We start from the raw sequence: 57,671 nt of genomic DNA, 5'->3' as shown, positions 1-57,671 counted from the left end.
TCAGACGAATCATCTGTATTCGATGGGGTTTCTTCGGGTGTGTGGTCGGGGAATAAGTTTTTTAGCTGGTCTTGTAAATCCATAAATATTTACTTTTTAATAAGACCAAGCTCAATTAAACGCTCGGTTAAAAATTCGCCAGCAGTAATATCGTCGAATTGTTTTGGGGTATTGTTATCTACACAACTATCTAAAACATCTAATTTCATGCTACTAATTGGGTGCATAAAAAACGGGATAGAATAGCGCGAAGTTCCCCAAAGTTCTTTTGGCGGATTTACAACTCTATGAATTGTAGATTTTAATTTATTGTTAGTATGGCGCGAAAGCATGTCGCCAACATTTATCATAAGTTCATCGGGTTCGGCAATGGCATCAATCCATTCACCTTTATGATTTTGCACCTGTAAACCTTTACCTTGTGCGCCCATTAAAAGTGTGATTAAATTAATGTCGCCATGCGCGGCAGCACGCACTGCTTCTTTTGGTTCTCGGGTAATTGGTGGATAGTGTATTGGGCGTAAAATTGAATTTCCATTGTGTATATAAGCATCAAAATAGGTTTCTTCTAAACCTAAATGTAATGCTAAAGCTCGTAAAACATATTTTGCTGTTTTTTCAAGCATTTGGTAAGTTTCTTTACCTACTTTATTAAATTCTGGCAATTCATCAACAATAACATTATCAGGATATTCTGCTTTTAAAGTATCATTATCTTCAACATACTGTCCAAAATGCCAAAATTCTTTTAAATCGCCTTCTTTTTTTCCTTTAGCACTTTCTTTACCAAACGATACATAACCACGTTGACCACCAATACCTGGAATTTCGTATTTCTGTTTGGTTTCAACTGGTAATTCAAAAAAGTTTTTTACTTCGCTATAAAGTCTTTCAACTAAATTATCATCTAAAAAATGCCCTTTTAAAGCTACAAAACCTATCTCTTCATAGGCTTTTCCAATGGCATTAACAAACTGTTGTTTTTTATCGGGATCGTTAGAGGTAAAATCTTTTAAATTTACACTAGGTATGCTATTCATCTGAAGTTTTTTAAAATACGTGTAAATACAAATGTACGAAAACAATCGAATTTTTTAATGCCCGTAAATTAATTATCATTTTTACAATTTATAGTATATTTGATTGTATTCCTTGTTAATATTTAAAGATTTAATTGTTAAATATTTATGAACTTCAAAAAACACAACCTTTCTCATTCTGTTTTAATAGACTTGTATAAAAACATGCTGAAGCCTCGATTAATAGAGGAGAAGATGCTTGTTTTATTGCGACAAGGAAAGATAAGTAAGTGGTTTTCGGGTATTGGGCAAGAAGCCATTTCGGTAGGTGTTACGATGGCTTTAAATACTGATGAATATATTTTACCCATGCATCGGAATTTAGGAGTTTTTACAACGCGAAACATTCCGTTAAAGCGTCTTTTTGCACAATGGCAAGGTAAAGCCTCTGGGTTTACCAAAGGGCGCGATAGGTCGTTTCATTTTGGAACGCAAGCATTTAAAATTGTAGGCATGATTTCGCATTTAGGCCCTCAATTAGGCGTTGCCGATGGTATTGCTCTGGCGTCTAAGCTTAAAAAATTAAATACGGTTACCGCTGTTTTTACTGGTGAAGGCGGTACAAGCGAAGGCGACTTTCACGAAGCTTTAAATGTTGCTTCGGTTTGGCAGTTACCAGTTTTGTTTTGCATTGAAAACAACGGTTATGGCTTGTCAACACCAACAAACGAACAATATAATTGCGAACATTTAGCTGATAGAGCTTTAGGTTACGACATGGAAAGTCATATCATTGATGGTAATAACATTGTTGAAGTTTTTACAATGGTAAGCGACCTTGCTAAAAGTGTTCGGGAAAATCCGCGACCAATATTACTAGAGTTTAAAACTTTTAGAATACGAGGACATGAAGAGGCGAGTGGTACCAAATATGTTCCTAATGAGCTTATAGAAGCGTGGCGTGCTAAAGATCCTATTGAAAATTTTAGAAATTATTTATTTGAAGACACCATTTTAAATGAAGACTTAGAGTTAGAAATTGTTGAAGCTATTTCAAATGATATTGAAGCTAATTTACAGCTGGTTTTTGAGGAAGAGGAAATAAAATCTACTATAAGTGATGAGTTAAGTGATGTGTTTAAAAACGCTATATATCAAGAATGTAAGCCTGATATAAACACAAAAAGTATTCGGTTTGTTGATGGTGTAAAAGAAGGATTGAAACAAAGTATGGAACGTCATAATGATTTGATTATTTTGGGGCAAGATATTGCTGAATATGGTGGTGTTTTTAAAATAACCGAAGGTTTTGTAGAACAATTTGGTAAAGACCGTGTTAGAAATACACCTATTTGTGAATCTGCTATAGTTGAAACCGCCATGGGCTTGTCAATAGTCGGAATGAAAGCGATTGTAGAAATGCAATTTGCCGATTTTGTCTCGTCTGGATTTAACCCAATAGTAAATTATTTAGCAAAAAGTTATTACCGTTGGCAACAAGAAGCCAATGTGGTTATTAGAATGCCATGTGGTGGCGATGTTGGTGCTGGCCCATTCCATTCGCAAACTAACGAAGCTTGGTTTACCAAAACACCAGGTTTAAAAGTGGTTTATCCAGCGTTTCCATACGATGCAAAAGGCTTGTTAAATACCGCTATTAATGACCCAAATCCAGTGTTGTTTTTCGAGCATAAAGCGTTATACAGAAGTATTCGGCAAGATGTACCAACAAATTATTACACCTTATCATTTGGAAAAGCGAGCGCTATAAAAATAGGGGACGATATTACCATAATTTCATACGGTGCAGGCGTACATTGGGCTTTAGGTACTTTGGAGGCTAATCCTGAAATTTCAGCAGATTTAATAGATTTAAGAACACTTCAACCCTTAGATATAGAAGCTATTTTTACTTCGGTTAAAAAAACAGGAAAAGCAATTATTTTACAAGAAGACTCACTATTTGGAGGGATTGCAAGCGATATTTCTGCTATAATTATGGAACATTGTTTTGAGTTTTTAGATGCGCCTGTTAAACGTGTGGCTAGTTTAGAAACGCCCATTCCGTTTGCAAAACCGTTAGAAGATCAATATTTAGCTAAATGCAGATTTGAGGAAGCCTTAAAAACACTATTAGCGTATTAAACCAATGAAAATACTATACGTTATACTTTTAATTAGTCTGTTTTCGTGTGAAAACCCAAAACAAAAGACACCAACTTTTGAGGATGGATTTAGTTGGAATTCGGCTATGGTAACTGCGACGGCTTATAATTCGCTAAGCTATCAAACCAACTCTAACCCGCACATAACAGCTTTTGGGGATAGCTTAAAACCAGGTTTAAAGTATATTGCTGTTTCACGAGACCTTTTAAAACGAGGCTTAAAACATAATACTCCAGTTAAAATTGAAGGTTTAACTGGAGTATTTTGGGTTAAAGATAAAATGCATTCGCGTTGGAGAAATCGCATTGATATTTATATGGGCGTAAATGTAGATTCTGCCAAACAATGGGGTAAAAAGCGCGTTTGCATAGATTTTGGGTTACCTAAAAACCAAGAGTAATTTACTTTGTTTCTGCTTCAGAAAGTATAAACGGATACGCTTCTTTAACTTGATTTAGTTCCGATTTGCTTAAATCTTCAGGTAGTTTATTAAATTTTTGTTTACTATAATTACTCCTTAAAACATAATATGCTTTCGATAATTCGTTTTGTACTTCAATAAACTTATCATAAGTTGTTAAATCGCTAACTTGAAGCGAAATAACGGCTTTATTAGGGTTGTCTGAAGCTTTTGGGTTTTGTTTTCCATTACAATAACTGCAGGATTTATCACCATTGTTATCAATAAAATCCATGACTAATGGTTGTAGTTCGTCAACCTTAATTCGGTTATTTTGTAGCATTAATTCATCTTTTTCATTAATTAAAATGGTCAAGATGTTTCGGTCTGCTATAACCGCATTGCAGTCTCCCGTAGGGCAATCTTTAGGTAATTGCCTATTCAATCCTTCATCGGACGAAATAGTTGCAGTAACCAAAAAGAAAATGAGTAATAAAAATGCAATATCGGCCATTGAGCCTGCATTTACTTGTGGCGATTGTTGTGAATGTCTCATGTAATTAAAGTTTAAAATGTTAATAAAAACTTAAATCACAAAAATGATACCACAAGTTAGTGTGCGTAACGCTTCGAGCCTTTCCAAACACCGTTATTATTAAAATAAAAATTAATAGAACGGTTGTTTGTAAATTCTTGATGTTGGGTAAGTTTGTTTAACTTACGCGAAAGATTAATAATAGCTTTCATTTTGATTGATTGATTGATTGATTGATGAAATTTAGATGTTTTATCTGTAACGTCTTCTATTGTTCCAAGTGTTACTTTTTGTTCCGTTTAAAGTTGCAGTTAATTGGTTGTTGTTTAAAGTTCTCATAATTTTTCGTTTTTTAATTAATTGATTTATACATAGAAGACGATAAAATGAGGAAATTGTTACAAGAAAAAATTTAAATCAATTTTTAGGTTAAAAAAAGAAATAGTTAAGATTATTTATTTTTTTATAATTTAGGTACAATTATTGTTAAACAGATACTAAAAGTTTATTGGCTTTTCGCTTAATGATTAATAAATAAATATATTTGAAGCCATTATTAAATTGTTTTCTAGAATTTATGACATCTAAATACATTTTAATTTTTATTTTATTGTTTTCGTTATCTGTTAATGCTCAAATAGATAGTAAACAAAAATCTGTTGCTATTCCTGCTGTTGAGAGTAAGAAGGATTCTGCAACAACAAATGTATTTTCAAGCACCAACCCAAAATCAAACCCTCAGTTTCGTTTAAATACCCCTAAAGTTTCACCTAATTTAGAATTACCTAAAAAAGAATTTTCAATGTTTCCTGAGGAAGAATTTGGGAATCCTGGAGAACTTTATAGTGATAATTTAAAAAGGTTAAATAAAGAAGTATTACCAGAAGGTCATGGCGAGTTTTCGGGCTTAAAAGAAGATGCTTATTGGGGTGATTATAAAACTAAATCGGAATATGTACAAGTGCTATACCGCGATTATGGGCGTGTAGATGGCGATGTTTTACGTATTTTGGTTAACGACGATATTATTAAATCTGCAGCCTATTTAGGTGATGGATATTCTGGTTTTAAACTAAAATTAATTGATGGGTTTAATAAAATAGATTTTTATGCGGTAAACGAAGGTGAATTTAAACCTAACACCGCAGCCTATAAAATCTTGGACCAATGGGGTACTATTATTTCTAAAAAAGTATGGGCATTGGCCCAAGGTGTTAAAGTAACTATTATTGTTGTTAAGGAATAGTTATCGCATCAATTTGTTTTAATTCATCTTCTGTAAAATTCAAATTATTCAACGCTTTAATATTCGTTTTTAATTGCGCCGACGAACTCGCTCCAATAAGTACCGAAGCCACTTGTTTTTGTCTTAAAATCCAAGCAATTGCCATTTCAGATAATTTTTGATTTCTATTTTGAGCAATTTCATTTAATTTCTGAATTTTTTCAATATTACTATTCACGGTATCTTTTTGTAAATAGGTTAAATTTTTAGCAGCTCTAGAGTTTTCTGGAATACCATGCAAATACTTATCGGTAAGCATACCTTGTGCTAAAGGCGAAAAGGCAATGCAGCCAACACCATTATCTTCTAAAGTATCGAGCAACCCGTTTTCAACCCATCTATCAAACATCGAATAGCGTGCTTGGTGCAGTATAAAAGGTACTTTAAGTTCTTTTAATAATTTTGCGGCTTCAGCTGTTTCGGTAGGTTTGTAATTAGAAATTCCAACGTAAAGAGCTTTTCCTTGTCTAACAATATCGGCTAATGCCACCATGGTTTCTTCTAAAGGTGTGTCTGGATCTGGTCTGTGATGATAAAAAATATCAACATAATCGAGTCCCATACGCTTTAAACTTTGGTCCAAGCTTGCCACTAAATATTTTCGTGATCCTAAATTACCATAAGGCCCAGGCCACATATCATAACCTGCTTTGGTTGCAATAAAAAGTTCATCTCGGTAACTTTTAAAATCATTCTTTAAAATAGTTCCAAAATTTTCCTCTGCCGATCCATATGGTGGCCCATAATTATTGGCTAAATCGAAATGTGTGATACCCAAATCGAAAGCGGTTCGTAAAATTTCTCTTCCGTTTTGCAAACTATCTACAAAGCCAAAATTATGCCATAACCCTAGAGAAATAGCAGGCAAAAGCACGCCACTTTTTCCTGTTCTGTTATAGTTAATTTGTTTATAGCGATCGGGATTGGCTTGATAATTTAGTGCTCCCGATTTATCATTTATTTCCATAATTTAATTTAATTGAGAAGTAAAAATATAATAAGTATTTAAATTTTTATACCTAAAATACGCTTAATAAATTTTTGAGTCGTTTTAAACTTAATAAAGCATTCACTTACAAAGTAAAACATTCGTAAAGATTTTATGTAAATACCATAAGTTTCAATAAAATCCATATTTAACCTAAATATTACTTTAATAAACCCTTTAAAGATGTTATTTTTGCACGTCAGTAAATTGTAAATATGTCCGTTTCAAAAACAGAATTAGAAGAAAGAAAAACAGGAAAAGACCTTTATAGTTATCAAAAAGGCGCTATAAATAAGATTTTTACAGCTTTTGAAGAATCTCCTTCCGATTACCATTTACTTTACCAATTACCAACAGGTGGAGGTAAAACGGTTATCTTCTCTGAAATTGTTAGACAATACCTAAAACACCATAAAAAGAAGGTTATTGTTATGACGCATCGTATTGAGCTTTGTAAACAAACCTCGAAAATGCTAACCGAATTTGGTGTAGTAAACAAGGTGGTAGATAGTAAAGCCAATTTAAGCGATCAAGCCGATTACAGTTGTTTTGTAGCGATGGTTGAAACCTTGAATAATCGTTTAAACGACAATAAATTAGATATTTCGGATATTGGTTTAGTAATTATTGATGAGGCGCATTACAACTCATTTACCAAGCTATTCAAATTTTTTAGTCAGTCGTTTATTTTAGGTGTTACAGCAACGCCATTAAGTTCTAGCATTGAATTACCTATGACAGACAATTACGACGAACTTATTGTAGGTGAAAGTATAGAATCGTTAATTGAAAATGGTTTTCTTGCTCGTGCAGAAATGTTTACCTATAATGTTGGTTTAACATCGCTGGTTGTTGGTGCTAATGGTGATTATACTGTAAAATCATCGGAAGATTTATATACCGATAACGACATGCTTACCAAGCTATTGCAAGCTTACGAAGAACGCTCGAAAGGTAAAAAAACGCTTATTTTTAACAATGGTATAAACACCTCATTGCATGTTTATGACACATTTCGTCGCGCTGGATATCCAATAGCACATCTCGATAATACCAATACCAAAAAGGAACGTGCCATGATATTAAAGTGGTTTAAAAAAACACCCGATGCTATTTTAACATCGGTAAGTATTTTAACCACAGGTTTTGATGAACCAAGTGTTGAGAGTATTATTTTAAACCGTGCTACAAAATCGTTAACCCTTTATTACCAAATGATTGGTCGTGGTTCGCGTATTTTTAATGATAAAAAGACCTTCTCGGTGATTGATTTAGGAAACAATTTCCATCGATTTGGACCATGGGGCGACGACCTCGATTGGCAACGTATTTTTAAATCGCCAAACTTCTATCTCGATAATATTTTAAGCGACGAAGAACTTGAAAGCAATTTTAGATACGAGATGCCAGATGAATTACGTGCAGAATTTGCAAATTCTAAAGATGTGTATTTCGATGTTCAAAAAACCTATGTCGACTCTATTAGAAGTGGCGAATCATCAAAAGTGGTTTTAGAACGATCGATTGAGCACCATGCTAAAATTTGTATTGAAAATAGTGAAGATGTTTATGATGCTTTAGCTTTAGCCAAAAAATTAGGAGATGATATCGATTTTAGAATTGGTCGTTACACCAAATGTATAAGTAAAAGCACCTTTAATTTTGTGGAGTGGTTAAAAGGTGATTATCGAAAAAAGCTAAATTCATATTTACGAAATAATTTTGACGAGGTGTTTGAAGCTATTCATGGCTACCCACCAGAAGATTAATTTATTTCTTCGTTTTCCCAACTAACCATAAAATAAGCTTTAAATTAGCATTTTATTTAAGCAGCATATGCGTGTTTCTCGTAAAACCGTTTCTATAATTTTAGCCTTTTTTGCTATTTACGTCATTTGGGGCTCTACGTATTTACTTAACAAAATAGCCGTTACGCAATTACCGCCTTTTAAAATTGCAGCTATAAGGTTTACCATGGCTAGTATTATCATTTTTATTATTGCAAAAGTTTTAAAAATTGATATTTCCATTACTAAAAATCAGCTTAAAAATACTGTTGTTGCAGGTTTTTTGTTTTTAACTTTTGGAAATGGTGTCGTGGTTTGGGCTTTAAAATATGTTGATAGTGGTTTTGCAGCTTTAGAAATTTCGGCGCAACCACTTGTGGTACTTATTTTAATGCGAATACTTCAAAAGAAAAAAATATCTGCCATGTCTTATATTGGGGTTGTTTTAGGTTTTATAGGTATTTATTTATTGGTAAGCCAGAAGCAACTTATTAGTCAGGATAACCAAATAATAGGCATGATTATGATTTTTGTTTGTATGATAAGTTGGGGTTATGGTAGTTTATTTGTTGGTAAGGCCGATTTACCTAAAAACTCCTTTGTAAATACGGCATATCAAATGCTTTCGGGAGGCGTTATGCTTATAATTTTAAGCTTTTGTTTTGGCGAAACTTGGTCGTTGCCTACACAATGGCATACCGATGTGCAATGGGCCTTATTCGGATTAATTGTTTTTGGTAGTACCATTGCTTTTACAGCTTTTAATTATTTACTTAAAGAAGTCTCGCCCGAAAAAGTAGCTACAAATACTTATGTAAACCCTATTATAGCTTTAATATTAGGTTGGTACATTTTAAACGAACAAATTACCGCACAGTCTGTAATTGCTGCCATTGTTTTATTAACTGGCGTTTACTTTATTAATACGAAACGTAAATTTAAACCACGAAGTATTGGACGTTAAATCAGCAATAAAATTCATGCTTATAAGTACATTTTCATTTGCTTGCATGAATAGTACCGTTAAGTATTTATCTGGAATAGGAGCATACCAAATTGTGTTTTTTAGGTCTTTAGGATCTTTGTTTTTTACGGTACCATTTCTCTTAAGAAACAATATTTCTCTTTTAGGAAATAATAAAGTTTTACTGGTATTAAGAGGCATGGTTGGGGTTACAGCCATGACACTGTTCTTTATGTCTACTAAATATTTGCCTATTGGTACAGCCGTAACATTGCGCTATATGGCGCCAATATTCGCATCGTTTTTCGCAATTTTTTTATTGAAACAAAAAATGAAGCCGCTACAATGGTTGTTTTTTGCTCTGGCATTTTCAGGGGTTTTAGTTTTAAAAGGTTTTGATTCTCAAATAAATAATCAAGGGTTGCTTTATGTTTTTATGGCCTCTATTTTTAGTGGTTTGGTTTATGTAATTTTAAACAAAATAGGAAAAAGTGAACACCCAGTGGTGGTAGTAAATTATTTTATGGTAATCGCCACTATTACAGGAGGTATTTTAACCATTAATACTTGGATAAATCCTGTTGGCACCGAATGGATTTTATTAGCGTTACTCGGTGTTTTTGGATATTTTGGACAAGTTTATATGACAAAGGCTTTTCAAGTAGCGCAAACCAATCAAGTGGCGCCTTTAAAATATATTGAAGTTATTTTTACACTACTATTTGGGGTGCTTATATTTGCTGAAATATATACAATTTGGAGTTTATTAGGTATGGCTTTAATTATTGCCGGACTCATTTTAAATGTGATATACAAAACTAAACTGGATAAGAAAAAATGAAAGTACCTGGGCGCATAAATAGTATTCGACGAAAAATTATGCATCGCATAACTAAAAACGTTGGCAAATCGTATAAAACACCAACTGTTGATGCTTCAAAACCGTTACCTATAAAAAAAGTTCTAATTGTTCGCCCTAATCATAGGCTTGGGAATCAATTACTATTAACGCCCATTGTACAGGAAGTTGTAAATACTTTTCCCGATTGTAAAATAGATTTATTTGTAAAAGGTGGCGTAGCTGTACCTGTATTTCAAAATTACGAAGCGGTAAATAAAATTATTCAGTTACCCAAAAAGCCATTTAATCATTTAATTAAGTACGCCATAACTTGGGTTTCTGTTAAACAAAAACGTTACGATTTAGTTATAAATGGAGATACAAATTCTTCATCGGGGAGATTAATAACGAATATTAGTAAAGCTAAGTTTAAAGTTTTTGGCGAACATTACGAGGATATAGCTGAAAAACATAGCGATTATAGGCATATTTCTAAGAAACCAATTTATAATTTGCGTCGATTTTTGGAACATTTAGGTTACCAAAAAAATGACAGTGAATTACCTGTTTTAAATTTAAAATTGAATGCTGAAGAAATTGAAAACGGCAAAGCTATTTTAAATGGCATAGTAAAAAATAACAAGAAAACCATTTGTATTTACACTAATGCGACTGGAGGAAAATGTTATTCTGAAGATTGGTGGAATACTTTTTATGAAAGATTATTAAAGGAATATTCAAACTACAACATTATTGAAATGCTTCCGATTGAAAACATTTCGAAAATTAATTTTAAAGCACCTCATTTTTACAGTAAAGATATTCGTGAAATGGCAGCGATCATTAAAAATACTTCAGTTTTTATTGCTGCCGACAATGGTGTTATGCATTTAGCTAGCGCGAGTTTAACACCAACAGTTGGTTTATTTGCACCAACCGATTTAACAGTTTATGGGCCTTACGGAAACCAAAATGTTGCCATCAATACAAATGAAACAACTATTGACGATTGGATTGCCGCAACAAACAATATTTTAAATTAGTTTAGCAAATCATTAAGATATTTATAATTAATCATTCAACTAAATTTTGTATTTTAAATGAAAAATTTAGTGCTATGAAATGGTTTAATTATTCTACTTTGGTGTTTGTTTTACTGGTTTTTTCCTGTAAATCATCAAAAAATACAGCGAGTGACGCTCAAATAAAAGCTTTAGCTAACTTAGTTGAAAATAAAACCTTTTTTATTGAATCTAATTGGGCATATCCGCAGACTACAAACGCGATGCAGCAAGTTTTAAATTCGGGAATTTTACAACCTGGTAGTAATGCCAATAGTATTAATTTAGTTGGTAATTCTAATTTTTTAAAAGTTTCTGGCGATAGTATTTATTCGTATTTACCTTATTTTGGTGAACGCCAAATGCAAGTAGCTTATGGCGGTGGTGACAGTGCTATAGAGTTTAATGGTATTATGGAAAATTATAAAATTGTTAAACGAAAAGATCAAGGTTACAATATAACTTTCAACGCTAAAAGTAATGCCGAAAGTTTTAATGTTTTTATTACTCTCTGGCCTAGTTTAAAGAGTAACATGTCCTTAAATAGCGCATCAAGATTTCCTATTAGATATTCTGGTGATGTTATAGAAACTGCAGAATAAGATATTTTGTTAAAGAAATAAACCGTTTATCTATTCGTCGTAAAATATTAAGGTTCAAACGAATATTTTAGTTTCGAAGGGTTTGCTTAATTAGTTTTGAATAAATTAATACCGTATTGCCCCATGAAAAAGCCGTTTTATTTTTTTAGTTTATTAATTATTTTAAGTGTTTTTAATTTTGTAGGAGCTCAAGAAACTGCAAGTGTTTCAGATGAAATTCCTCAAAATTTTAAAAAACGTAGTCCGGTTTACGATTACTCTGAAAAACAACTTAATAACGTCGATACAATTCCAGATTTTGTTTCAAAAACCAATAAATTAAAGATAACAGGAACCATTTTTGAAAACGATGGCGTAACACCTGCTAAAAATGTTATTCTTTTTATACATCAAACCGATGAAAATGGTAATTTCGAGTTAAAACGTGAAAACAAAAAACGTTATGTACGCCACCGTGGTTGGGTAAAAACTAATGACGATGGGAAATATACATTTTACACCTTTGTTCCTGGTTCGTATTTTAGAGGAAAAGATTTAAAACAGATTTTACCCATTATTAAAGCTCCTGGAAAAGAAGAACAAAAAATAGAATCGTATGTTTTTAGCGATGATCCGTCGTTAAAAGATTCTTGTAGAGAAGATATAGAAAATACTAATCCAACAAGAATTTTAAGCTTAACCTTTAGTAAAGAAGAAGGTTTATTTATTGCAAAACGAGATATTGTTCTTGGTAAAGAAGAAACAGATTCATATTAAATTATTTGTTTCATTTTACTTCTTTATACCTCTTTTTTATTTGAGCGCCTTGTTTTCCCCATAGATAAAGTGGCATTATAACACCTAAAAAGGTGATAATGCTTGCGAAAACAAATAGATTATTAGCTTGAGCGAATGTTTTTCCTGTAATAAATACCCCTAAAATTAATAACACAGAAAGCGGTAAGGATAATGCTAAAATTGATAATGCAAAATCGGTATCGAATGTTTTTTTATCAGCTTCAATATTAAGTTCTTTTGTTGCCACACTCGAAATATGAGCAAAAGGCCAAAAACTACAAGCACTCAACCCAAAAGCAATCATTAATAAAATATCATCTTTTAAATTAAAATTAAATATAGCAACGATTGCAGCTATTAATAACAAGGTAATACCATACCTAAGCATTAAAAGCGAAAATATTTGAACAAATTGTTTACGTTTAACTTTTACTGCAAGCCCAATAAAAAGCAAAACCAAAGGTGCCATAATACTGCTTAATCTATTTAAAGTGTTTTGTACAACAACAGGTAAACTATTTAAGTTTAAACCTAAAAACAATAATATTAGAGCTACCAAAATAAAAATGTTTACTGGCTCAAACAGCATCACCTTAGCCAAAGATTTAAGTTTTGTTTTAACCGATTCTTGTTTAAACTCGGTGTTTTTATAAAACCACTTAATAGCGACCAAATACAAAATAAAAAGCACAAAAAACTTGTTGCCTAAATCGGCCATAGCGGCTTTGGCTAAATAGGTTTCTCCCAAAAATTCCAGTATAAATGGAAAACAAGAAAGGCCAGGAGCCAAGGAAGGCAATAATAACCGCGATGTGTTTATAATAGCCTTATCGGTGATTCCTAAAATTAATAAAAGAGTAGGCGTTACATAAAATAATATGGCATTAAACACCAATGCTAAAACTGGCAATAATAACAGGTTAAGTTGCAATTTTACCTTTAATAAAGCCACAAAAATAGTCGCTGGTAAAGCTAATAGTAAAATAATTTTTTTAAGGCTATCAATTTCATCTTTTGAGTTAAACTTCTTTTTAAGAATAACACCAATAACAATAAAAATTAAAAATGAAATGGCCTTTATAATAGCATCAGACATTAAGCAAATATTTCGTCCATGGCATTGGTAAATAATTTCATTTCGTCCATGGTACCCATACTTACTCGACACCAATTTTTACCCCAAAACGTAAATGCTCTAACACCAACTTGTTTGCTATAAATTTGCTTTAAAAATTCTTGACCGTCTATGTCAATTTCAAAAATCATAAAGTTGGTTTGCGATGGTAAATAGTTATATTTTTTTTGTTTTAAGTAGTTCTCGGTATAAGCTCTAGCTTCAGCAATTTTCGATTTAGACATGTTTAAAAAATCTTCACCTTGTAAACTTGTTGTAGCGGCCTTAATGGACGGCCCAGTAATACCCATGCCTCCGCGTGTTATTTCGTTTATTTTATTTATGGTTTCAGCTTTTCCAACTAAATACCCAATACGCAATCCGGCCATACCGTGTATTTTAGAAAACGTACGCGCTACCATAACATTTTTGCCTTCGCTAACTAAACTAACCATACTATCGGTTAAACCATTATCTGATAGTTCTATATAAGCCTCATCAACAAACACTGGTACTTTTTCTGAAACTTTACTACAAAATGATTTTAACTTATTTGAGTCTGTAATCGATCCTGTTGGGTTGTTTGGATTACATATGTAAACCAGTTTTGTATTAACATCAACAGCAGCTTCCATTGCCTTTAAATCGTGTTGAGAATCGGGGAGAAGCTTATACGATTTCCATTTGCCACCAACAGATTGCGATACGTTTATTAACGACATATAGCTAGGATCGGCACTAATGACATCGCCTCCTTTTTGAAAAAATACCATAGCTACTTTTTCAAGAATATCAGATGAACCTGGCGCCATCAAAATATTTTCTGGCTTCACGTTTTCTTTTTCAGCAATAATTTCAATTAAATTATTTAATGTTTTCCAAGCATATCTATTTCCAGCAAACACTTCATCTTGAAACGCTTTAGCCGCCAATGGTGGTGGCCCATAAGGATTTTCGTTAGCACGCAAAATAGCTTTAAGTTCCGGTTCAAATGTATTTGGTGGTGTAAATTCGTTAAAACTATGATTAGAGTTAAATAAAAAAGGACTATTGTTTTCTTGCGCTACTTCAACAGCATTAGCCCAAATATCGGAAGGCATCATTGCTATTCCAGCTAAAGTTAAAGTTCCTTTTTTAAGCCAATTTCGTCTGCTAATTTTTGAAGAATTCATGGTTTGGATTTTGTTAATTTAGAATTCTAAATTATAGCTTTTTTTTAATAAATAATGTTAAAATTAACTAAACATTGAATTTAATTTAGTGTTTTTGTAAAAACGGTTAATATTTATCATTAAAAAGGTAATATTATATAAATGCAAATAGGATAGACTGAATTTGGATGTTGCAATAATGACTAGAATTAAAATAAGCATCTATTTATTTTGAAGTGTAGAAATAATGGATTTTGAAACCTAAAAATTATTCAAAATTTATGGTATAGGGTTCGGTGGATTTTACTTCTAAAATAAACTTCATAAAAAGGTATACTGAAGTTACGTGACAAATTATTATTAAAACAGTAAATGTTCGCTCAAAATGTAAAAATTCGTTTATGATGCTAAAAATCAACTGAAAAAAATAGGCTATCCCGGAAATAAACAACAGAATACCATTTTTATAATAGCTCTTTAAGTAAATAATGCCAATACTTGTAAAGTATAAGCTAAAGCAAAAAAGACACAAAGCACTTAAAATGATTTGTTTTTTTGGAAGTTCGAGTACTAACACCTTAAAAACTGAAAATAATACGTAAGCAACCAAAGCAATACTTAATAATACTGAAGCCGATAAAAACCCTTGAAATTTGCCGTTTTTTAAATACTGTTTTATAATTAAGATATAGCACAACAGGCACAGAGTAGTTAAAACTGAAATGTAAGTAAAATTAGCTTGAAAGTTTTTAAAAATTAATATATCCGCCGCTAGTATAAATGCTAGTGCTACAAGAAATAATACTTTAAATTTATGTTTAGCTAAAACAATATATTTTAAACTAATACAAACAATTACTAGCGGTATAGTGAATAGTAATTGCTGTTTGCTTTTTATAATACTTAAAATTATTGAAGCTAAAAATGAAGTCCCTAAAAGAATATCTAAGACATTTAGTTTGTTTGTAATAACATTTTTGAATATCTTATTTTGGGACATTATTTACTAGGTAAAGAATTTTCTTTATTTAAAGATATTAAAATCTTTTAAAGAAAATCGGAAAAAGCCTTATTTATTTAAAATGAATTAGCTGTATAAAATTAAAAACACACCAAGCATAATTCCAACCAAAGGCACGAGTTTTTTACGCTTGTTTTGTTCTTTAAAAATAATACCACCGACAAGAACCGCTATTAAAATTTGACTTCGTTTTATGGCAGAGAGCAACATAATTAAAGCCTCTGGATCTTGTAAAGCTTTAAAGTAGAAATAATCGGCCATTTGCAGTAGCACGCCAACAGCTATAATGGACCACCGAAACTTAAATGCTCGTCGTTTTACAGCATAAGGAAACCATGTAAAGCCCAAAATTACTAACAAAATTAAAATAATATAAAAGCAGCACCAAAATTGAAGTGTTTGTGCGTTTAGGTTTAAACTCTGAATTAGAAATTTATCGTACAACCCACTGCTAGCTCCTAAAAATGTAGCGGCTACAATGGCTAAAATCCATTTATTACGTTTAAAAATGATGCCTTCTTTTTTACCAATTCTAGAGTATAAAATCACTGAAAAAATAATTAGAAAAAAACCAATCCACTGATGTAAATTTGGCGCTTCTCTGTAAATTACAATGGCACCAATAAAGGTAAAAAAAGGACCTGCCGACCGTATAGGAGTTACTATGGTTATTGGTAAATGTTTTAATGCTTGATAAGCTAATAACCACGACGCAGCTAAAATAACGCCTTTAATAAAAATATAGCCATGTTGCTGCCACGAAATGTTTTGAAAAACAAAACCGTTTTTTTCGGCGTAATTAGGGTAGCAAACGCTTAAGATGTAACATAAACCAATAAGTAAAAATCCGCTTAAAATCGAGCCTAAAAGCACCGGAAAAGTCTCGTTGTTTTGTACAGCATGCTTTTTACACAAATTGTGTATTCCTAAAAATAATGCTGCTAATAAACCTAAGTACATCCACATAATGGGCGCGAATATACCCTTTAATTAGCTTTTATATACTAGGTTAAGTTAAAATTTAGGTTAAAGATAATTTTTACCTAGTTTTTGTTTTAAAATGTAAAACGTTAATTTAGAGAGGTTAACAAATTTAATTTTTAGTTTATGAGCGCGAAATATAAAACGCCTGGTGTTTATATAAATGAATTAAATAGCTTTCCTAATAGTATTGCTCAGGTAGAAACTGCGGTTCCTGCATTTATAGGTTATACCGAAAAGGCTGAATTTAATGGCAACTCCTTATTAAATATACCTACTAAAATTAACAGCCTTAATGAATATTTAGAACGTTTTGGCAATGAGTTTGCATCAAAATGTAACATTTTACCAAATATAACGCCCAATAATGCCCAAGCAGAAGCAACTATAAATGGTGTTAATTATGTCGTGGACTTTGCGAATAATCAAAAAGCCTTAATGTATGCCAGTTTAAAGTTGTTTTTTAATAATGGCGGTACAACATGTTATGTGGTTTCGGTGGATACATACCAAAATAAAAATGACATTGTTTTAGATAAAGAAAAGTTTAAAACGGGTTTAAAACAATTAAAAACGGAACTTGAACCAACAATTATTGTAATTCCAGATGCTGTTAATTTACCAAAAATAGACTGTTATCATTTATATCAAAACGTGTTGAAACATTGTTCGGAAATGCAAAATAGGGTAGCGGTACTCGATGTTTTTAATGGGTTTGAAACTGTTTCAACTCAAGTTATCACAGAATTTAGGCATCATATTGGTAACTTAAATTTAAAATATGGTGTTGCATATTATCCGTGGCTTGAAACATCGATTTATTCAAAAAAAGAAATCACTTTTAAAAATATTAATCTTGATTTATCTGAAATTTCAAATTTACTTCCCGAAAAAAAGGCCAGAATATTAATTGAAGAATTTATAAACGGAAATCAAACTATTCATGGAGAGGAAAATCTGCATGAAGCACTTTTAATTGTAAGCCCTAGCTACAATTTATTAATTGAAGCTGTAAAAAAAGTACTGAATATTTTACCACCATCGGCAGCTATGGCAGGTGTTTACACCATGGTCGATAACCATGGAGGTGTTTGGAAAGCGCCTGCAAATGTGTCGCTAAATTCGGTTATTAAACCAACAATCGCTATAAGTAATTCTCAACAAGAAACTTTAAATATTGATGCAGCTTCTGGTAAATCGATTAACGCTATTCGCAGTTTTGTGGGCAAAGGTGTTTTAGTTTGGGGCGCACGTACTTTAGACGGAAACAGTAATGAATATCGTTATATTAACACCGTGCGAACCTTAATAATGGTAGAACAATCTGTTAAATATGCTTTAGAAACGTTTGTTTTCGAGCCTAACGAGGCTAATACTTGGACTACAATAAAAAGTATGATTAGTAATTTTTTAACAAACCTTTGGAAACAAGGGGCTTTAGCTGGAGCAAAAGCTAGTGATGCCTATTTTGTAAACATCGGTTTAGGAAGCACCATGACCGCAAACGATGTTTTACAAGGTAAACTAATTGTTGAATTAGGACTTGCCATTCAAAGACCTGCCGAATTTATAATAATTCGTCTGCAACAACAATTACAAAATTCATAGATCTGAAAAAAAACGTTCTTATGCGTAAAATTTTTTTTGACGTACATTTTATCAAATACGCGAATTTTAAAACAGTGCAAAAAGTGAAGCTTTAAAACTTTTTGTTTTAATATTGAATCATCCACTGGATAATCCAATATTAAAAATGTACTATAATTTATATTATGTAAAATAGAATATTTCACATACACTATCCTCCGATAAAAAAGAATTATAATTATTTAACTTGTTAAATGTATAACTAACCGTAATTTTGCATTAAAATTAAATTACATGTTTTCATTTAAAAATATATTTCGTTTAGTCGCTTTTCTTGAGGGCGTTTCGTATATCTTATTATTATTTATCGCTACACCAATAAAATACATATCAGGAAATCCTGAGTATGTAAAACTTTTAGGTATGCCACACGGCATTTTATTTATGCTTTATGTGGTTTTTGCTTTTATGTTAAAAAGTGATTATAAATGGAATACCAAAACCTTTTTGTTGGTTCTTGTGGCTTCGGTTATTCCGTTTGGTACGTTTTATATCGACCATAAATACTTAAAACCTGCAGTAAAATAAATTTTCAATGAAACATTATTTTTACGACCTTTTAGTTTCTAAAGGTTTTACAGAAACTTCGGCAAGTTATTTAAACATGGGAATTTTACTCGTGGCACTTATTGTAGTTGTACTTATTACCGATTTTATTGTAAAGCGCATTTTAGTCGTATCATTCAATCAATTTGCAACAAAATCTAAAACTAATTTCGACGACTTATTAATTTCAAACAAAGTCCCACGAAATGTGGCGCATATTATTCCGCTCATCATTACTCTGGAATACTTTCCTATTGTTTTTTCCGATTTTCCAAACTTTGAATTACCCGTTGAAAAAGCCTTAAAAGTTTTCGGAATTGTACTCACTTTATGGATTGTTCGCAGTCTACTAAACACCATAAAAGATTATTTAAAAACTTTACCACGCTTTAAAGACAAACCTATTGCGAGCTACATTCAGGTATTTATGATTTTTGCTTGGCTTGGTGGCATTATGTCTTCCATTGCTATTGTAACAGGTATCCCCTTTTTACAATTTCTGACTGGTTTAGGAGCTATTTCGGCAGTTATTTTATTGGTTTTTAAAGATACTATTTTAGGTTTTGTAGCCAGTATTCAGGTGTCTATTAACGATATGGTACGCATTGGCGATTGGATTACCTTTGAAAAATACGGTGCCGATGGCGATGTTATTGAAATTACCTTGGCCACTGTAAAAGTCCAAAATTTCGATAAAACCATCACCACTATTCCAACTTATGCCCTCATCTCCGATTCGTTTAAAAACTGGCGCGGTATGACTAATTCAGATGGTAGACGGATTAAACGCGCTCTAATTATAAAACAAAGCAGCATTAAATATTTAACCGAAACTGAGGTTGAAGATTTAAAAAAGATTCAATTAATTACCGATTATTTACAAAACCGTCAAGCGGATATTATCAGTTTTAATGAAACACATCAAGCGGATAAATCGGTTTTAATAAATGGTAGAAACTTAACCAATTTTGGTGTTTTCAGAAAATATATTGATACGTATTTAAATCAACATTCGGCTATAAATAAAGATATGATGATTATGGTACGTCAGTTAGCACCAACCACACAAGGTATTCCTTTAGAAATTTATGCTTTTAGTAGCGATAAACGTTGGGCTAACTACGAATATATTATTGCCGATGTGTTCGATCATTTAATAGCAGCCCTTCCCTACTTTAATTTGAAGGTTTTTGAGCTACCAACAGATTTAGAATAACCGTCTAATTTACTGTCTTGTTGCCTTAAATTTAATTTTCTTGGCTTTGTTGCGCGGCCTCATGTTGTTCAGGTTGTGCAAATAAATCTACAATAGCTTTACCAATGTTTTCTATAACATGGGTTGCTAACAGACTTTCGTAACCCGAATCTTCAACGGCTATATCGGCGGCTTTTCCATGTAAATACACTCCAAATATTGCAGCAGATAACGTATGATAACCTTGAGATATTAAACCTGTAATTATTCCGGTTAAAACATCGCCGCTACCCGCAGTTGCTAAACCTGGATTACCAGTGGTGTTTACAAACTGTTTATTATTAAAAATGGTTATGGTATTTGCACCTTTAATTACTAAAACAATCTTATATTTTTCAGCGAAAGCTTTGGCTTTATCTAACTTTTCAAAATCGTTTGCCCATGCTCCAATTAAACGCTCTAATTCTTTTGGATGTGGTGTTAAAACACATTCTGGTGGCAATAATTTTAAAAGACCTTTATTTTCAGCTAAAATATTTAATCCATCGGCATCAATAACTAATGGTGCTTTATTTGTTTTTAAAAAAGCTTCAAACGTTTTTACAGTTTCAACATGTTTTCCAATTCCAACTCCAAAAGCAATTACTGTTGGTTCAATATCAAAATTAATATTGGTAATGGTTGTTTCTGAATCATCTGTAATCACCATAGCTTCAGGAAAAGCGGTTTGTAGAATTTGATAACCACATTTCGGTATAAAAGCTGTAACCAAACCAGCTCCTGTAGATAATGCTGCTTTACTGGCCAAAGTAACCGCTCCTATTTTACCATAACTACCGCCAATTATTAAACTATGTCCAAATTGGCCTTTATGCGAAAATTTGTCGCGAGGTCTGTAATTTGGCAAGACTTCGTATTTGCTAATAAGTTCGGTTTCGGTTTGGGTGGTAAATGTATATTCTTGGTCTAAACCAATATCTAAAATTTCCCATTGTACGGTATATTTCGCGGTTTCGGGTAAAAAGAACACCAATTTAGGCGATGCGAAACTTAAGGTGAAACCAGCATAAACTACAGCATCTTCATCTTCAACAGGTTTATCAACAAATAATCCTGAAGGAATATCGATAGAAAGTGTAAACGCTTTACTCGCTTTAAAATGCATGAAAAGTGTTTTAACCCAATTTACCACAGGACGATTTAAGCCTATGCCAAAAACAGCATCAACTATAATGTCGTTTGGGTGTATTTCGGGCAACTCTTCAGCATCACTTAATAAAACAGGCCAATCTTTAGTGGTGTTTTTTATACGATCATAATTAATTAAAAAGTCTTTTGAACGCTTGTCACTATAATTAATGATATAAGTTTTTACGTTATAACCATCAAGAACTAAATGTCGCGCTAAAACGAGTCCGTCGCCGCCATTATTTCCAATACCACAAAAAATATGAATGGGCACTTGAGCCCCTTGCATTCGGGCATGCATCCAATTAAAAATTTGGGTACCTGCACGCTCCATTAAATCGGTTGATGAAATATTTTGACGCTCTGCCGTTAAGCGATCACCTTCATATATTTGTGCTTTAGAGAAAATCTTCATTTGCGTATTATCAATTTTTCAGTTCAAAATAATTTTCGTTAAAAATATTAAACGAAATTAACTTCAATATAAGAATACATTAAAAAAAAACTTTTAATTTTTTTATTTAACTAAAAGTAATACTTTTGAAATGTATAATTAATACAATGAACTATTTAAGCCAAAATATAATTATTTCTACACCTTTTACTTCTGCAAAAGGCACTTTTACTATTGGCTTAACTACAATTACCACTACCCTTTGGGGTTGTTAATTATATATACTTCAAGCAGATTTTGTAATTTTTTTAATTACAGCATTTTTAATTTTATTTTTAATTATTCATTTAAAAAAACATGAAAGTTTTAAAATTTGGAGGAACATCTGTAGGTTCTTCAAAAAATATAAATAGTGTCATAAAAATATTAGAAGATTATTCTAAAAACGAATCGGTGGTTTGTGTGGTTTCTGCTGTTGGTGGTATTACCGATAAATTACTACTTGCAGGAAAACAAGCTCAAAATAAAGACAACGCATACAACGATACCTTTAACACAATAAGTGCAACTCATTTAGCGATAATAAATGAGTTAACACCGCTTAAAGGACAAAGTATTATTGCTTATGTTAATCAGCGTCTAAATGAACTGAAATACTTATTAGATGGCATCTTTTTAATTAACGAATTATCGCCAAAAACATCAGATAAACTAGTGAGTTTTGGCGAAATTTTATCGTCTTATATTATTGGAGAAACATTAGTAAAACGTGGTCATTCCGCAGCTTGTAAAAATACTCAAGAATTAGTAGTAACCAATTCAAACTTTACAAAAGCCGAAGTTGATTATAGCATCACGAACCAAAACATTGTAGATTACTTTAAATCAGCAAATCAAAAAATCACCATTTTACCTGGTTTTGTTGCCAAATCTAAATCAGGAGAACAAACTACGCTTGGTCGTGGCGGTTCCGATTTTACGGCAGCCATTGTTGCAGCTGCACTTAAGGTTAATGCTTTGGAAATTTGGACTGATGTAAGCGGTATGTTTACAACCAATCCAAAATTAGTTAAGCAAGCCTACCCTATCGAGAAAATATCGTATCAAGAGGCGATGGAATTATCGCATTTTGGTGCCAAAGTGTTATATCCGCCAACGGTGCAGCCTGTTTTAGATTTAAATATTCCAATTCACATAAAAAATACTTTAGAGCCCGAAGCAGTTGGAACAGTAATTTCTAACGAAGAAGTAAACGCCTCTAAACCAGTAAAAGGCATTAGTAATATTTCGAATATTGCCTTGTTAACACTACAAGGAAGTGGGATGGTTGGCATTCCAGGATTTTCTAAACGTTTGTTTGAAACACTTTCGCAGGAAAAAATTAATGTGATTTTAATTACTCAAGCTTCTTCCGAACATTCTATTTGTTTAGGCATTAATGATGCTGATGCTTTAAAAGCAAAAGCAGCCATTGATGATGCTTTTAACAACGAAATTGCGCTTCATAAAATAGACCCGATAATTATTGAAAACGAATTATCTATCGTCGCATTAGTTGGTGATAACATGAAAAACCACCAAGGTATTAGTGGTAAAATGTTTAGTGCTCTTGGTAAAAACAATATTAATATTCGTGCGATTGCACAAGGGGCTTCAGAGAAAAACATTTCGGCAGTAATTGCAGAAAAAGATGTGAAAAAAGCACTAAACACATTGCATGAACAGTTTTTTGAAGCCAAAACAAAACAACTTAATGTATTTATTACAGGTGTTGGAAATGTTGGTGAAAAACTTGTAGAACAAATTAAACAACAGCACGATTACTTAAAAAAGAATTTAAAAATAAACCTTCGTGTAGCTGGATTATCAAATTCTAGAAAAATGATTTTCAACGATTCTGGAATAGACTTATCTAATTGGAAAGAACAACTAGAAAACGGTGAAAAAGCGTCATTACAAGGCTTTTTTGAAGGTACAAAAGCGTTAAACTTACGAAACAGTATTTTTGTTGATGTTACAGCAAATTACGATGTCGCAAATTTTTACGAAAAATATTTACGCGAAAGCATTGGTGTTGTGGCATGTAACAAAATTGCTTGTGCAAGCGATTTTGAAAACTACAAATTACTTAAAACCTTATCGTTAAAATACAACGCGCCATTTTTATTTGAAACCAATGTTGGTGCAGGCTTACCAATATTAGATACTTTGAATAATTTGGTGGCTTCTGGTGATAAAATAACCTCAATCCATGCGGTTTTATCAGGTAGTTTAAACTTTGTGTTTAATAATTTTAATGATAAAACTAAGTTCTACGATGTAGTTAAACAAGCTGGTGCTGAAGGCTATACCGAACCAGATCCAAGAATTGATTTAAGTGGCGTAGATGTAGCGAGAAAAATATTAATACTAGCTCGTGAAAGCGGTGTAGAAATGAATTTAGAAGATATTAAAAATGAGCCTTTCCTTTCGGAAGCTGGTTTAAAAAGTGATTCGGTTGATGATTTCTACGAAACTTTAAAAACCGATGAAGCGCATTACCAAAGTTTATATGCTTCCGCGAAAGCGAATAATTGTCAGTTAAAATATGTAGCACAATTTAACGAAGGCAAAGCGAGCGTTGGTTTACAAGAAATTCCGGAAGGTCATCCGTTTTATAATTTAGAAGGTAGTGACAATATTGTAATGTTTTACACAAAACGCTATGTTAACCAACCTATGATTATAAAAGGTGCTGGTGCTGGCGCCGATGTTACCGCATCAGGTTTATTTGCCGATATTATTAGAATTGCAAACGATTAATTTTGAGTATGGAATTGCATAAATCAAGTGATATTTCTTGTTCTAGCGCAGCCGAAAATTATTTAATTGAACAGATGAATGAAATAAAAATTTTTTCACCAGCCACAGTGGCAAACGTTGCTTGCGGATTCGATGTGTTAGGCTTTTGCTTAGACAATGTTGGTGACGATATGGTGATTCGAAAAGTGGATAAAAAAGGCATTAAAATCACCCATATTGAAGGATTTGATTTGCCTTATGAAGCTGAAAAAAATGTTGCAGGCGTTTCTGCTTTAGCCATGTACGATGCCATTAATGTTGATTTTGGTTTTGAAATTGAAATCTATAAAAACATTAAACCAGGAAGTGGTATTGGCAGTAGCGCTGCAAGTGCTGTGGGTAGTGTTTTTGGTATGAACGAGCTTTTAGGACGACCATTTAACAAAACCGAATTAACCCAATTTGCCATAAAAGGTGAAGCATTAGCAAGTAAATGCGAACACGCTGATAACCTTGCTCCTGCTATGTTTGGTGGTTTTACATTGGTAAAGGGAATTAAGCCTTTGCAAATTTTGGAAATTCCTAGTCCCGAGGATTTGTACGCCACTATTATTCACCCGCAAATTGAGATAAAAACCTCAGAATCTAGAGCAGTTTTACCTCAAGACGTTTCGCTAAGTGATGCCATAACGCAATGGTCCAATGTTGGGAGTTTAATTCATGCTTTGCATACCAGCGATTACGACTTAATTAAGGATTCTTTGCATGATGTAATTATCGAACCACACCGTAGTAAGCTTATTCCACATTATAATGAAGTGAAGCAAATAATGCTAGAAGCAGGTGCTTTAGGTGCTTGTATTTCAGGTTCTGGACCATCAATTTTTTCATTGTGTAAAGGTGAAGAAATTGCTAATAATGTGGCTCAAGCGCTTAAAAAGGCTTACAGCTTAATAACAGATATTGAATTTGATATTCACGTCTCGAAGATTAACACCAAAGGCGTTAAGATTTGTTGATTTAGTTAGGAATTGTAAGACCAATGACCGTTGACAAATTATAAAGATGGCTTGACATTTTGAGGAGCGTATTGACGTGTTAATATTTTTTCAGACAGTTGCGAAATGACGGTTGACTGATGCTTTTGAAAAGAAAAATTAATTGATGTTATGAGTAAGTTTAAATTCGAAAAGTTAATTATTTGGCAGAAAGCAATGGATTATGGAGAAACCATTTTTCAATTAGCTTTAAATTTTCCAGATATTGAAAAATTTAATCTTACTTCTCAAATTACTAGAGCTGTAGATTCTATTGCTCTAAATATTTCAGAAGGTTCTATTGGTCAATCAAATCCTGAACAACGGAAATTTATAAATTATGCTATTAGATCTTTGGCTGAAGTCGTTACTTGTTTACATAAAGCTAGAAGAAGAAATTACATTGAAATCTATAATTTTGAAATACTCTATAACGAAGCATTTCATTTAATGAACATGATGCAAGCGTTTAAAAAAATATAAAATAAAACTAATACCCCGATTTTTATTTAGTCGTTTTTACCACTTCGGTCAACGATCAATAGTCATCGGTCAATAAAAAACACCATGAACTACTACTCACTAAACCATAAAGCACCAAACACAACATTCGAAAATGCTGTTGTAAAAGGATTAGCACCAGACAAAGGCTTATATTTTCCAGAAAGTATAACACCTTTACCGGCTGATTTTTTCGAAAATATTGATGACTTATCAAATACTGAAATTGCGTTTACAGCTATAAAACAGTTTGTATCGCCAGAAATTCCAGATGATATTTTAAAAACTATTGTAGAAGAAACCTTGTCGTTCGATTTTCCTGTAGTTAAACTTAATGACAATATTTCAACGCTAGAGCTGTTTCACGGACCAACCATGGCGTTTAAAGACGTTGGTGCTCGTTTTATGGCACGTTGTTTAGGCTATTTTAATAAAGATAACAACAACGAAGTAACTGTTTTAGTAGCAACATCAGGCGATACGGGTGGTGCTGTGGCTAACGGATTTTTAGGTGTAAAAGGTGTAAACGTTGTTATACTCTACCCTAGCGGAAAAGTGAGTGATATTCAAGAAAAGCAATTAACAACACTTGGTCAAAACATAAAAGCCCTAGAAATTAATGGCACTTTTGATGATTGTCAAGCCATGGTAAAAACTGCTTTCTTAGACGAAAGTTTAACCAGTAAAATGCAACTAACATCGGCAAATTCAATAAATGTGGCGCGTTGGTTACCGCAGTTATTCTATTTTATGTTTGCCTATAAACAACTTCATAAGAAATACGAGGATATTGTATTTTCTGTACCAAGTGGTAACTTTGGGAATATTTGCGCAGGTATGATGGCGCAACAATTAGGTTTACCAATTAAGCATTTTGTTGCATCAAATAACGCCAACAATGTGGTAACACGCTATTTAATTTCAAAATTATATGAGCCAAAACCATCAGTACAAACCATTAGTAATGCTATGGATGTTGGTGCGCCAAGTAATTTTATTCGTATTGAAGAAATCTACAAAAACAACTTCGAGACCTTAAAAGAAAACTTGTCGTCTTACAGTTTTACCGATGAAGAAACTAAAACAGCTCTTTTAGAAATTAACAACAATTACGGCTATGTTGCCGATCCGCATGGAGCTGTAGGTTATTTAGGTTGTAAAGCGTATTTAAAGGAAAACACAAAAGCACATTGTGTATTTTTAGAAACGGCGCATCCAACCAAGTTTTTAGATGTTGTAGAAGAAGTAATTAAAGAAAAACAACCCTTACCAGAACAAATTCAAGCTGTTATGGGTAAAGAAAAAGAAGCTACGGTTATTTCTACTTATGAGGATTTAAAAGGGTTTTTATTAAGCTAATTTTTAAATAAACCACAAGTTTTTCATTTTTAGCGCATCTTAATTATATCTCAATTAATTAGCTAAAAATGAAAAATTGAATTTTACTTACCTTATTTTCAAGTGCATGCGCATTATTTTCTTGTAGTGGAGATGCTGATAGTGCAACAACATGTCAAGATAACGAAGTTGATTACGATATTGTTATAGATGCTTCAAGTGCTAATTTTACAGGTGTTACAGTAAACATTGTTCCGTGTACACTATCTAATGGTACAGAAACCAATTGCTACGAAATTGTTACAACAAGCGCTCCATCAGATCATGAAATGGGACCTTGGTGTCCAAACAGTATTTCAGATGACGATTCTGCTGGAGGCATTTGGCTAGATAATGGAACTGTTTACGACGTTGATAGTGAATTTGTATCTAATTTAAACACTTTTTACAACGATAATACTTGGTTAATGTATGATGACAACGGATATATTTACATCACAGAAACAGAAGACGATTGCATAAACACCGCCAATCCCAATGTTGGCGAAGAATATGAAAATTTTTGTGTTGAATGTATTCCATCGTATATAAACGATATAACACAAACTTGGACCATACCAATTACGCCAATTGCACTTACTACAACTTATAGCTTTAATTCTGCTCCAGGTGCTACATCAGGACCTTCTACAATAGGTATTGCTTTAAACGGCATAGAATTTTCTGCACCCGCACCTGTAAGCAATATTTTAGCCGCTTATACTCTAGCTCCATTCGATGATGCCGGTGGGTATATTAATGTTAATCAAGGCTATTACTATCATGCCGCAACTCAAGACATAGTCGACAGATATGTAATTACACAAACCTTCGGGCATGCAGAACTTATTGGCTATACTATGGACGGTCATGGTATATATGCTAGGTTCTATGAAAATGGCAACGAACCAACCGATTTAGATGAATGTAGAGGGCATTACGACGATATACGTGGTTATCATTATCATGTAGATAATGCTGGAAATAATAACTTTATAGATTGTTTAAAAGGAGCTTATGTTTTTTAATATTTTAAACTTCAACCTCAGTTAAAGCTAAACCAAAAACAGCTCTTTTAATTAGTGTTGCTCCTTCTAGAATTTCAAAAGTAATATTATTTGGTACATCATCATCCAAACATTGTACTAGGGTTTTAGCCACATCTGCTCTACTAATTTCACCGTGTTTATCAAAATGGTTTTTTAATTCAATTTTACCTGCACCGTCATCATTTTTTAAACTACCCGGGCGCACAATTACATAATTTAAATCACTACTTTTTAAATACTCATCGGCATTATGTTTTGCTTTTAAGTATTCTTGTAATTGTGAATTTGCTTCAGGGTTATCTGCCCCCATAGAACTTAACATAACAAACTTGCTTACATTATTTTCGTGTGCAGCATCTATTAACTTTTTAGCTCCTTCTTGGTCTACTCCTATTACATTTTTACCTCCAGAACCTGCTGCAAATACAACTTCATCTATTTGCTTACTAAAAGCTTTTGTTACATCTTGCTCTAAATCGGCCACAACGGTTTGAATACCTTTATCTTTAAAGTACGATACTTGTTCCTGTTTTCGTACCATTGCTATAGGTGTATAATGATCTGATCTATTTAATAAATTTACTATTTGTTTACCGGTGGTGCCATTTGCACCTGCTACTAATATATTTTTCATACTTAAATTTACAAAAATCAATTCGTCTTATCTGGTTCATTTTAAGTGTTTAACTATAGTTTAGCATAAAGTTTAAAAGAAAAGTTAAATGAAAAATGCTAATATTTAACTAACCTTTATAGCCTTTCGCGAAAGCGTTATTATAAAATTTCAATACATTTGCTTTTCTTTGAATTATGGAAGACATACTTGTAAGAATTATAAAATTCTTCAGTAATTTTATTGAAGATATTATGTTTTCTTTTAAAAAAGAAATCCTGTTTTAATAGGTATATTAATTGTTGTAATATGCCTAATTACACTTTATATACTAACAAAAGATTTTTAAATGAAGAATACTGCTCTTACCGAAACTCATAGCGCTCTTGGCGCGAAAATGGTGCCTTTTGCAGGTTACAACATGCCTGTTCAATACGAAGGCGTTAATGCAGAACACGAAACCGTTAGAAACGCCGTTGGCGTGTTTGATGTCAGCCATATGGGCGAATTTTTAATTGAAGGCGAGCATGCGTTAGATTTAATACAAAAAGTAACCAGTAACGATGCTTCTAAATTAACCATTGGTAAGGCGCAATACAGTTGTATGCCTAATGATGAAGGCGGTATTGTAGACGATTTAATTGTCTACCGTGTTAAAGAAGACACCTATTTACTGGTGGTAAACGCGAGTAATATTGAGAAAGATTGGAACTGGATTTCAAGTAAAAACGATGCTGGTGCCACCATGCGCGATTTAAGTGATGATTATTCGTTACTAGCTATTCAAGGGCCAAAAGCCGTTGAAGCGATGCAAAGTTTAACAAGTCATGATTTAGCTAGTATTAAATTTTACAACTTTGTTGTTGGCGATTTTGCAGGTATCGAACACGTCATTATTTCCGCTACAGGCTATACAGGTAGTGGCGGTTTCGAAATTTATTGTAAAAACAGCGAAGTACAACAAATCTGGGATAAAGTTTTTGAAGCTGGCGCCGACTATGGCATAAAACCAATTGGTTTAGCAGCTCGCGACACCTTGCGTTTAGAAATGGGCTATTGCCTTTACGGAAATGATATAAACGATACCACCTCGCCTATTGAAGCTGGTTTAGGTTGGATTACTAAATTCACCAAAGAATTTACAAACTCCGAAGCTTTAAAAAAGCAAAAAGAACAAGGTGTAGCACGTAAATTAGTCGCTTTCGAGTTGGATGAACGCGGGATTCCTCGACAAGGATACGATATTGTTGATGGCAACGGAACTAAAATTGGCGAAGTCACATCAGGAACGATGAGTCCTAGTTTAGGTAAAGGTATCGGCTTGGGTTATGTACCAACAGTTTTTGCCGATGTAAACAGTAAAATAAATATTCAAATACGCAAAAATGCAGTGCCTGCAACCGTTGTAAAACTGCCATTTTATAAAGGTTAATGCGCGATTATCAAAACATAATAAACGGTATTTACGAGAAGGCCATAAACCAATCCGAAAAAGGAACGGTGGCCACTTATATTCCAGAATTAGCTAAGGTTGATATAGCTAATTTTGGAATACATTTACGTACCATAAATAACACATGTTTTGGAATTGGCGAATACGATACTTTATTTTCCATACAAAGTATCTCTAAAGTACTCTCGTTAGCATACGCCATGTCTTTAGTTGGTGAAGCTATTTGGAAACGCGTTGATGTAGAACCTTCGGGTCACCCATTTAATCAATTAGCATTATTAGAAGTTGAAAATGGTATACCGCGAAATCCGTTTATAAATTCAGGCGCCATTGTTATTGCCGATATTTTGTTATCGCATTTAGATGATCCGAAAACCGATTTCTTAAATTTTGTGCGTCAGTTATGCGACGACGATTCTATAAATTATAATGAAACTGTTGCGCTTTCGGAAAAGCAAACGGGCTTTAAAAATGTATCGGCAGCAAACTTGTTAAAGTCATTTAAAAATTTAGAAAATGATATTGATGCTGTTTTAGATTTCTATTTCCATCAATGTTCTATTGAAATGACATGCAGCCAACTAACCAAAGTATTTTACTTTTTAGCGAACAATGGCTGTTGTTTACAAAATAAACTACATTTAACCAATTCGCAAGTAAAGCGTATTAATGCGCTCATGCTAACTTGTGGTTTTTACGACGAAGCTGGCGAATTCGCCTTCGAAGTGGGTTTACCAGGAAAAAGTGGTGTTGGAGGCGGTATTGTGGCGCTTCTACCCGATAATTTCATTATTACCACGTGGTCGCCTGGACTAAACAAAAAAGGAAATTCGTTATTGGGCATGCAGGCTTTAGAGGCTTTTACTACGCAAACCAAACAGTCTATTTTTTAGACTAATTTTTATCTTTTAAAAGATTTATGAGTACAAACGGTACAAAACATAAGGTATTAATTTTAGGTGCAAGTGGCTTTTTAGGAAATGCCATTTACAAAGAACTATGCCCCTATTTTAATACGTTTGGTACTTATAATTTTAATAAATCGTTCGAGAAAAACCATCATTTTTTTGAGTACAATTTTGAAGAAGATGATATTTACGAAATCCTAGATATTGTAAAACCAAGCATTATTATTTCGGCATTGCGTGGGGATTTTTCAAAGCAAGTGTTGTTACATCAGCATTTAAGCGATTATTTGCTTCAACATAAAACTAAGCTCATATTTTTATCGTCTGCAAATGTTTTTGATGCTTACAGTAAATACCCGAGTTATGAAGAAGACAAAACGCTAAGCCATAGTGTTTACGGGCATTTCAAAATAAAAATTGAAAACATGCTATTGCGACTACCTGCTAAAAAGGTGGTTATTTTACGTTTACCAATGGTTTTTGGTTCGCAATCACCTAGAATCTTAGAAATTCTTCAGCAAATTGAAGAGAAAACGCCTGTTGAAGTATTTCCGAATCTGATCATGAACGTGACTACCGAAAGCAAAATCACGCAGCAAATTCATTACATCATCAACCGAAATAAATACGGTGTTTACCATTTAGGAAGCAAAGATTTAGTGCATCACGACGATTTTATAAAGGAAATCATCAAAAACCTTCAGCTCGAAAGCAAAGTACATTACAAACGCGTTTATACAACTAACGATGACCGTTATTTAGCCGTACTTCCAAAATTCAACTTATTACCAAAAAATCTACATTTACGAAGCGATGAAGTTCTTGAAGAAATAAGAATATAGTTTGATTTATAGCCCACAAAACTGTAACTTGTATTACCTAATTAAACACATACTATGAGTCCATTATCAGAACAAGACATTGAAGCTAAATTACTGCGCTTTCCAGACTGGGAATACTACGATAACGCCTTACATGCCGAATTTGAATTCGAAAATTTTAAAGATTGTTTTAGCGCTATGAGTCGCATTGCTTTCGAGTGCGAAGCTTTAAATCATCACCCCAATTGGAGTAACGTATATAACGTTTTAACCATTTCACTTTCAACACACGATGCAGGTGGCGTTACTAACAAAGATTTTCAGTTAGCAGAGGCCATTGAAAGCATTGTAGAACCCGAAGAATAATTTGTTTTTCATACGCAGGTTTTTAACTTTGCGAAATTGAAATTATTTTTCGCACGTAAGTGAGAATCATAAAATCAATCCAGTAACTTTTCTGGAAAATATTAACATTTAATATCATTTAAATAATAGAATTATGGGAAGAGCTTTTGAGTTTAGAAAAGCAAGAAAAATGAAACGTTGGTCTGCCATGAGTAAAGCGTTTACACGCATTGGTAAAGACATTGTTATGGCTGTAAAAGAAGGCGGTCCAGACCCAGACAGTAATTCGAGATTAAGAGCGGTTATACAGAATGCCAAGTCTGTTAACATGCCAAAAGATAACATTGAGCGCGCCATAAAACGTGCCAGCGATAAAAGTCAAGGCGATTATAAAGAAGTCCTTTTTGAAGGTTACGCACAACACGGTATTGCTATTTTAGTTGAAACGGCAACCGATAATAATACGCGAACTGTAGCCAACGTACGTAGCTATTTTAATAAATGTGATGGTAGTTTAGGTACATCGGGTTCGGTGGTATTTATGTTCGATCATACTTGTAATTTTAAAGTGAAAGGTGACGGTTTAGATTTAGAAGAACTTGAATTAGAATTAATTGATTTTGGTGTTGAAGAAATTTTTGAAGACACCGATGAAGATGCCGATGGAAATGAAGTTACTAGCGTGATGATTTACGCGCCTTTTGAAAGCTTCGGTAAAATTCAAGCCTATTTAGAAGAAAATAACATTGAAATTTTATCGTCTGGTTTCGAGCGTATTCCGCAAGTAACAAAAACGCTTAACGCAGAACAAGTTGCAGATGTTGAAAAACTATTAGAAAAACTTGAAGAAGATGATGACGTGCAAAATGTTTATCACACCATGCAAGAGGCTGAGTAGTTGTCGTTCAGAGCGCAACGAAGAATCTTTTAAGGAGAAAATTTAGAGATCTAAACGTCATCTTTAGGCAGTCGAAAGATTTTGAAGAATTTGTTACTTTATGAATCTTCAACTAAACTGAACCTGACGAAGTAAATTTATATGTTTCTTAATCATGTTATTCATAGCGCAGCGAAGAATCTTTAACAGTTAAATTATAAAAAAAACAAAAAGCGGTTAGCATAAAACACTAACCACTTTTTTTATATAACTCTGGTAACAAAAATTAATATTTCACTAAATATACCGACGACGCCGAAGCTAAATCGTAATTAAGTACTGGCGCTATATTTCCGCCACTTCCAATATTGTTAAAGGCTAAAATTCTTCCGCCGTTATTTCCTGCTTCAGCAATATAAACGGTTTCAGTTTCACTATCAAAAGCAACATCAACAGGATTCCCTAACATGGTTGAACTTCCTGCTACACGAATTTGATCAGACATAGCTAAAGTGCCACCGTCAGCAGTGTTATTGAATTTAGACATAAAATCTGTAATGATATGGAAACCACCATCATCTTGCCCGTTAGCAGCGGCAGCGATATCGGTTAAGACCATCGTGTCCGACATGGCATCGTAAGTTAAACCGTGTGTTCTCACAATACCTTCAACCGCAATAGTTTTAGTTGCAGAAAGCATCATATCTCCTGTATTTGCTAAAAAGTTTGAATACACAGCCAATTCATTGGTGGTATCGACAATGGCATATAAACTTTCACCATCAAAAGTAATTCCCCATAATTTAATATCGGTTGTAATAACGTTTCTAAGAGTAAAATCGTTACCATCTTTCATGTAAACATAAAGTTTTCCGTCTGGTGTATCAGGGTCACCATCAACATCGGCATTATCTGCAACCACATAATAATCGCCATTAACAGCCAATTCTCTTGGACTCATCATATCGCTGCTTCCTGAAATTCCAATGGAAATCGAAGCTCCGGTTGAACTCATAGAGGTATCCATAAAACCTTCAAGCATCATATTGCTTCGTGAGGCTTGAACCAGCATATCATCATCGGCATCATAAAAAACGCCATCGGCAGCCGTAGAAGATGTTACTAAAGTTGTCATCATGACGTTACTCATATCACCGACATTGTAATAGGTAATATTCCCATTGGCATTGTTAGATGTGTATAAATAAGTTGAAGTCATTGTTTCGTTTGAAGTGTTGTTGTCGTCATTTTCACAAGACATGAAAATGATTGAAAAAATTAACGTAAGTGCTAAGGTTTTCGCTAGGTTTAATCGTTTCATAATTGTTAAATTTTTTAATGTTTAGTATACCTACGTAATTTTTAAAAAGGCGGTTTTATATTTTTTTAAATTTATTTTGAATAGAAGTTGTACTTTTAGTTTCGATTGAAAAACTAAACAGAAAATGACAGAAAAAATCATTAATTGGGGTATTATAGGTTGTGGCGATGTAACCGAAGTTAAAAGTGGGCCGCCCTACTCGATTGTAAATGGCTTTAAGCTTAAAGCCGTAATGCGTCGAGATGAAGCAAAACTTAAGGATTATGCCAAACGTCATAATGTAGAAAAAATATACACTAATGCTGATGATTTAATAAATGATCCTGAAATTGATGCGGTTTATATTGCAACGCCACCAGATACACATAAAGCATACGCATTAAAAGTAGCCGCAGTTGGAAAGCCATGTTGTATTGAAAAACCCATTACACCTACCTATAACGAAGCTGTCGCGATTGTTGAAGCCTTTGAAGCAAAAAAATTGCCCTTGTATGTCGCGTATTATAGACGATCGTTATCAGGATTTAATAAGGTAAAAGAATGGTTAGATAATAATTTAATAGGTGATGTTAGGCATATTACCTCACATTTAAGTAAACCTGCAAGTGATACTGACATATCGGATGTTTACAATTGGCGAACCGATAAAAAAATTGCACCTGCTGGTTATTTTGATGACTTAGCGAGCCATGAATTAGATGTGTACACCTATTTATTTGGAGACATTGAGATTGCGCAAGGTGTTAGTACAAATCAGCAAAACTTATATACAGCCTTAGATGCAGTTTCTGCCTCTTGGATTCATAAAAATGGCATCACAGGCTCTGGAACTTGGAACTTTGGTTGCAACGATCATGTCGATAAAAAGGTAATTTACGGTAGTAAAGGTACTATAGAATTTTCGGTATTTCACGACAATCCGTTTGTTTTAAAATCTGAAGATAGAACGGAAGAATACATCGCTGAAAACCCAAAGCATATTCAGCTGCACCATGTAAAATTAATGCGTGATGATTTATTAAACGGTGAACAAAAGCATCCTTCTACGGGAAAAACCGCTTTACACACGAGTTGGGTTATGGATAAAATATTAGGGAAAATATAGCTTTAATTAAGATTTAACTTTTTGTTGAATATATAAAATGTAAGAATTACATACATTTGATGAATTAAATTCAATGAGAATTGAATGTTTTTCTAAAAAATGTATTTATGAAGCTAAACAACTTAAACCTCAAATTTATTTCAGCACTTGTTCTTGCTGGAACTTTATTTTATGCTCCAAATTTGGAAGCACAAAATAAAAAGAAGAAAAAAAATAAAAACAAAACGGAAGCGGTTGCTCCTGCTCCAAAAAAAAATAAGGAGAAAACCATTGCAGATTTAGTTAAATCGAGCCATAAAATCGATGGCCTATTTCCTGTTTATCAAGATTCAATTACAGGAAGTTTGCAAATGCTAATTTCTGAAGATCAAATAGGTAAAGAATATATTTACTTTAGTCAAATTGCCGATGGCGTTATGGAAGCTGGTCGCTCGAACAGAGGATCGTATCGTGGATCGAAAGTTTTCAAAATTGAAAGATATTTTAATAAAATTGAATTTATAACCCAAAATACATCATTTTATTTCGATCCAGAAAATCCGCTTTCAAAATCGAAAGAAGCAAACATTAGTCAAGGTAACATGGCTAGTTTAAAAGTAGAAGCTCACGATAAAGAAAAAGGGTTATACTTAATTAAAGCTGACGATTTATTTTTAAAAGAAACTTTTTCTCAAATTAAACCTGCGAGTCGCCCAGGCGCTTCACCAACTTCATTTAAATTGGGTGGATTAAATAAAGATAAATCTAAAATAAAAAGCATAAAAAATTACCCAGAAAACACAAATTTAGAAGTTGAATATGTGTATTCTGCACCGTCGGTTTTAGCTGGTGGTTCAAGTGCTGTTTCCGATAGCAGAAATGTAAGTATTAAGGTGTTTCATAGTTTAATAGAAATGCCAAATAACGATTATCAAATTTTACTAGACGATCCTCGAGTTGGTTTTTTTACAACAGAAGTAGAAGATCAAACATCAACCTCGTCTACACCTTTTCGTGATTTAGTTCACCGCTGGCATTTGGTTAAAAAGAATCCAGAATTAGCAGTTTCTGAGCCAGTTGAACCTATTACTTGGTGGATTGAAAACTCAACACCACTTGAATGGCGTGAAACTATAAAACAAGGTGTTTTACAATGGAATGAGGCTTTTGAAAAAGCTGGTTTTAAAAATGCCATGGCTGTTAAAATTCAACCTGATGATGCCGATTGGGACGCTGGCGATATTCGTTATAATGTGTTACGTTGGACTTCTTCTCCAGAACCACCTTTTGGAGGTTACGGCCCTAGCTTTGTTAACCCAAAAACAGGACAAATTTTGGGTGCCGATATTATGCTAGAATTTGCACATTTTACCAATAGAGTGTTTTATGATAAACTGTTTAATTTGGCTTCAGAAAGTGAAGCGTTCGATTATAGCAACTTAAATGAAACCGATTATAAATATTGCTCGTATGGACATTTAATGCACGAAGACCTAATGTTTGCTAATGCAGTAGCTGAAGCTACGGGAGCATCAGAATTAGAAATGGAACGCATTAAAAAAGAATCGATGTTGGCATTAATAATGCACGAAGTTGGCCATACGTTAGGATTAAACCATAATATGAAAGCTAGTTATTTATACTCACCAGAGCAACTGGCAACACCTGAGTTTATAGCGGGAAAATGTTTAACAGGATCTGTAATGGATTATGCTACTTTAAACATCACCAAAGATAGAAGCAAGCAAGGACAATATGATGATGTGGCTGTTGGACCTTACGATATTTGGGCTATTCAATTTGGATATACCCCATTTAATTCGGAATCTGAAAAAGTAAATTTACTTAAACAATCTACCAAACCAGAACTAATTTTTGGTAACGACGCTGATGATATGCGTGCACCAGGAAAGGCTATTGACCCAAGAGTAATGATTAACGACCAATCGAACGACCCAATCACCTACTCTATTGATAGAATTGAACTTTCTAACAGTTTAATGGAAACGGTTAAACAACGTTTTACAAAAGAAGGAGAATCGTACCAAGCATTACGTCGTGCATACTATTTACTAAGTAACCAAAAAGCTGGAGCAACTAACGTAATTTCACGTCAAATTGGAGGTGTTTACGTTGATCGTGCCATGGCAGGTCAAGAAGGAGCTAAACAGCCTTATACGCCAGTAAGTTTAGAAGACCAAACACGTGCTATGAAAGCTTTAAGTAAATATGCATTCGCACCCGATGCCTTTGATGCGCCAAACGATTTGTACAATTATTTAGCGATGCAACGTCGCGGTTATAACTTTTTTAAAGGGCCAGAAGATCCTAAAATTCACGAACAAGTGTTAGGTTATCAAAAATCTGTATTAAGTCATTTGTTGCACCCTAATACTTTGCAACGTATTACAGACTCCGAACTTTATGGTAATAAATATGTACTTTCAAAATTTATGACCGATTTAAATAACGCCATTTTTAAAGCCGACATATATGGCAATGTAAATTCCTTTAGACAAAATTTACAATTAGAGTACACAAATACTTTAATTGGTATGTTAACGGGAAAACAAAACAGTAGATTTACAAACAACACCAAATCGATGGCATTGTACAACTTAAAAGCTATTAAAAATATGGCTGCACCATCGGGTAATATAGCTTCTAAAGCACATAAACAGCATTTAAGAACGCTAATTGATAACGCTATAAAGGAAATAAAGTAAGTTAATTGGAAATAAAAATTAAGAGGCTTTCTAAAGTTTAGTTTTAGAAAGCCTCTAATTTTTTATCTGTAAATCATGTTTCTTTTTAGGGACAAAAATTTGTTTACTTTATGTTTCATGATTCAATTTAAAAATAACAAATTTTATGCCATAGTTAGGAATACTTAGCCACCTTACCCTTTACACCTTCAAAAAACTGACGCATTTTTATAAAATCGGCTTCCATATTATCGGTTGGATAGAAAGGTTCGGAAATTATATTTTGTTTATTCTTAAAATCGAACGTAATCATAAAAATTGGAACCTTGGCTTTTTTAGCTATATGATAAAATCCCGTACGCCATTTTTCTACTTTTTTCCGCGTTCCTTCTGGTGCTAGGGTTATTCGAAATTCTTCCTTATTGTCAAATAATTTTGCAATAGCATCAACTTTATTTTCGTTACTATTTCTGTTTACAGGTGTTCCTCCTAGAGATTTAAAAAATAGTCCAAACGGAAAAATAAAAAGTTCTTTTTTGCCAATAAAATTAGTTTTTACTTTTACAACAGCGCGTAGTAATACGCCAATATAAAAGTCGTGCCAACTCGTATGGGGAACCGCAATAATAACCGCTTTTTTTATATTGTTTTTCGATAAGTTAGTGTTACCAACAACACGCCAACCTAACAGTTTAAAGTAAATAAATTTGGCAAGCTTTTGCATGCTACATTTTTTCGTAAAGCGCTCGTAATTTTTCTGGTGTTGCTATATTTTTCCAGTTTTTACCAAGTGCATTTTCCCAAAGTGGCTCTAATCCTAGCGATACTTTTATCATGGTATTAAAATCATCATCAGATAAATGCGCACATATACCTGTTGGAAGTGTAATATTATGTTTTTCCTTCATTTTATTAAAAAGTGCAACACCTTCTGGATAAAATTCTTCTAACTGATTAAAAACAATACAATTACCAATACCATGCTTGGTTCCTAATAAGAAAGCTAATCCGTAGCTCATAGCATGTGCCACACCAACTTGTGAATAAGCAATACTCATACCACCATGCCACGAAGCCATCATTAATTTTTCTTGAGCTTCTTTTGTTGATAGCGAATTATCTAAAAATATAGCCTTACAAAGTTCGAAAGCCTTTTCGCCATAACTCTTGCTGAATTCGTTTAAATAAGTACCCGTAAGCGATTCAATACAATGAATATAACAATCCATTCCAGTATAAAACCATTGCTCTTTAGGCACATCTTTTGTTAATTCTGAATCTAAAATAACTTGATCGAAAGGTGTGTAATCTGAATTTATACCAAGTTTTTTCTCGGGCCCAGTTAAAACTGTTGTTCTAGAAACTTCAGCACCAGTTCCAGAAATCGTTGGGATACCAACATGATAAATGGCTGGGTTTTTAACTAAATCCCAACCTTGGTAATCTTTAGCTTCACCACTATTGGTAATCATTATAGAAACAGCTTTTGCAATATCTAAAACGGTACCGCCACCAATGCCAATAATTCCCGACGGACGTTCTTTGGCTTGTAAAATGATGTCTTCAACTAAATCGTCAATTTGATCGGTTTTAGGTTCTTCTTCAGTTGGAATAAATATAATTCGGTCGTCATAACCCAATTGAATTCTTGAAGTTAACCAAGGGTTTCCACGAAAAAAATCGTCTATTAAAAATATAAATGGGGCATTAATGCTTAAGCGTTTTGGGGCTAAAACATCGTTTATTTGATTAAAACTACCTCTGCCAAAAATAACTCTTGGCACCATTGGAAAGTTCTTATAATTCATTAATTTTTTTTCTTTCAAACGGTAAAAATACCATTTATTTAATTTTTTTGGTTTAAAAAATGCTGAAATTTCTCAGCAAATTGCCCTATATGATAGCCATCTACTAAGGCATGATTAGCATGAATGGAAACATTCATTACAAGTTCTCTATTAATTTTTTCGGCTTTACTAAAAGCTAATTTAGGTACAGAATCGGGCCTTCCAGATAATGGTTGCCGCTCACCCTTAAAATTAACCCAAGGTATTGCCGACGAGTGTATACAATCTAAGGTGTTAGTTGGCGGGTATAACTCATTTGAGTTGTTTATACGCTCTTTTTCTGATTCTAAATTTTTAATAAAAACGTTTAAATCTTCGTCATAATTAAAAAACGAAAAACCAAAGGTTTTGTTTTCTCGTAGCATCGTTGTTGATGCGTTAATAACATCGTATTGAACCACTTTGCCATCTAAAATTCTTAGTTTCAAATTATCAACAGCATTTATAGCTTTTAAACTATCGTGCAAATATTTAGCAAAAAAACTAATATTATTTTCCTTTGAAAACTGATACGCTTTAGACACATTAAACGGAATAACTAACCCAAAATAAGGATCGACAAAACTCGAAAAATGTTCGAAAATTTGTTTACGTTCCCAAGTATCTGTGTTGATTATTTTCAATTTAATTTAAAATATTTAATAGTTCGGTTAAAGAATGTATGGTTTTATAAGCCTTTCCATTAGTTTCTTCCTCTGTAACCTGTTCGTGCACCCAAGTGGTATGAAACGGCACATGAATAGCTTTTGCTTTTAAATTTACTAGCGGTAACACATCAGATTTTAAAGAGTTGCCCACCATTAAAAATTCTGACGGATTAATTTCTAAACTATTTAAAAGTTTTGAATAATTCACTTCTTTTTTTTCACTTAACACCTCAATATGATGAAAATAATTAGTCAAACCCGATTTTTCCAATTTTCGTTCTTGATCTAACAAATCACCTTTAGTCGCCAAAATTAACTTATATTTTTTCGATAAGGTTTTTAAAACATCTTCTACGCCATCAAGCAACTCAACCGGTTTATTTAGCATGGTTTTACCAATGTTTAAAATGGCTTCCATAGTTTTGGGCTTTACGTTATAGTTTGAAAGCTCTAAAGCCGCTTCAACCATCGATAACGTAAACGCTTTAACGCCATAACCGTACAACTCTAAATTTTCAATTTCCTTTTTAAAAAGTTCTTGTTCGAGTTTATTTGGCGTTTCGTAATCTGATAATAACTGTCCAAACTCCGTTTCGGCATCACGAAAATAGGTTTCGTTCACCCAAAGCGTATCATCGGCATCAAAGCCAATAACTTTTATATTATCGTAGTTTATTTCCAATTATTTATTGATTTATATGAATTAGTAAAAACTATTTCCATTGTTTATTTGCGCGCACTAAATCTTCAGGTGTATCAATTTCTATGCCTTCTACACTAGTTGTTACCATTTTTATACGTTTTCCGTATTCTAAATAACGTAATTGTTCTAGTTTTTCTGATGCTTCCAAGGTTTGCATTGGTAAATTATAAAAATCTAACAAGGCTTGTTTTCTAAAAGCATAAACCCCTTTGTGTTTATAATATTTAACAGCTACATTTTTATCGCGCGGATACGGGATAGGACTACGTGAAAAATATAAGGCAAAATCATTTTGATCAATCACCACCTTTACAGTGTTCGGATTTTTTATTTCATCTTCATCGGTAATATGCACCATTAACGAGGCCAAATCTACTTCCTGTTGCGTATCATTTTTAAAAACAGCTATTAGTTTTTTAAGTGATTCTTCATCAGTAAAAGGTTCATCTCCTTGTACATTTACAACCACATCAATATCTAAATTTTCAACAGCTTCGGCAATACGATCGCTTCCGCATTCATGTGTTTTTTTACTCATAATGGCTTTACCACCATGATTTACAATTTCTTTATAAATAATGTCGCTATCGGTTACAACAAAAACATCATCAAACAATTTCGTTTCAACAGTAGCTTCATAAGTTCTACGAATAACTGTTTTTCCTCCCAAATCTTGCATTAATTTCCCTGGAAAACGCGATGCGCTGTATCGTGCGGGAATCATTGAAATAATTTTCATTTGAATTTTAAAAAATTAAACATCAAAAATAATCAAAATTAAAGGTTTTTAGCAACGGGCTTCTTAAACTTTTTATAGATTTTATAAATGATGAAGAAAATGAAGGCTACTAAAACTATTGCTAAAAAAGGTATAAAAATTGAAATTACCGACATAAACATAGCGGTTCCCGTTTCAATTAAAGACACCAAGGGATTTGCAATTCCTCCTGTTGTAGCCGTTGATGCTAATCGTGTGGTTGATGACGAACCTGCCACAACCGAAGCCGTACCACCTCCAGCAATTATTGCTAATGCCCAAGTAATAACAGGGCTTAAGTTGGCTACTGTAGATAGCATCACTGCGGTTCCTGCCAATGCCGCTAAAGGAATGGCTATGCTATCTAATAAATTATCGATATACGGAATAAAATAAGCGCAAACCTCTACAAGAGTCGCCACGCCAAGAGTAACTAAAGCTGGTGTACTGGCCACCCATTGCCAAGATTCATTGAGTACCCAAACATCAAAATACGCTGCTAAACTTAAAGCAAATAATGGTAAAAACACCCGAAAACCTACCGATGCTGATAAACCAATGCCTAAACAAATACTTATTATCGTTTCTGCTGTAATCATTTAATCTTCCTCAAAAAATTCATTTTTAAAACCTATAAGATACAATTTTTCTTTAGCACGAGTTACAGCGGTGTACAACCAACGCATATAATCTTTATCTACACCATTGGGCAAATAAGGCTGTTCTATAAATACGGTGTTCCACTGGCCACCTTGCGACTTATGGCAAGTAATAGCATATGAAAATTTAACCTGCAACGCGTTAAAATATTTATTAGCTTTAACTTTAAGAAACTTTTTATATTTAGCGGTTTCTTCCTCGTAATCTTTCATAACTTCTTGATACAAACGATTTGAGTCTTCGTATGATAACGAAGGGGTTTCAGCTTCAATAGTGTCTAAAAGCAAAACCGTTTCAAATGGGCTCATTTTTGGATAATCTACCATACGCACTTTTACTTCCGCGAAGCGAAAACCATAAAGCGAAATTATATTGAAAATTTCTAGCACTTCGATAATGTCGCCATTGGCAATAAATCCAGCTTCAGAGGTAGGTTTTAACCAAAAATAATTGTTTTTAACCACCATAATATAATCGCCAACCGTAATTTCGTTCTCGTTAAATAAAATTCGATTTCTAATTTGCTGATTATACAAATTAGCACGTTTATTACTACGCACAATTATTGCGGTATCCTCTTTTCCGTGGCTGCTATACGAATCGTTTATGGCATCCATTATTTCGTGGCCATCAATTAATCTTACAATGTCTTTAAAAGGCTTAACATCAAACTTAAAGTCATCGAAAAACTCACTAGCTAAATGGTCGCGTAACACTGTGGCATTTGCTAAAATTCCAGAATCATGCTCTTGCCTTACTACTTCATCTAGCTCCATTTTAGCCACTTCTTTATTATAATTTAGCGCTAAGGTATTTTCGTTTAATGCGGGACTAATGTCAAGTTTTACAGGTGGTAACTGTGCTGTATCACCAATTAATAGCAATTTACATTGATAACCAGAATACACGTATTGCATTAAATCGTCTAGTAGCGAACCGTTTTCAAACAATTTAGAATCACCAGGTGTGTCGGGTATCATGGATGCTTCATCAACAATAAAAATGGTGTTTTTGTATTTATTGGGTTGCAAAACAAACTTTACGCCACCACCGCGCTCTTTTCGTGGGAAATATATTTTTTTATGAATAGTAAACGCTTCTTTACCCGAATAATTAGCAATTACTTTTGCTGCTCTACCAGTTGGCGCCATTAACACCGCACTTTTTTTAGCTTTCCATAAATTGGTAACAATAGTGCCTATAATTGTAGTTTTTCCCGTACCTGCATAACCTTTTAAAACATAGAGCGCATCATTATTTTTGTTAAAAATAAACTCCGAAAGCTGTTGCAGTACAATGTCTTGTTTTAAGGTAGTTTGAAACGGAAAATGTTGTTTTATAAGCTTGTAGAATTCTGGAGCGGTCATTTAAAGGTAAAACGATTAATAAATTCTTCAAAGATAAAAATGATTTTTACTCCTATTAGCTTTTACGATTAAAAAAAAATTGTAGATTTGCTAAATACCAATTAATAATTTACAAATTTAAAACATACTATGTTAACATTTATTCTTATTGCAGTAGCAGTGATTTTAGGTACAATTGGCTTGGTTAAGTTAATTGACAAATTTATCCCAGCAAAATTTAAACCCATATTAAACATACTGCTTTGGATACTTATAATCTTTTTAGGTTACAAAACTTACATGTCTGTTTACGAACCAATAAAATTCAACAAAACCAAAAATAAGCGTTATGCTGAAGTTATTGAGAGTTTAATTGATATTAGAGATTCGCAATTAGCACATAAAACAGTAACTGGTAAGTTTGCCGAAAATTTTGATGGCTTAATTAAATTTATTGATACTGCACAATTCACTATTACACAACGTCGTGATTCATCTGTAATTGATGAAGTGCTTACAAAGCAGTTTGGTGTGGATATGAAAAAAGATATTGTTATAATTGATACTTTAGGTTATGTACCTGTAAAAGATTCATTATTCAAAAAATCTAATCGTTATAAAACAATGATGAATGTACCAGTTGGCGAAGACGGTGCTAAATTTAAAATGGAATCTGGTTTTATAATGCAAAATAACATTAACATTCCTGTGTTTGAAGCATCGGTAACAAAAGATGTTATTTTATTCGATCAAGATAAAGATTTGTTAGTGCAAGAAAACCAAGTAGTTTCGGTTGATGGCGTAAATGGAGATAAACTAAAAGTAGGCTCTATGGAAGAAGTTAAAACAATTGGTAACTGGCCAAAAACTTATGGCGCTGCAGAATAAGAAAATAACCAAATTAACAAATACAGAATTGTCCATTCAAATTAGTTTGAGTGGACTTTCTTTTTGTATACTAAACCGAGATACCAATACCATTACCTTTTTAAAAGAAGTTACCTTTGCAAAAAAGGAAAACCCTTTTGGTGTGCTCGATGCCTTAAAAAACGAATTCAATACCGAAGCCGTTTTAAACCATTTATTTGCCGAGGTTTTTGTAATTCACGATAACGAGCTATCAGCCTTAGTTCCCAAAGCCTTATTTAACGATGCTTGTTTAGCCGATTACTTAAAATTTAACACCAAAATTTTAAAATCAGATTTTATAACCTATGACGATATAAAAGTAAACGACAGCGCAAGTGTTTATGTGCCTTACATAAATATAAATAACTTTATCTACGAGAAATTTGGCAAGTTTACCTACAAACATATCTCAACCGTTTTAATTGAATCTATTTTAAAAACCGATGTTAACTATTTAGTGCCCAAAGCCTATGTTAATGTTAGTAAAGGACATTTTGAAATAGTTATAGTACAAAACAAAAAATTACAACTTTACAATTCGTTTTTCTATAATAGTAAAGAAGATTTTATTTATTATATACTATTCTGTTTAGAGCAGCTACAACTAAGCCCGGAAACCGTAAACCTAATATTTTTGGGCGATATTGATGCCTACGACGATTTATATGTAATCACCTATAAATACATCCGATTAATATTTTTTGGCGATCGAGAAGATCACTACAGATATGCTATCGATGCCCAACCAAAAAATAACCATAGTAATTACAGTATAATATCCAGTTTTTAATGCGAATTATATCCGGACAATACAAAAGCCGCAAAATTGTTGCACCTAAAAATTTACCTGTTCGCCCAACAACCGATATGGCGAAGGAATCTTTATTCAATATAATAAACAACAATTATTATTTCGACGATGTTTCGGTTCTCGATTTATTCGCCGGTACAGGCAACATAAGCTACGAATTTGCATCGCGTGGTACCGAAAATATCACCTGCGTCGATCAAGATTTTGGATGTATTAAATTCATCAATCAAACCGCAGAAAAATTCAACATGCCCATAAACACCATAAAAAGTGATGTGTTTAAATATTTAGAAAAGGCATCGGGCAATTACGATATTATATTTGCGGATCCGCCATATAATTTCTCCGACGATCAATTCTCTAAAATACCAGAACTCATATTCGCTAACAATTTACTAAGCGAAAGTGGTCTGTTAATTATAGAACATTCGAAACACACCAATCTTGAAGATCAGCCGTATTACAGTTACACAAAAAGTTATGGCGGAAATGCCTTCAGTTTCTTTGAAATACTTGAAGAATAAAATTAAAGAATATAAAAAATGGAAAACCCTTCTTGCTACAAGAAGGGTTTATTTTTTTAAGTAAATCTATAAGCCGAATTCTGTTTGTCCTGAACTCGTTTCAGGATCTCTCCATCACAAGTCAGCACTACCCTATCATTTATCTGCGAGCACTGTTACCAGTACACTTTAGCTGCCTACCCTCCAACAATCGAGCGTGCAGCCCTCAAACGTTGGTATACATGACATTGCACCACATAGAGTTTACCCGGTTTCACTACAGCATTACCTGTACATACTTTCTGTTGCACTTTTCCTAGCCTCACGACTGGTGGCCGTTAGCCACTATGTTGCACTATGGTGTTCGGACTTTCCTCTAAATCCTCGCGAAAGCGGGGATCTCATAATTATAACTTTCGTAATAAATTAATGAGATACCCAATCAAGTTGGGCATTTAGCGATAAGGCAATCTACTTGCGGCAAAAGTACAACACAATACAACCAAAAAGCAACAAAAACAATAATTATAATTTGGGCATTACCCGCAAGGGGTCGGGCTATACGCTACAAGTCCGCGCTCGTACCTCGCTGTGGGCTTTCCACTCCTATCCCTAATGCGGGCAGCATATTACAAACATTGTTAATAACTCCTTTTAAAATCTATTTTCATTCACTTAAAATATAAACATGAATTTTTAACTTTGTTATCTACAAAAAAGCAAACAAAAGGCATTGGAACACTTTATAGTATCTGCACGAAAATACCGTCCGCAAACGTTTAAAGACGTTGTAGGCCAGCAGGCTATAACCAATACTTTACTCAATGCCATCGATAATAATCATTTAGCACAAGCCTTATTATTTACAGGACCTCGTGGAGTTGGTAAAACGACCTGCGCGCGTATTTTGGCTAAAATGATAAATAGCGACGGGCAAGAAAACGAAGACGAAGATTTTGCTTTTAATATTTTTGAGCTCGATGCGGCATCAAACAACTCGGTAGATGATATACGTAACCTAACCGATCAAGTTCGTATACCGCCACAAGTAGGTAAATACAAAGTGTATATTATCGATGAGGTTCACATGCTTTCTCAGGCCGCTTTTAATGCCTTTTTAAAGACTTTAGAAGAGCCACCTAAACACTGTATTTTTATACTCGCAACCACCGAAAAGCATAAAATAATACCAACCATTTTATCACGTTGTCAAATCTTCGATTTTAAACGTATAACGGTAACCGATGCTAAAGAATACCTTAAATACATTGCCGAAGAACAAGGTGTAACTGCCGAAGACGATGCACTACATATTATTGCACAAAAGGCAGACGGTGCGATGCGCGATGCTTTATCAATATTCGATCGTGTAGTGAGTTTCTCTGGTAAAAACTTAACCAGACAAGCCGTAACCGAAAACTTAAATGTTTTAGACTACGAAACCTATTTTGAGAGCACCGATTTAATTCTGGAAAACAAAATACCTGATTTATTATTACATTTTAATAATACCTTATCAAAAGGTTTTGATGGGCATCATTATATAGCAGGTTTAGCATCCCATTTTAGAGATTTATTAGTTTGTAAAGCTCCAGAAACCATTCCGCTATTAGAAGTTGGAGACGAAACAAAAACCAAATACTTAGAGCAATCTAAAAAAGCTTCACAATCCTTCTTATTAAAAGGAATTGATTTAGCAAACGACTGCGATCTCAAATACAAATCCAGTAAAAATCAGCGATTACTCGTTGAACTCTGCTTAATGCAATTAGCCTCTATCACTTTTGATGGAGAAAAAAAAAATAGCAGACATTACATAATTCCTGCTTCTTACTTTAAAAAACTAGGTGTAAAACCTGTATCTGTAGACTTAGAAGTTGCTGCAAATGCACAACCAACGCAAACTACTAGCAAGCCAAAACAACCAGCACCACAAGAAAACAAAACGCCAAAAATAGTTTTAAATGCGCAAACAAAACGTGCTTCTGGTTTATCGTTAAGTAGTATTCGCGCTAAAAAAGATCATTTAGAAAAACAAAAGGAAATTGTTGTAAACGAAGACGATTTACCGAAAGAACCTTTTACCGAAAAAGAACTCGTTGATACTTGGAACGAATATGTACTAATCATTAAGAAAAAGGGTAAGCACAATTTAGCATCTATTTTAGCTATCGACATGCCTAAAGTTAAAAACAACACCGAAATACATGTTGTTTACCCCAACGAGACCAATAAAATTGAGGTAGAGCGCTCGCAGCACGATTTAATGCAGTATATTAGAAAGAAATTAAGCAACTACGATATTTCTTTAAATATTGAAATAAACGAAGTGTTAGAAAAGAAATACGCGTACACTACCGCCGAAAAATTTGAAAAGCTAAAAGAGAAAAATCCAAACATAGCCCTTTTAAGAAAAACTTTCGATTTAGATGTTTAAGTCATTAAAATATAAATTACTATCTCTTACAATTATACTGCTATCAATTTTATGTTTTAATTGCGATGGTAGAGAAAGAGCTTTAAAAACCAATGCCGAAGTTTTAAAAGAAAACAAGTTATTTAAAAGTTTTAGTGAAACTACGAACTACCAACCTAAACAGCCTGTTACTATAAAAACCGATACTATTTTAAGCAATTGTTTTAAAGTTAAAATTAATTACAAATCGGTTGAAAATGATCCGGTAATTATTGAAAAACTAACCAAAAATGATACTTTAAATAAAATCATTTATAAAAATTTTGAAGCGCATATTCAAGTTTCAAAAACTAATGAATTGACGCATCAATTTTTATTGAATAAATCAGTTTTTAATAATTTAGAAAATAACGATTTTATTCAAAAAGCCATAATGCAATATGTTTGGATTGATTTTGAAGCTTCAACCGACAAAATATTGTATTTAAATACAGCGTTCCATATTCCTGAAACCGAGCTATATAAAGACTTTGTAATTTCGGTTTACGATAACGGAACTATTCAAATTAAAGAAAAACAACTAACACAAAACATTATTTAATTATGTTAGGTCTTAAATTACCAACCGACCCACGTTGGGTTAATATTGTAGAAAAAAATATTGAAGAAATACTTACCGACCACGCCTTTTGCGAACAAAAAGCAACCAGTACAGCCATTTCTTTAATAGTAAGTTTCCCTGAATATACCGAATTGGTTCAAGAAATGACAGCCTTAGTTAAAGAGGAAATAAGTCATTTTAAAATGGTACACGATATTATTATTAAACGTGGTTGGGTGCTTGGAAGAGATCGTCGTGATGATTATGTTATTGAATTGGTGAAATTTTTCCCAAAAGGTGGTAGCCGAACAACGCAATTAGTACATCGTTTACTTTATGCGGCTTTAATTGAAGCTAGAAGCTGTGAACGTTTCCGTTTATTATCCGAAGAATTAGAAGATAAAGAACTAGCTACTTTTTACCGTAATTTAATGGCCAGTGAAGCGAACCACTACGCCATGTTTTTAGGGTTTGCAAGACAATATGGTGACCGTAAAGAAGTAGACCAAAAATGGCAACAACTTTTAGATTACGAAGCTGAAATAATGAAAAACCTGAGTAAAAAAGAAACTATACACGGTTAAAACTTGTAGCCAACACCAATTTGTATGTTGGTATTAATGGCTTCCATGTTTAATTTTTCGTCAAAAATATTTCTAATACCGTAAGTATAGCGAACATCGGCAAAAAGGGCATAATTTATTTTATAAGTTACACCAGCAACACCAGAATATCCGAAGTTTTTCACACCATCTTCGTATTTATGAACTTTTAAACTTACTTGAGGTCCTAAACCAGCGCTAATTTTTTCAGTAATTCTAAAATTCATTAAAACTGGCATTTGAATATAATCTAAATGTAGCGTTTCTTCATTTGCTCCTTCAGCCGAAAATTGTAATTCTGGCGACACAGCTACTTTTTTAGATAAAGCAATTTCCGCGAAAGCGCCAAAATAAATACTATTTCTATGCTTATTAGCCATTGGCGGATGTTCTTTAAAATCTAAATTAGAAATATTTAAACCACCACGTACTCCATACTTTACACCTTTAAACATCGGTATTTTCTTTTTAGGAGCTTCAACAGCTATAGAATCTATATTTTGTGCAAAACCATAAGACCCCATAAGTAGTAGTAAGGCGGAAAGTAATATTTTCTTCATAATCAATAGGTTTGGGAATATAATTAAAAGCTAATATATAGGAATATCAGAAAATAATACAACAATAAAAGGTAAAATGCAAAATTTTACTGTGTATTGCTAGAAACGGTATCGTAATAAATACTTTTTATAATACCGTCGGCTAAACCAATTTTAGGTACATAAATATTTTTAGCTCCACTCCATTTCATGGCAGTTAAATATATGCGCATTGCCGGAATAATTACATCGGCTCTATCTTGATTTAAATTTAACTCTGTAATACGTTCTTCGTATGAATAGCGCTGTAATGTATTGTAATACGAAGTCATATAAAAAAACGATAAGGGTTTACCGATGGCTTTTCCAGAGATTTTAAAAATTTTATTAATATTTCCACCCGAACCAATAACATCAATTTTATCGTAGCCCATGGTATGCTGGCTAATCCATATTTGTAAATCTTGCCAAGTTTCGTTTTGAACCATATCGTTTAGCAAACGTACTGTACCTATTTTAAACGAACGAGATGCTTTTTGTTTCCCTTGATCTATAATGGTAAACTCGGTACTTCCGCCACCAACATCAACATACAAATACGTTTTACTATTATCTATAAACTTATTTAAATCGGTTGCCGCAATAATAGCGGCTTCTTCTTCTCCATCAATAATATCGATACTTATTCCGGAGTGTTCGTAAATTAAATCGACAATTTTTCTGCCATTTTCAGATTCCCTCATTGCCGATGTAGCACAAGCTTTGTATTTTACTACTTTATGGGTTTTCATTAGCATTTTAAACGCTAACATAGTATCGAGCATGCGCTGTGTGTTATCTTTTGAAATTTTCTTTTTAATAAACACATCGGCACCTAAACGAATTGGTACACGTACCAGCGCATTTTTTTTAAACTGAACAGGTTTATCCTTTTGTTCAATTATGTTTGAAATAAGTAGTCTTACAGCATTCGAACCAATATCGATAGCTGCATATTTTTTAATAGATAGCATGCTAATCTTTTAATTTATTAACGTAATAATCGTAAATGGCGAATTGCGATCTTACTTTTTCGTTATTATTTTGTCTGTAATCATTTTCATTTTCTTGATTAATTAAACGTGCTTTTACATTGTCGTTCCAACCAATATCGAAAGTTTCTATAATTTCATTTTTAACATCTTCGTCATAAATTGGGCAAGTAACTTCTACTCTATTTTCAATATTTCGTGTCATCCAATCGGCCGAGGCAATATACACTTTTGGGTCGCCGTTATTTCCAAAAATATACACTCTGGAATGTTCTAAAAACTTATCAATTACACTAATAACTTCAATATTTTCGCTCATTCCCGGAATACCTGGAATTAAACAGCAAATGCCACGAACAACCATTTGAATTTTTACACCAGCTCTACTGGCTTCGTAAAGTTTATCGACCATGGTATAACTTGAAAGACTATTCATTTTTAAACGAATTAAGCCTTTTCCTTCGCCTTTTTTTGCGATTTCGATTTCTTTGTCGATTAATTTGAAAAACGACTTTTGAGTATAATGAGGTGATACTATTAAGTGTTTATAACGTTGAATTCGATAGTTGGTATGGAAGAAATCAAAAATTCGACTGACGTCTTTTAATATTTTTTGACTTGCTGTAAAAAGTGTATAATCGGTATAAATTTTAGCTGTCGATTCGTTAAAATTACCAGTACTAATAAAACCATAGCGTTTAATTCGCTTGCTCTCTTCACGCTCAATAACACACATTTTACTGTGTACTTTTAAACCAGCTACACCAAATATTAAATTTACGCCTTCGCCTTTCATTTGTTCGGCGTATTGAATATTGGCTTGCTCATCGAACCTTGCGCGAAGCTCGATGGCTACAGTAACTTGCTTACCATTAATTGCCGCATTAATAAGAGAACTTGCAACATGTGATATTTCGGCTAAACGATAAATAGTAATTTTTATGGTTTTAACTTTGGGGTCCAAAGCTGCTTCACGTAAAAACTTAACCACATATGAAAATGTTTGGTATGGCGTATGAAGCAGATAATCTTTTTTAGTTAACGCTTTAAAAATACTTTCTTGCAGGCTTAAACCTTTTATTGGTAAAGCATCTATTTTACTGTACATTAAGTCGGTTCGCCCTAAACTAGGAAAGCCCATATAATCGCGCCGGTTATGGTAACGCCCACCAGGAATAATACTATCAGTATCATCAATTCCCATTTTGTTCATTAAATACCTAAGTGTATCTTCATCTATCGTTTTATCATACACAAAACGCACTGGCTCACCAATTTCACGGTGTTTTACGCTATCGGAAATTTTATCGATAAAACTTTTACTTAAATCGCTGTCAAAATCTAACTCACCATCTCGAGTGATTTTAATCATATGAGCAGAAATGGTTTCGTAATCGAAAATATTAAAAATGTCAGATAAGCAATAACGCAGCAAATCATCAATCATTATAATATAATTTTTACCATCTTGTTTTGGTAAAACAACAAATCTGTCGATTGATTTAGGAATTTCAATTAATGCAAATTGCTTGGTATTATCCTTCATTAGCATTTTAACTGCTAAATAAGCGGCACTATCTTTTAAATTTGGAATATTTACTTCATCGTTTAAAATAATAGTTACCAAACCAGGGCTAACTTTACGTAAAAAGTGATTTTTAACAAAATCGTGCTGATTTTCGGAAATATCATTTTCTTGAATCACATAAATATTTTCGCTCTCTAATTTTAATTGAATATTATTAAGAATTTTTAAGCTTTCACTCTGTTGTTTTATAACTATTTGAGTGATAATTTCTAGAAGTTCTTTGGCTTTTATACCTCCTAATTCGTTTTTAGCTCCTTTTCCTGCTTCAACTATACGTTTTACGGTGGCGTAACGCACTTTAAAAAATTCATCTAAATTGTTTGAAAATATTCCTAAAAACCTAAAACGCTCAATTAATGGCACGGTTTCGTCTGAGGCTTCTTGTAATACTCTGGCGTTAAATTGTAGCCAACTTATTTCTCTGTTTACATAACTATTGGTTATAGTTTCTGTTTTAGTCATTTAATTTTGTTGCATTTTTTATTTAGGAAAACAAATATATTCTATTTACGCTTAAATGTAAGTTAATATAATGATATGAAATTACTAAAAACAGAAAATTATTTTAAATCCTTAGGAAAAATAGTTTTTATGGTTTTGCCTGGTTTAAGCTCGTGCCAATTATCAATATTAAACTCTAAAATGGTTACACCACAAGTTGGAATATTCTCGAAATAAATATCACCATAAAGATTAACAAAACTGGTAATGGCATGATTATGACCAAATATAATAAGGCTATTTATATTCGATTCGCAGGCCTTAATTGTTTGTGTTAAGTTTTCGCCTGAAAAATCGTATAAATTATAATTCAATGAACATATGTTTTTATCGATTTTTAAGTTTTGAATAAAAATATTAGCTGTGGTTTTTGCGCGCATCGCATCGCTTGATATTAATTTGCAAAACGTTAAGTTTAAATCAATCAATGCGTTAGAAACTAATTCGGCATCATTAAAGCCACGCGAATTAAGTGGACGTTCATGGTCTGTTACATTATGTTTCCAAGACGATTTAGCATGTCGTATAATAGTTAGTTTTTTCATATTTATCGATTAAAAGATATTATATGTCGATAAATGTTTTTAAATCGATATAATTCACGTTATTTGTTTATAAAATTATTAAAAAAAAACGCATTAATTTAAATCGCTTGTAAAATTACGATTACAATCGCTATATGGCTTTTTACGTCGACAACCTGTATTTTAATAACTTTTAAACGATTTTATAAGTGATTTAACATTTTTTTTTCAAATAAACATTTGATATGATTTGTTTTGTTGTACCTACAAAATTTAACATTATGACCCTGAATCGTATTTATACTATTTCTATTGAAATACTTACACAAGTATTTCTCCTTACATTTTTCCCTCACAAAATAAAAAGAAACAATTTAGCAACTGTATTTGTATAGTTGACAATAATTAATGTGTAAAAACTAGACTATGAAGCCCTTTACAATTATATTATTCACTTTTTTAAGTGTTTTGCCTTTAAAAAAGCAAACTTATTTTAATACTACAATCCAGAATTGTGAAGCAACATTAAAGGTTGTTAAAGATCGAAATGCTAAATCTGTTTTTGGAGATAGGCCTACCAAGTTTGACTTAACTCTAACAAATACGTCTGCGAGTAGAACTACTTTTAAAATATATACTGAAAAATCTAAAGAAAGTTGCGGAAAAAATAGCTATTTAAAAAGTAGTAGTAAGAAATTACAAAATGAAGATTTGAATGTTTCCTTTGTTAATCCAACTACTGGTAAAACATCTCAAGATAAGTCGTCTGGTTTAAACGAATTTACCTTAAATGCAGGTGAATCAAAAACTTTCGAAATTTTTGTTCAGGCTAAAGAAGACACACCTTATTATTCATGGGGTTGTATTGATGTAAAAGCAGAATCCGCCAGTTGTAATTCTATAATTGCAACCACAAAATTAAGTATTTACATTCCCGATCCAACTGAAGAGTAACACTAGCTAAAAAAATAAGACTCCAAAATAGAAATTATATGAAAACAGAATTACAATTTCTAAAACAAAACATTAGACTACTAAAATTAATTATTCTTTTTTTAGTTTTAGGTTTAAATGAAATTACCAACGCTCAAGAAGTAGTGGTAAATAAATACGCCGTTGAAAACACATCGCAATGTAACCAATTTGATGTAACTTTAGAGATTACTGGAGCTCCTCCTGTGCAGCCTTTGGAAGTTGTATTGGTTATTGATAGATCTAATAGTATGAGTTATGGATCAAGTCCTTATCCAATTGATTATGCCAAGGACGCCGCTATCGATTTTGTTCAAAATTTATTTTCACCAGCAAATAACCCAACAGGTCTTAATAGAGTTGCTATTGTTAGCTATGGTAATACAGGTTTTGTTAATATAGGATTAACAGATAGTTTTGGTGAAACACTAGTAATTGCTGCTATTAATAGTATTGTAACTGCTGGAGCCACAAATATGGAAGATGGTTTAGTTAAAGCCGATGAAGTTTTAACTAACTCTGGAACTTTTGATTGTATCACTCAAAGAAATATTATTTTACTTTCTGATGGTTTTCCAAGTTTACAAAATAATGGTCCTGGTTGTAATTATGTTACAGCACAAAGAGGATCTGGTTGTCAATTGGCTGCAATTCAGGCCGCTGAGGATGCTAAAACAACTATTATTAGTGGAACAACATATAACCAAGGTATTTTTACTATTGGTTTAACAGGTGCTCTTGATGGTGAAAATGAAACGATTGCTTTAGAAACCTTAGATCAAATACAAAATTCAGGTGCATATTCTACCGAAAACAATGCAGATCTAACAGGTATATACGGTGATATCTTAAATCAATTAGCTGCGGCAGCTACTCAATTACCTAATCAAGCTTTAGTTGATGATATTATTTCAACAGGATTTTCTTTAGTTCCAGGTTCTATTAATGCTAGTAAAGGTACTGCTTCATTATCTGGTCAAACTTTAAATTGGTTTGTTGATAGTGTAAGAGATGAAACTATAACACTTAATTATACCATTGAAGCAAATGCAAATTCATGTGGTACCCACCCCTCAGGTACCTCAAGAATTAATTATATGGATTCCTCTTGTACAGAAACCTTTATTGATTTTAATAATCCAAGCGTATGTGTACCTTGTCCAGAAATTGATCCCGTTCTAACGCATTCAGCATGTGCATCAATTGATTATTCTAACACATTAACACATGGGGGTTGTGGCGGCTCTACATCTGATAATTTTTTATGGGAATTTTTCTTAAATGGGAATTTAGTGGGTACTTCAACTTCTGAAAGTGGCACTTTTACTTATACTGGTGCCGCAGATTTTGAAGGTAGCTTTACAGCTAACCTTACATATACGGGAACTTATGGTGGCGGATGTAGCCAACCAAGTGTCACTGAAGCCTCTAATGAAATAATTCTGCCTACACTCTTAAGCGCTTCATTAATTTCTCAATCAGGAACAGGATGTTCTGGCAATTTAGGAGAAATAACAGTAGAAGGACAAAATGGAACAGCTCCCTATACTTATGCATTAAACGGAGGAACTGCTCAATCAAGCGGTACCTTTTCCAATTTGGCAGCCGGATCTTACAGTGTGCTAATAACCGATGATTTGGGATGTACCTATACCCTAGAAAATATAAATGTTGAAATTTCGGATAGTGAAGCACCTACAATTACTGCTCCTGCAACTTTGAGTTTTATTGGTTGTGATGAAAATGATATTTCGTCAACAAATTCAAGATACCCTTTTAGTAGTACGCAATCTATTGATATAAAAGACACATATGTTACTATTGGTTACACGGCTTCCGATGATATTAACATTGCCAGTATTACCTATATTGATGTAGTTTCTTCTGGATCAAGTTGCCCTATAGTTGTTACCAGAACTTATACGGTTACAGACGATTGTGGTAAATCAGCAACCGCTACGCAAACAATCTCTATAAATGATAATATTGCACCTACAATTACGATTCAAGCTAATGATTTAACCGTGGAATGTGATGGTGATAACAGTGCCGATTTATTAAATTGGATTAATAGTAACGGTGGAGCCTCTGCTTCTGATAACTGTTCATCTATTACCTGGACAAATGACTTTTCTGATTTAGATGTGGATTGTGGAAATGCAGGAAGTGGTGAAGTAACC

At 33.1% G+C, this 57,671-nt stretch carries 54 protein-coding genes and 1 other RNA gene (1 of these 55 running past the window's edge); 32 read left to right on the top strand and 23 right to left on the bottom strand.

Going from position 1 to position 57,671, the window contains the following annotated elements; all coding sequences use genetic code 11:
- Positions 1-83: the beginning of a translation initiation factor gene (locus tag PK35_RS07745; RefSeq protein WP_044626136.1), read on the bottom strand. It extends 247 nt beyond the left edge of the window; the window shows 83 of its 330 coding nt (coding positions 1-83); its start codon is at positions 81-83; its stop codon lies beyond the left edge, outside the window.
- A 6-nt stretch (positions 84-89) separates the two neighbouring features.
- Positions 90-1,040, bottom strand: a complete 951-nt coding sequence (locus tag PK35_RS07740) for an isopenicillin N synthase family dioxygenase (RefSeq protein WP_044626135.1) — start codon at positions 1,038-1,040, stop codon at positions 90-92.
- 147 nt (positions 1,041-1,187) lie between these two features.
- Here PK35_RS07740 and PK35_RS07735 point away from each other — a divergent pair, with 147 nt between their 5' ends.
- Positions 1,188-3,164 carry an alpha-ketoacid dehydrogenase subunit alpha/beta gene (locus PK35_RS07735; RefSeq protein ID WP_044626134.1) on the top strand — a complete coding sequence of 659 codons (1,977 nt, stop codon included), beginning with the start codon at positions 1,188-1,190 and terminating at the stop codon, positions 3,162-3,164.
- A 4-nt stretch (positions 3,165-3,168) separates the two neighbouring features.
- Positions 3,169-3,585: a 3D domain-containing protein gene (locus PK35_RS07730; RefSeq protein ID WP_044626133.1), complete on the top strand. Its 417-nt coding sequence runs from the start codon at positions 3,169-3,171 to the stop codon at positions 3,583-3,585.
- 1 nt (position 3,586) lies between these two features.
- Here the strand turns inward: PK35_RS07730 and PK35_RS07725 are convergent, their stop codons facing one another.
- Positions 3,587-4,141, bottom strand: coding sequence for an ExbD/TolR family protein (locus tag PK35_RS07725; RefSeq protein WP_044626132.1), 555 nt, complete (start codon positions 4,139-4,141; stop codon positions 3,587-3,589).
- Positions 4,142-4,197: 56 nt separating this feature from the next.
- Positions 4,198-4,332: a hypothetical protein gene (locus PK35_RS17955; RefSeq protein ID WP_262509287.1), complete on the bottom strand. Its 135-nt coding sequence runs from the start codon at positions 4,330-4,332 to the stop codon at positions 4,198-4,200.
- A 365-nt stretch (positions 4,333-4,697) separates the two neighbouring features.
- Between PK35_RS17955 and PK35_RS07720 the strand changes: the two genes are divergently transcribed.
- The gene (locus tag PK35_RS07720) at positions 4,698-5,366 is read left to right on the top strand and encodes a hypothetical protein (RefSeq protein ID WP_044626131.1); all 669 of its coding nucleotides are present in this window, start codon (positions 4,698-4,700) and stop codon (positions 5,364-5,366) included.
- On the opposite strand, the gene mgrA is transcribed toward PK35_RS07720, so the two are convergent.
- The gene (gene mgrA, locus PK35_RS07715; RefSeq protein WP_044626130.1) at positions 5,356-6,372 is read right to left on the bottom strand and encodes an L-glyceraldehyde 3-phosphate reductase; all 1,017 of its coding nucleotides are present in this window, start codon (positions 6,370-6,372) and stop codon (positions 5,356-5,358) included. The genes PK35_RS07720 and mgrA overlap by 11 nt on opposite strands.
- A gap of 236 nt (positions 6,373-6,608) precedes the next feature.
- Here mgrA and PK35_RS07710 point away from each other — a divergent pair, with 236 nt between their 5' ends.
- The 6 genes from PK35_RS07710 (at position 6,609) to PK35_RS07685 (ending at position 12,404) form a co-directional block, all read left to right on the top strand.
- Positions 6,609-8,162, top strand: coding sequence for a DEAD/DEAH box helicase (locus tag PK35_RS07710; protein ID WP_044626129.1), 1,554 nt, complete (start codon positions 6,609-6,611; stop codon positions 8,160-8,162).
- Positions 8,163-8,229: 67 nt separating this feature from the next.
- Positions 8,230-9,144 carry an EamA family transporter gene (locus tag PK35_RS07705; RefSeq protein ID WP_044626128.1) on the top strand — a complete coding sequence of 305 codons (915 nt, stop codon included), beginning with the start codon at positions 8,230-8,232 and terminating at the stop codon, positions 9,142-9,144.
- Positions 9,134-9,985 carry a DMT family transporter gene (locus tag PK35_RS07700; protein WP_238320900.1) on the top strand — a complete coding sequence of 284 codons (852 nt, stop codon included), beginning with the start codon at positions 9,134-9,136 and terminating at the stop codon, positions 9,983-9,985. The genes PK35_RS07705 and PK35_RS07700 overlap by 11 nt, the downstream gene beginning before the upstream one ends.
- The gene (locus PK35_RS07695; RefSeq protein WP_044626127.1) at positions 9,982-11,028 is read left to right on the top strand and encodes a glycosyltransferase family 9 protein; all 1,047 of its coding nucleotides are present in this window, start codon (positions 9,982-9,984) and stop codon (positions 11,026-11,028) included. The genes PK35_RS07700 and PK35_RS07695 overlap by 4 nt, the downstream gene beginning before the upstream one ends.
- A gap of 74 nt (positions 11,029-11,102) precedes the next feature.
- Positions 11,103-11,648 carry a DUF4251 domain-containing protein gene (locus tag PK35_RS07690; protein ID WP_044626126.1) on the top strand — a complete coding sequence of 182 codons (546 nt, stop codon included), beginning with the start codon at positions 11,103-11,105 and terminating at the stop codon, positions 11,646-11,648.
- A 123-nt stretch (positions 11,649-11,771) separates the two neighbouring features.
- Positions 11,772-12,404 (top strand): peptidase associated/transthyretin-like domain-containing protein, encoded by a 633-nt coding sequence (locus tag PK35_RS07685; protein WP_044626125.1) that lies wholly within the window; start codon positions 11,772-11,774, stop codon positions 12,402-12,404.
- 10 nt (positions 12,405-12,414) lie between these two features.
- On the opposite strand, the gene PK35_RS07680 is transcribed toward PK35_RS07685, so the two are convergent.
- The 3 genes from PK35_RS07680 to PK35_RS07665 all read right to left on the bottom strand — a co-directional run bounded on the left by PK35_RS07680 (position 12,415) and on the right by PK35_RS07665 (position 16,677).
- Positions 12,415-13,521 (bottom strand): AEC family transporter, encoded by a 1,107-nt coding sequence (locus tag PK35_RS07680; protein ID WP_044626124.1) that lies wholly within the window; start codon positions 13,519-13,521, stop codon positions 12,415-12,417.
- Positions 13,521-14,711, bottom strand: coding sequence for a pyridoxal phosphate-dependent aminotransferase (locus tag PK35_RS07675; protein ID WP_044626123.1), 1,191 nt, complete (start codon positions 14,709-14,711; stop codon positions 13,521-13,523). The genes PK35_RS07680 and PK35_RS07675 overlap by 1 nt, the downstream gene beginning before the upstream one ends.
- A 1,066-nt stretch (positions 14,712-15,777) precedes the next feature.
- Positions 15,778-16,677 (bottom strand): EamA family transporter, encoded by a 900-nt coding sequence (locus tag PK35_RS07665; RefSeq protein ID WP_044626121.1) that lies wholly within the window; start codon positions 16,675-16,677, stop codon positions 15,778-15,780.
- Positions 16,678-16,818: 141 nt separating this feature from the next.
- On the opposite strand from PK35_RS07665, the gene PK35_RS07660 reads away from it, so the two are divergent.
- The 3 genes from PK35_RS07660 (at position 16,819) to PK35_RS07650 (ending at position 20,101) form a co-directional block, all read left to right on the top strand.
- Positions 16,819-18,300, top strand: coding sequence for a phage tail sheath family protein (locus PK35_RS07660; protein WP_044626120.1), 1,482 nt, complete (start codon positions 16,819-16,821; stop codon positions 18,298-18,300).
- Positions 18,301-18,573: 273 nt separating this feature from the next.
- Complete coding sequence (locus PK35_RS07655) at positions 18,574-18,867, top strand: DUF3817 domain-containing protein (protein ID WP_044626119.1); 294 nt, start codon at positions 18,574-18,576, stop codon at positions 18,865-18,867.
- 7 nt (positions 18,868-18,874) lie between these two features.
- Positions 18,875-20,101 (top strand): mechanosensitive ion channel family protein, encoded by a 1,227-nt coding sequence (locus tag PK35_RS07650; protein ID WP_044626118.1) that lies wholly within the window; start codon positions 18,875-18,877, stop codon positions 20,099-20,101.
- Between the two features lie 31 nt (positions 20,102-20,132).
- On the opposite strand, the gene PK35_RS07645 is transcribed toward PK35_RS07650, so the two are convergent.
- Positions 20,133-21,683 carry a bifunctional ADP-dependent NAD(P)H-hydrate dehydratase/NAD(P)H-hydrate epimerase gene (locus PK35_RS07645; RefSeq protein ID WP_044626117.1) on the bottom strand — a complete coding sequence of 517 codons (1,551 nt, stop codon included), beginning with the start codon at positions 21,681-21,683 and terminating at the stop codon, positions 20,133-20,135.
- A gap of 336 nt (positions 21,684-22,019) precedes the next feature.
- On the opposite strand from PK35_RS07645, the gene thrA reads away from it, so the two are divergent.
- The 5 genes from thrA (at position 22,020) to PK35_RS07620 (ending at position 28,386) form a co-directional block, all read left to right on the top strand.
- Positions 22,020-24,464, top strand: a complete 2,445-nt coding sequence (gene thrA / locus PK35_RS07640; RefSeq protein ID WP_044626116.1) for a bifunctional aspartate kinase/homoserine dehydrogenase I — start codon at positions 22,020-22,022, stop codon at positions 24,462-24,464.
- Between the two features lie 74 nt (positions 24,465-24,538).
- Positions 24,539-25,462 carry a homoserine kinase gene (locus PK35_RS07635; RefSeq protein WP_044626433.1) on the top strand — a complete coding sequence of 308 codons (924 nt, stop codon included), beginning with the start codon at positions 24,539-24,541 and terminating at the stop codon, positions 25,460-25,462.
- 150 nt (positions 25,463-25,612) lie between these two features.
- Positions 25,613-25,963, top strand: a complete 351-nt coding sequence (locus PK35_RS07630) for a four helix bundle protein (protein WP_044626115.1) — start codon at positions 25,613-25,615, stop codon at positions 25,961-25,963.
- 84 nt (positions 25,964-26,047) lie between these two features.
- A complete protein-coding gene (gene thrC / locus PK35_RS07625; protein ID WP_044626114.1) occupies positions 26,048-27,340 on the top strand; it encodes a threonine synthase in 1,293 nt (430 codons plus the stop codon).
- 308 nt (positions 27,341-27,648) lie between these two features.
- Complete coding sequence (locus PK35_RS07620; RefSeq protein WP_117624660.1) at positions 27,649-28,386, top strand: YHYH protein; 738 nt, start codon at positions 27,649-27,651, stop codon at positions 28,384-28,386.
- A 4-nt stretch (positions 28,387-28,390) separates the two neighbouring features.
- On the opposite strand, the gene PK35_RS07615 is transcribed toward PK35_RS07620, so the two are convergent.
- Positions 28,391-29,041 carry an SDR family oxidoreductase gene (locus tag PK35_RS07615; RefSeq protein ID WP_044626112.1) on the bottom strand — a complete coding sequence of 217 codons (651 nt, stop codon included), beginning with the start codon at positions 29,039-29,041 and terminating at the stop codon, positions 28,391-28,393.
- 328 nt (positions 29,042-29,369) lie between these two features.
- Between PK35_RS07615 and gcvT the strand changes: the two genes are divergently transcribed.
- From gcvT to PK35_RS07590, 5 genes are all read left to right on the top strand, one after another.
- Positions 29,370-30,452: a glycine cleavage system aminomethyltransferase GcvT gene (gene gcvT, locus PK35_RS07610; RefSeq protein ID WP_044626111.1), complete on the top strand. Its 1,083-nt coding sequence runs from the start codon at positions 29,370-29,372 to the stop codon at positions 30,450-30,452.
- Complete coding sequence (locus tag PK35_RS07605; RefSeq protein ID WP_044626110.1) at positions 30,452-31,366, top strand: glutaminase; 915 nt, start codon at positions 30,452-30,454, stop codon at positions 31,364-31,366. Before gcvT ends, PK35_RS07605 begins: the two co-directional genes overlap by 1 nt.
- A gap of 26 nt (positions 31,367-31,392) precedes the next feature.
- Positions 31,393-32,223 carry a sugar nucleotide-binding protein gene (locus tag PK35_RS07600; RefSeq protein ID WP_044626109.1) on the top strand — a complete coding sequence of 277 codons (831 nt, stop codon included), beginning with the start codon at positions 31,393-31,395 and terminating at the stop codon, positions 32,221-32,223.
- Positions 32,224-32,277: 54 nt separating this feature from the next.
- Complete coding sequence (locus PK35_RS07595; protein WP_044626108.1) at positions 32,278-32,568, top strand: 4a-hydroxytetrahydrobiopterin dehydratase; 291 nt, start codon at positions 32,278-32,280, stop codon at positions 32,566-32,568.
- A 133-nt stretch (positions 32,569-32,701) separates the two neighbouring features.
- Positions 32,702-33,445, top strand: a complete 744-nt coding sequence (locus PK35_RS07590) for a YebC/PmpR family DNA-binding transcriptional regulator (protein WP_044626107.1) — start codon at positions 32,702-32,704, stop codon at positions 33,443-33,445.
- A 265-nt stretch (positions 33,446-33,710) separates the two neighbouring features.
- Here the strand turns inward: PK35_RS07590 and PK35_RS07585 are convergent, their stop codons facing one another.
- Entirely contained in the window at positions 33,711-34,745 is a 1,035-nt protein-coding gene (locus PK35_RS07585) for a hypothetical protein (RefSeq protein WP_044626106.1), read from the bottom strand.
- A 124-nt stretch (positions 34,746-34,869) separates the two neighbouring features.
- Here PK35_RS07585 and PK35_RS07580 point away from each other — a divergent pair, with 124 nt between their 5' ends.
- Both PK35_RS07580 and PK35_RS07575 read left to right on the top strand, forming a co-directional pair.
- Positions 34,870-35,850 carry a Gfo/Idh/MocA family protein gene (locus PK35_RS07580; protein ID WP_044626105.1) on the top strand — a complete coding sequence of 327 codons (981 nt, stop codon included), beginning with the start codon at positions 34,870-34,872 and terminating at the stop codon, positions 35,848-35,850.
- Positions 35,851-35,957: 107 nt separating this feature from the next.
- The gene (locus PK35_RS07575; protein ID WP_044626104.1) at positions 35,958-38,555 is read left to right on the top strand and encodes a zinc-dependent metalloprotease; all 2,598 of its coding nucleotides are present in this window, start codon (positions 35,958-35,960) and stop codon (positions 38,553-38,555) included.
- A gap of 154 nt (positions 38,556-38,709) precedes the next feature.
- Here PK35_RS07575 and PK35_RS07570 read toward each other — a convergent pair whose 3' ends face one another.
- From PK35_RS07570 to PK35_RS07540, 7 genes are read right to left on the bottom strand one after another with little or no spacing between them, the layout of a single operon-like run.
- A complete protein-coding gene (locus PK35_RS07570; RefSeq protein WP_044626103.1) occupies positions 38,710-39,258 on the bottom strand; it encodes a 1-acyl-sn-glycerol-3-phosphate acyltransferase in 549 nt (182 codons plus the stop codon).
- Between the two features lies 1 nt (position 39,259).
- A complete protein-coding gene (locus PK35_RS07565; RefSeq protein ID WP_044626102.1) occupies positions 39,260-40,342 on the bottom strand; it encodes an iron-containing alcohol dehydrogenase family protein in 1,083 nt (360 codons plus the stop codon).
- A 38-nt stretch (positions 40,343-40,380) separates the two neighbouring features.
- Positions 40,381-41,004 (bottom strand): CatA-like O-acetyltransferase, encoded by a 624-nt coding sequence (locus PK35_RS07560; RefSeq protein WP_044626101.1) that lies wholly within the window; start codon positions 41,002-41,004, stop codon positions 40,381-40,383.
- Position 41,005: 1 nt separating this feature from the next.
- Positions 41,006-41,710: an HAD family hydrolase gene (locus PK35_RS07555; protein ID WP_044626100.1), complete on the bottom strand. Its 705-nt coding sequence runs from the start codon at positions 41,708-41,710 to the stop codon at positions 41,006-41,008.
- A gap of 31 nt (positions 41,711-41,741) precedes the next feature.
- A complete protein-coding gene (gene kdsB, locus PK35_RS07550) occupies positions 41,742-42,470 on the bottom strand; it encodes a 3-deoxy-manno-octulosonate cytidylyltransferase (protein WP_044626099.1) in 729 nt (242 codons plus the stop codon).
- Positions 42,471-42,508: 38 nt separating this feature from the next.
- Positions 42,509-43,084, bottom strand: coding sequence for a DUF4126 domain-containing protein (locus PK35_RS07545; RefSeq protein ID WP_044626432.1), 576 nt, complete (start codon positions 43,082-43,084; stop codon positions 42,509-42,511).
- 3 nt (positions 43,085-43,087) lie between these two features.
- A complete protein-coding gene (locus tag PK35_RS07540) occupies positions 43,088-44,515 on the bottom strand; it encodes an ATP-dependent DNA helicase (protein ID WP_044626098.1) in 1,428 nt (475 codons plus the stop codon).
- A gap of 129 nt (positions 44,516-44,644) precedes the next feature.
- Between PK35_RS07540 and PK35_RS07535 the strand changes: the two genes are divergently transcribed.
- Genes PK35_RS07535 through rsmD form a run of 3 tightly spaced genes read left to right on the top strand, consistent with a single transcriptional unit; the run spans position 44,645 to position 46,738 of the window.
- Positions 44,645-45,382, top strand: a complete 738-nt coding sequence (locus PK35_RS07535; RefSeq protein WP_202903825.1) for a hypothetical protein — start codon at positions 44,645-44,647, stop codon at positions 45,380-45,382.
- On the top strand, positions 45,366-46,193 hold the full coding sequence (locus PK35_RS07530; protein ID WP_044626097.1) for a DUF3822 family protein: 828 nt from the start codon (positions 45,366-45,368) through the stop codon (positions 46,191-46,193). The genes PK35_RS07535 and PK35_RS07530 overlap by 17 nt, the downstream gene beginning before the upstream one ends.
- Positions 46,193-46,738, top strand: a complete 546-nt coding sequence (gene rsmD, locus PK35_RS07525; RefSeq protein WP_044626096.1) for a 16S rRNA (guanine(966)-N(2))-methyltransferase RsmD — start codon at positions 46,193-46,195, stop codon at positions 46,736-46,738. The genes PK35_RS07530 and rsmD overlap by 1 nt, the downstream gene beginning before the upstream one ends.
- Positions 46,739-46,791: 53 nt before the next feature.
- Here rsmD and rnpB read toward each other — a convergent pair.
- Positions 46,792-47,123: RNase P RNA component class A (gene rnpB, locus PK35_RS17175), an RNA gene on the bottom strand.
- Between the two features lie 327 nt (positions 47,124-47,450).
- Here rnpB and dnaX point away from each other — a divergent pair.
- Genes dnaX through PK35_RS07510 form a run of 3 tightly spaced genes read left to right on the top strand, consistent with a single transcriptional unit; the run spans position 47,451 to position 50,318 of the window.
- Positions 47,451-49,154, top strand: coding sequence for a DNA polymerase III subunit gamma/tau (dnaX, locus tag PK35_RS07520; RefSeq protein WP_044626095.1), 1,704 nt, complete (start codon positions 47,451-47,453; stop codon positions 49,152-49,154).
- On the top strand, positions 49,147-49,734 hold the full coding sequence (locus PK35_RS07515; RefSeq protein WP_044626094.1) for a hypothetical protein: 588 nt from the start codon (positions 49,147-49,149) through the stop codon (positions 49,732-49,734). The genes dnaX and PK35_RS07515 overlap by 8 nt, the downstream gene beginning before the upstream one ends.
- A gap of 2 nt (positions 49,735-49,736) precedes the next feature.
- Positions 49,737-50,318: a MiaE family protein gene (locus PK35_RS07510; RefSeq protein WP_044626093.1), complete on the top strand. Its 582-nt coding sequence runs from the start codon at positions 49,737-49,739 to the stop codon at positions 50,316-50,318.
- Here PK35_RS07510 and PK35_RS07505 read toward each other — a convergent pair.
- From PK35_RS07505 to PK35_RS07490, 4 genes are all read right to left on the bottom strand, one after another.
- Positions 50,315-50,896: a porin family protein gene (locus PK35_RS07505; protein ID WP_044626092.1), complete on the bottom strand. Its 582-nt coding sequence runs from the start codon at positions 50,894-50,896 to the stop codon at positions 50,315-50,317. The genes PK35_RS07510 and PK35_RS07505 overlap by 4 nt on opposite strands.
- Positions 50,897-50,982: 86 nt before the next feature.
- The gene (locus PK35_RS07500; protein ID WP_044626091.1) at positions 50,983-51,888 is read right to left on the bottom strand and encodes a Ppx/GppA phosphatase family protein; all 906 of its coding nucleotides are present in this window, start codon (positions 51,886-51,888) and stop codon (positions 50,983-50,985) included.
- 1 nt (position 51,889) lies between these two features.
- On the bottom strand, positions 51,890-53,956 hold the full coding sequence (gene ppk1, locus PK35_RS07495) for a polyphosphate kinase 1 (RefSeq protein WP_044626090.1): 2,067 nt from the start codon (positions 53,954-53,956) through the stop codon (positions 51,890-51,892).
- Positions 53,957-54,054: 98 nt separating this feature from the next.
- Positions 54,055-54,540, bottom strand: a complete 486-nt coding sequence (locus PK35_RS07490; protein ID WP_044626089.1) for a SixA phosphatase family protein — start codon at positions 54,538-54,540, stop codon at positions 54,055-54,057.
- Between the two features lie 405 nt (positions 54,541-54,945).
- Between PK35_RS07490 and PK35_RS07485 the strand changes: the two genes are divergently transcribed.
- Together PK35_RS07485 and PK35_RS07480 are read left to right on the top strand one after the other, a co-directional pair.
- A complete protein-coding gene (locus PK35_RS07485; protein WP_117624659.1) occupies positions 54,946-55,473 on the top strand; it encodes a hypothetical protein in 528 nt (175 codons plus the stop codon).
- 38 nt (positions 55,474-55,511) lie between these two features.
- The coding region (locus tag PK35_RS07480) for a vWA domain-containing protein (RefSeq protein WP_044626087.1) at positions 55,512-57,671 on the top strand (2,160 nt) is incomplete at its 3' end.

It is taken from the genome of Neotamlana nanhaiensis, from assembly GCF_000943555.1.
GTDB lineage: Bacteria > Bacteroidota > Bacteroidia > Flavobacteriales > Flavobacteriaceae > Neotamlana > Neotamlana nanhaiensis.
This window is presented reverse-complemented; position numbering and strand designations above follow the sequence as displayed.

Coding starts and splice junctions, on each gene's coding strand:
- PK35_RS07735 (WP_044626134.1), top strand. CDS start 1,188: ATGAACTTCAAAAAACACAACCTTTCTCATTCTGTTTTAATAGACTTG.
- PK35_RS07630 (WP_044626115.1), top strand. CDS start 25,613: ATGAGTAAGTTTAAATTCGAAAAGTTAATTATTTGGCAGAAAGCAATG.
- PK35_RS07725 (WP_044626132.1), bottom strand. CDS start 4,141: ATGAGACATTCACAACAATCGCCACAAGTAAATGCAGGCTCAATGGCC.
- PK35_RS07695 (WP_044626127.1), top strand. CDS start 9,982: ATGAAAGTACCTGGGCGCATAAATAGTATTCGACGAAAAATTATGCAT.
- PK35_RS07570 (WP_044626103.1), bottom strand. CDS start 39,258: ATGCAAAAGCTTGCCAAATTTATTTACTTTAAACTGTTAGGTTGGCGT.
- thrA (WP_044626116.1), top strand. CDS start 22,020: ATGAAAGTTTTAAAATTTGGAGGAACATCTGTAGGTTCTTCAAAAAAT.
- PK35_RS07705 (WP_044626128.1), top strand. CDS start 8,230: ATGCGTGTTTCTCGTAAAACCGTTTCTATAATTTTAGCCTTTTTTGCT.
- PK35_RS07600 (WP_044626109.1), top strand. CDS start 31,393: ATGAGTACAAACGGTACAAAACATAAGGTATTAATTTTAGGTGCAAGT.
- PK35_RS07665 (WP_044626121.1), bottom strand. CDS start 16,677: ATGTGGATGTACTTAGGTTTATTAGCAGCATTATTTTTAGGAATACAC.
- PK35_RS07515 (WP_044626094.1), top strand. CDS start 49,147: ATGTTTAAGTCATTAAAATATAAATTACTATCTCTTACAATTATACTG.
- PK35_RS07485 (WP_117624659.1), top strand. CDS start 54,946: ATGAAGCCCTTTACAATTATATTATTCACTTTTTTAAGTGTTTTGCCT.
- PK35_RS17955 (WP_262509287.1), bottom strand. CDS start 4,332: ATGAAAGCTATTATTAATCTTTCGCGTAAGTTAAACAAACTTACCCAA.
- ppk1 (WP_044626090.1), bottom strand. CDS start 53,956: ATGACTAAAACAGAAACTATAACCAATAGTTATGTAAACAGAGAAATA.
- PK35_RS07655 (WP_044626119.1), top strand. CDS start 18,574: ATGTTTTCATTTAAAAATATATTTCGTTTAGTCGCTTTTCTTGAGGGC.
- thrC (WP_044626114.1), top strand. CDS start 26,048: ATGAACTACTACTCACTAAACCATAAAGCACCAAACACAACATTCGAA.
- PK35_RS07535 (WP_202903825.1), top strand. CDS start 44,645: ATGTTAACATTTATTCTTATTGCAGTAGCAGTGATTTTAGGTACAATT.
- PK35_RS07685 (WP_044626125.1), top strand. CDS start 11,772: ATGAAAAAGCCGTTTTATTTTTTTAGTTTATTAATTATTTTAAGTGTT.
- PK35_RS07645 (WP_044626117.1), bottom strand. CDS start 21,683: ATGAAGATTTTCTCTAAAGCACAAATATATGAAGGTGATCGCTTAACG.
- mgrA (WP_044626130.1), bottom strand. CDS start 6,372: ATGGAAATAAATGATAAATCGGGAGCACTAAATTATCAAGCCAATCCC.
- PK35_RS07590 (WP_044626107.1), top strand. CDS start 32,702: ATGGGAAGAGCTTTTGAGTTTAGAAAAGCAAGAAAAATGAAACGTTGG.
- PK35_RS07615 (WP_044626112.1), bottom strand. CDS start 29,041: ATGAAAAATATATTAGTAGCAGGTGCAAATGGCACCACCGGTAAACAA.
- PK35_RS07565 (WP_044626102.1), bottom strand. CDS start 40,342: ATGAATTATAAGAACTTTCCAATGGTGCCAAGAGTTATTTTTGGCAGA.
- PK35_RS07510 (WP_044626093.1), top strand. CDS start 49,737: ATGTTAGGTCTTAAATTACCAACCGACCCACGTTGGGTTAATATTGTA.
- PK35_RS07585 (WP_044626106.1), bottom strand. CDS start 34,745: ATGAAACGATTAAACCTAGCGAAAACCTTAGCACTTACGTTAATTTTT.
- PK35_RS07675 (WP_044626123.1), bottom strand. CDS start 14,711: ATGAATTCTTCAAAAATTAGCAGACGAAATTGGCTTAAAAAAGGAACT.
- PK35_RS07540 (WP_044626098.1), bottom strand. CDS start 44,515: ATGACCGCTCCAGAATTCTACAAGCTTATAAAACAACATTTTCCGTTT.
- gcvT (WP_044626111.1), top strand. CDS start 29,370: ATGAAGAATACTGCTCTTACCGAAACTCATAGCGCTCTTGGCGCGAAA.
- PK35_RS07530 (WP_044626097.1), top strand. CDS start 45,366: ATGGCGCTGCAGAATAAGAAAATAACCAAATTAACAAATACAGAATTG.
- PK35_RS07635 (WP_044626433.1), top strand. CDS start 24,539: ATGAATGAAATAAAAATTTTTTCACCAGCCACAGTGGCAAACGTTGCT.
- PK35_RS07580 (WP_044626105.1), top strand. CDS start 34,870: ATGACAGAAAAAATCATTAATTGGGGTATTATAGGTTGTGGCGATGTA.
- PK35_RS07690 (WP_044626126.1), top strand. CDS start 11,103: ATGAAATGGTTTAATTATTCTACTTTGGTGTTTGTTTTACTGGTTTTT.
- rsmD (WP_044626096.1), top strand. CDS start 46,193: ATGCGAATTATATCCGGACAATACAAAAGCCGCAAAATTGTTGCACCT.
- PK35_RS07595 (WP_044626108.1), top strand. CDS start 32,278: ATGAGTCCATTATCAGAACAAGACATTGAAGCTAAATTACTGCGCTTT.
- PK35_RS07720 (WP_044626131.1), top strand. CDS start 4,698: ATGACATCTAAATACATTTTAATTTTTATTTTATTGTTTTCGTTATCT.
- PK35_RS07490 (WP_044626089.1), bottom strand. CDS start 54,540: ATGAAAAAACTAACTATTATACGACATGCTAAATCGTCTTGGAAACAT.
- PK35_RS07620 (WP_117624660.1), top strand. CDS start 27,649: ATGGGACCTTGGTGTCCAAACAGTATTTCAGATGACGATTCTGCTGGA.
- PK35_RS07575 (WP_044626104.1), top strand. CDS start 35,958: ATGAAGCTAAACAACTTAAACCTCAAATTTATTTCAGCACTTGTTCTT.
- PK35_RS07500 (WP_044626091.1), bottom strand. CDS start 51,888: ATGCTATCTATTAAAAAATATGCAGCTATCGATATTGGTTCGAATGCT.
- kdsB (WP_044626099.1), bottom strand. CDS start 42,470: ATGAAAATTATTTCAATGATTCCCGCACGATACAGCGCATCGCGTTTT.
- PK35_RS07740 (WP_044626135.1), bottom strand. CDS start 1,040: ATGAATAGCATACCTAGTGTAAATTTAAAAGATTTTACCTCTAACGAT.
- PK35_RS07660 (WP_044626120.1), top strand. CDS start 16,819: ATGAGCGCGAAATATAAAACGCCTGGTGTTTATATAAATGAATTAAAT.
- PK35_RS07605 (WP_044626110.1), top strand. CDS start 30,452: ATGCGCGATTATCAAAACATAATAAACGGTATTTACGAGAAGGCCATA.
- PK35_RS07680 (WP_044626124.1), bottom strand. CDS start 13,521: ATGTCTGATGCTATTATAAAGGCCATTTCATTTTTAATTTTTATTGTT.
- PK35_RS07505 (WP_044626092.1), bottom strand. CDS start 50,896: ATGAAGAAAATATTACTTTCCGCCTTACTACTACTTATGGGGTCTTAT.
- PK35_RS07710 (WP_044626129.1), top strand. CDS start 6,609: ATGTCCGTTTCAAAAACAGAATTAGAAGAAAGAAAAACAGGAAAAGAC.
- PK35_RS07730 (WP_044626133.1), top strand. CDS start 3,169: ATGAAAATACTATACGTTATACTTTTAATTAGTCTGTTTTCGTGTGAA.
- PK35_RS07650 (WP_044626118.1), top strand. CDS start 18,875: ATGAAACATTATTTTTACGACCTTTTAGTTTCTAAAGGTTTTACAGAA.